The sequence below is a fragment of the Pseudomonas rustica genome (assembly GCF_018336155.1).
Classification (GTDB): domain Bacteria; phylum Pseudomonadota; class Gammaproteobacteria; order Pseudomonadales; family Pseudomonadaceae; genus Aquipseudomonas; species Aquipseudomonas rustica.
In genome coordinates, this window is record NZ_JAGYHF010000005.1 from 1 (window position 1) to 57,671 (window position 57,671).

At 58.5% G+C, this 57,671-nt stretch carries 49 protein-coding genes and 1 pseudogene (1 of these 50 running past the window's edge); 17 read left to right on the forward strand and 33 right to left on the reverse strand.

Annotation, left to right across the window (positions count from 1 at the left end; genetic code table 11):
- A partial coding sequence (locus tag KFS80_RS10315) for an RHS repeat domain-containing protein (RefSeq protein WP_212544741.1) occupies positions 1–2,369 on the forward strand: 2,369 nt, incomplete at its 5' end.
- A gap of 129 nt (positions 2,370–2,498) precedes the next feature.
- Here the strand turns inward: KFS80_RS10315 and KFS80_RS10320 are convergent.
- The 11 genes from KFS80_RS10320 to KFS80_RS10370 form a co-directional block, all read right to left on the reverse strand.
- Positions 2,499–3,143 carry a methionine ABC transporter permease gene (locus KFS80_RS10320; protein ID WP_039756400.1) on the reverse strand — a complete coding sequence of 215 codons (645 nt, stop codon included), beginning with the start codon at positions 3,141–3,143 and terminating at the stop codon, positions 2,499–2,501.
- Complete coding sequence (locus KFS80_RS10325; RefSeq protein WP_212544742.1) at positions 3,133–4,254, reverse strand: methionine ABC transporter ATP-binding protein; 1,122 nt, start codon at positions 4,252–4,254, stop codon at positions 3,133–3,135. Before KFS80_RS10325 ends, KFS80_RS10320 begins: the two co-directional genes overlap by 11 nt.
- 2 nt (positions 4,255–4,256) lie before the next feature.
- On the reverse strand, positions 4,257–5,066 hold the full coding sequence (locus KFS80_RS10330; protein WP_212544743.1) for a MetQ/NlpA family ABC transporter substrate-binding protein: 810 nt from the start codon (positions 5,064–5,066) through the stop codon (positions 4,257–4,259).
- A 118-nt stretch (positions 5,067–5,184) separates the two neighbouring features.
- Entirely contained in the window at positions 5,185–6,543 is a 1,359-nt protein-coding gene (locus KFS80_RS10335) for an LLM class flavin-dependent oxidoreductase (RefSeq protein WP_212544744.1), read from the reverse strand.
- Complete coding sequence (locus KFS80_RS10340; RefSeq protein ID WP_212544745.1) at positions 6,543–7,736, reverse strand: SfnB family sulfur acquisition oxidoreductase; 1,194 nt, start codon at positions 7,734–7,736, stop codon at positions 6,543–6,545. Before KFS80_RS10340 ends, KFS80_RS10335 begins: the two co-directional genes overlap by 1 nt.
- Before the next feature lie 36 nt (positions 7,737–7,772).
- On the reverse strand, positions 7,773–9,014 hold the full coding sequence (locus KFS80_RS10345) for an SfnB family sulfur acquisition oxidoreductase (RefSeq protein ID WP_212544746.1): 1,242 nt from the start codon (positions 9,012–9,014) through the stop codon (positions 7,773–7,775).
- Positions 9,015–9,408: 394 nt separating this feature from the next.
- Positions 9,409–10,173 carry a hypothetical protein gene (locus tag KFS80_RS10350; RefSeq protein ID WP_212544747.1) on the reverse strand — a complete coding sequence of 255 codons (765 nt, stop codon included), beginning with the start codon at positions 10,171–10,173 and terminating at the stop codon, positions 9,409–9,411.
- A 464-nt stretch (positions 10,174–10,637) separates the two neighbouring features.
- Positions 10,638–11,387: an L-cystine ABC transporter ATP-binding protein TcyN gene (tcyN, locus tag KFS80_RS10355; RefSeq protein ID WP_053116512.1), complete on the reverse strand. Its 750-nt coding sequence runs from the start codon at positions 11,385–11,387 to the stop codon at positions 10,638–10,640.
- 2 nt (positions 11,388–11,389) lie between these two features.
- Positions 11,390–12,106, reverse strand: a complete 717-nt coding sequence (tcyL, locus tag KFS80_RS10360; protein ID WP_008083614.1) for a cystine ABC transporter permease — start codon at positions 12,104–12,106, stop codon at positions 11,390–11,392.
- Positions 12,106–12,906 carry a cystine ABC transporter substrate-binding protein gene (tcyJ, locus tag KFS80_RS10365; protein ID WP_053116513.1) on the reverse strand — a complete coding sequence of 267 codons (801 nt, stop codon included), beginning with the start codon at positions 12,904–12,906 and terminating at the stop codon, positions 12,106–12,108. The genes tcyL and tcyJ overlap by 1 nt, the downstream gene beginning before the upstream one ends.
- 309 nt (positions 12,907–13,215) lie before the next feature.
- The gene (locus tag KFS80_RS10370) at positions 13,216–14,208 is read right to left on the reverse strand and encodes a D-cysteine desulfhydrase (RefSeq protein WP_212544748.1); all 993 of its coding nucleotides are present in this window, start codon (positions 14,206–14,208) and stop codon (positions 13,216–13,218) included.
- A gap of 190 nt (positions 14,209–14,398) precedes the next feature.
- Here KFS80_RS10370 and epsC point away from each other — a divergent pair, with 190 nt between their 5' ends.
- Both epsC and betT read left to right on the forward strand, forming a co-directional pair.
- On the forward strand, positions 14,399–15,325 hold the full coding sequence (gene epsC, locus KFS80_RS10375; protein WP_053116516.1) for a serine O-acetyltransferase EpsC: 927 nt from the start codon (positions 14,399–14,401) through the stop codon (positions 15,323–15,325).
- Positions 15,326–15,705: 380 nt separating this feature from the next.
- Positions 15,706–17,667, forward strand: a complete 1,962-nt coding sequence (gene betT / locus KFS80_RS10380; protein WP_212544968.1) for a choline BCCT transporter BetT — start codon at positions 15,706–15,708, stop codon at positions 17,665–17,667.
- Positions 17,668–17,703: 36 nt separating this feature from the next.
- On the opposite strand, the gene KFS80_RS10385 is transcribed toward betT, so the two are convergent.
- Both KFS80_RS10385 and KFS80_RS10390 read right to left on the reverse strand, forming a co-directional pair.
- The gene (locus KFS80_RS10385; protein WP_212544749.1) at positions 17,704–20,442 is read right to left on the reverse strand and encodes an RHS repeat domain-containing protein; all 2,739 of its coding nucleotides are present in this window, start codon (positions 20,440–20,442) and stop codon (positions 17,704–17,706) included.
- Positions 20,443–20,527: 85 nt separating this feature from the next.
- The gene (locus tag KFS80_RS10390) at positions 20,528–20,788 is read right to left on the reverse strand and encodes a hypothetical protein (RefSeq protein WP_212544750.1); all 261 of its coding nucleotides are present in this window, start codon (positions 20,786–20,788) and stop codon (positions 20,528–20,530) included.
- A gap of 403 nt (positions 20,789–21,191) precedes the next feature.
- On the opposite strand from KFS80_RS10390, the gene KFS80_RS10395 reads away from it, so the two are divergent.
- The gene (locus KFS80_RS10395) at positions 21,192–21,374 is read left to right on the forward strand and encodes a type II toxin-antitoxin system HicA family toxin (RefSeq protein WP_159811995.1); all 183 of its coding nucleotides are present in this window, start codon (positions 21,192–21,194) and stop codon (positions 21,372–21,374) included.
- Between the two features lie 57 nt (positions 21,375–21,431).
- On the forward strand, positions 21,432–21,833 hold the full coding sequence (locus tag KFS80_RS10400) for a type II toxin-antitoxin system HicB family antitoxin (protein ID WP_212544751.1): 402 nt from the start codon (positions 21,432–21,434) through the stop codon (positions 21,831–21,833).
- A 5-nt stretch (positions 21,834–21,838) separates the two neighbouring features.
- Here the strand turns inward: KFS80_RS10400 and KFS80_RS10405 are convergent, their stop codons facing one another.
- Positions 21,839–22,876: a LacI family DNA-binding transcriptional regulator gene (locus KFS80_RS10405; protein ID WP_212544752.1), complete on the reverse strand. Its 1,038-nt coding sequence runs from the start codon at positions 22,874–22,876 to the stop codon at positions 21,839–21,841.
- Positions 22,877–23,082: 206 nt separating this feature from the next.
- On the opposite strand from KFS80_RS10405, the gene KFS80_RS10410 reads away from it, so the two are divergent.
- The 3 genes from KFS80_RS10410 (at position 23,083) to mgrA (ending at position 27,806) form a co-directional block, all read left to right on the forward strand.
- Positions 23,083–25,254 (forward strand): TonB-dependent receptor, encoded by a 2,172-nt coding sequence (locus KFS80_RS10410; RefSeq protein WP_212544969.1) that lies wholly within the window; start codon positions 23,083–23,085, stop codon positions 25,252–25,254.
- A 1-nt stretch (position 25,255) separates the two neighbouring features.
- Positions 25,256–26,575 carry an LLM class flavin-dependent oxidoreductase gene (locus KFS80_RS10415; protein ID WP_212544753.1) on the forward strand — a complete coding sequence of 440 codons (1,320 nt, stop codon included), beginning with the start codon at positions 25,256–25,258 and terminating at the stop codon, positions 26,573–26,575.
- Positions 26,576–26,768: 193 nt separating this feature from the next.
- Positions 26,769–27,806, forward strand: coding sequence for an L-glyceraldehyde 3-phosphate reductase (gene mgrA, locus KFS80_RS10420; protein WP_212544754.1), 1,038 nt, complete (start codon positions 26,769–26,771; stop codon positions 27,804–27,806).
- Between the two features lie 160 nt (positions 27,807–27,966).
- Here the strand turns inward: mgrA and tauD are convergent, their stop codons facing one another.
- From tauD to KFS80_RS10455, 7 genes are all read right to left on the reverse strand, one after another.
- The gene (tauD, locus tag KFS80_RS10425; protein ID WP_212544755.1) at positions 27,967–28,806 is read right to left on the reverse strand and encodes a taurine dioxygenase; all 840 of its coding nucleotides are present in this window, start codon (positions 28,804–28,806) and stop codon (positions 27,967–27,969) included.
- A 142-nt stretch (positions 28,807–28,948) separates the two neighbouring features.
- On the reverse strand, positions 28,949–29,788 hold the full coding sequence (gene tauC, locus KFS80_RS10430) for a taurine ABC transporter permease TauC (RefSeq protein ID WP_212544756.1): 840 nt from the start codon (positions 29,786–29,788) through the stop codon (positions 28,949–28,951).
- Positions 29,785–30,579: a taurine ABC transporter ATP-binding subunit gene (gene tauB / locus KFS80_RS10435; protein WP_159812000.1), complete on the reverse strand. Its 795-nt coding sequence runs from the start codon at positions 30,577–30,579 to the stop codon at positions 29,785–29,787. The genes tauC and tauB overlap by 4 nt, the downstream gene beginning before the upstream one ends.
- Before the next feature lie 16 nt (positions 30,580–30,595).
- Positions 30,596–31,573, reverse strand: coding sequence for a taurine ABC transporter substrate-binding protein (gene tauA, locus KFS80_RS10440; RefSeq protein WP_159812001.1), 978 nt, complete (start codon positions 31,571–31,573; stop codon positions 30,596–30,598).
- A gap of 433 nt (positions 31,574–32,006) precedes the next feature.
- Positions 32,007–33,590, reverse strand: a complete 1,584-nt coding sequence (gene gshA, locus KFS80_RS10445) for a glutamate--cysteine ligase (protein WP_212544757.1) — start codon at positions 33,588–33,590, stop codon at positions 32,007–32,009.
- A gap of 247 nt (positions 33,591–33,837) precedes the next feature.
- On the reverse strand, positions 33,838–34,221 hold the full coding sequence (locus KFS80_RS10450) for a PaaI family thioesterase (protein WP_053116527.1): 384 nt from the start codon (positions 34,219–34,221) through the stop codon (positions 33,838–33,840).
- Entirely contained in the window at positions 34,221–36,545 is a 2,325-nt protein-coding gene (locus tag KFS80_RS10455; protein ID WP_159812003.1) for a Tex family protein, read from the reverse strand. The genes KFS80_RS10450 and KFS80_RS10455 overlap by 1 nt, the downstream gene beginning before the upstream one ends.
- 360 nt (positions 36,546–36,905) lie before the next feature.
- Here KFS80_RS10455 and ompR point away from each other — a divergent pair, with 360 nt between their 5' ends.
- Together ompR and KFS80_RS10465 are read left to right on the forward strand one after the other, a co-directional pair.
- Positions 36,906–37,646, forward strand: a complete 741-nt coding sequence (gene ompR / locus KFS80_RS10460) for an osmolarity response regulator transcription factor OmpR (protein ID WP_008080479.1) — start codon at positions 36,906–36,908, stop codon at positions 37,644–37,646.
- A 114-nt stretch (positions 37,647–37,760) separates the two neighbouring features.
- The gene (locus KFS80_RS10465) at positions 37,761–39,074 is read left to right on the forward strand and encodes an ATP-binding protein (RefSeq protein ID WP_053116529.1); all 1,314 of its coding nucleotides are present in this window, start codon (positions 37,761–37,763) and stop codon (positions 39,072–39,074) included.
- 209 nt (positions 39,075–39,283) lie between these two features.
- Here the strand turns inward: KFS80_RS10465 and rimK are convergent, their stop codons facing one another.
- From rimK to rimA, 3 genes are read right to left on the reverse strand one after another with little or no spacing between them, the layout of a single operon-like run.
- On the reverse strand, positions 39,284–40,189 hold the full coding sequence (rimK, locus tag KFS80_RS10470; RefSeq protein ID WP_007949201.1) for a 30S ribosomal protein S6--L-glutamate ligase: 906 nt from the start codon (positions 40,187–40,189) through the stop codon (positions 39,284–39,286).
- Positions 40,186–40,665: a retropepsin-like aspartic endopeptidase RimB gene (gene rimB, locus KFS80_RS10475; protein WP_007917936.1), complete on the reverse strand. Its 480-nt coding sequence runs from the start codon at positions 40,663–40,665 to the stop codon at positions 40,186–40,188. Before rimB ends, rimK begins: the two co-directional genes overlap by 4 nt.
- A gap of 17 nt (positions 40,666–40,682) precedes the next feature.
- Positions 40,683–41,462: a S6 modification regulatory phosphodiesterase RimA gene (gene rimA / locus KFS80_RS10480; protein ID WP_212544758.1), complete on the reverse strand. Its 780-nt coding sequence runs from the start codon at positions 41,460–41,462 to the stop codon at positions 40,683–40,685.
- A 116-nt stretch (positions 41,463–41,578) separates the two neighbouring features.
- On the opposite strand from rimA, the gene KFS80_RS10485 reads away from it, so the two are divergent.
- The gene (locus KFS80_RS10485) at positions 41,579–41,986 is read left to right on the forward strand and encodes an RNA-binding S4 domain-containing protein (RefSeq protein ID WP_053116531.1); all 408 of its coding nucleotides are present in this window, start codon (positions 41,579–41,581) and stop codon (positions 41,984–41,986) included.
- Positions 41,987–42,137: 151 nt separating this feature from the next.
- Here the strand turns inward: KFS80_RS10485 and KFS80_RS10490 are convergent, their stop codons facing one another.
- Positions 42,138–42,938 (reverse strand): phosphatase PAP2 family protein, encoded by an 801-nt coding sequence (locus KFS80_RS10490; protein WP_212544759.1) that lies wholly within the window; start codon positions 42,936–42,938, stop codon positions 42,138–42,140.
- Positions 42,939–43,043: 105 nt separating this feature from the next.
- Here KFS80_RS10490 and hslO point away from each other — a divergent pair, with 105 nt between their 5' ends.
- Positions 43,044–43,946 carry an Hsp33 family molecular chaperone HslO gene (gene hslO / locus KFS80_RS10495; protein WP_008080485.1) on the forward strand — a complete coding sequence of 301 codons (903 nt, stop codon included), beginning with the start codon at positions 43,044–43,046 and terminating at the stop codon, positions 43,944–43,946.
- 182 nt (positions 43,947–44,128) lie between these two features.
- Entirely contained in the window at positions 44,129–45,670 is a 1,542-nt protein-coding gene (locus KFS80_RS10500; protein WP_053116533.1) for a phosphoenolpyruvate carboxykinase, read from the forward strand.
- Between the two features lie 319 nt (positions 45,671–45,989).
- Here the strand turns inward: KFS80_RS10500 and KFS80_RS27160 are convergent, their stop codons facing one another.
- From KFS80_RS27160 to KFS80_RS10525, 5 genes and pseudogenes are all read right to left on the reverse strand, one after another.
- Entirely contained in the window at positions 45,990–46,121 is a 132-nt protein-coding gene (locus tag KFS80_RS27160; protein ID WP_338109593.1) for a type II toxin-antitoxin system RelE/ParE family toxin, read from the reverse strand.
- A gap of 130 nt (positions 46,122–46,251) precedes the next feature.
- On the reverse strand, positions 46,252–46,695 hold the full coding sequence (locus tag KFS80_RS10510; protein ID WP_159812010.1) for a hypothetical protein: 444 nt from the start codon (positions 46,693–46,695) through the stop codon (positions 46,252–46,254).
- 122 nt (positions 46,696–46,817) lie between these two features.
- On the reverse strand, positions 46,818–47,117 hold the full coding sequence (locus tag KFS80_RS10515) for a hypothetical protein (RefSeq protein WP_212544760.1): 300 nt from the start codon (positions 47,115–47,117) through the stop codon (positions 46,818–46,820).
- A 347-nt stretch (positions 47,118–47,464) separates the two neighbouring features.
- Entirely contained in the window at positions 47,465–48,607 is a 1,143-nt protein-coding gene (locus KFS80_RS10520; protein WP_212544761.1) for a hypothetical protein, read from the reverse strand.
- Between the two features lie 105 nt (positions 48,608–48,712).
- Positions 48,713–48,972, reverse strand: a pseudogene (locus KFS80_RS10525) (hypothetical protein).
- Positions 48,973–49,410: 438 nt separating this feature from the next.
- Between KFS80_RS10525 and KFS80_RS10530 the strand changes: the two are divergent.
- The 3 genes from KFS80_RS10530 to KFS80_RS10540 all read left to right on the forward strand — a co-directional run bounded on the left by KFS80_RS10530 (position 49,411) and on the right by KFS80_RS10540 (position 53,372).
- Entirely contained in the window at positions 49,411–51,348 is a 1,938-nt protein-coding gene (locus tag KFS80_RS10530; RefSeq protein ID WP_212544762.1) for a RecQ family ATP-dependent DNA helicase, read from the forward strand.
- Positions 51,349–51,561: 213 nt separating this feature from the next.
- Entirely contained in the window at positions 51,562–52,788 is a 1,227-nt protein-coding gene (locus KFS80_RS10535; RefSeq protein WP_212544763.1) for a 3-hydroxyacyl-CoA dehydrogenase, read from the forward strand.
- A gap of 149 nt (positions 52,789–52,937) precedes the next feature.
- Positions 52,938–53,372, forward strand: a complete 435-nt coding sequence (locus KFS80_RS10540) for an acyl-CoA thioesterase (protein WP_212544764.1) — start codon at positions 52,938–52,940, stop codon at positions 53,370–53,372.
- A gap of 96 nt (positions 53,373–53,468) precedes the next feature.
- On the opposite strand, the gene KFS80_RS10545 is transcribed toward KFS80_RS10540, so the two are convergent.
- The 3 genes from KFS80_RS10545 to fdhD all read right to left on the reverse strand — a co-directional run bounded on the left by KFS80_RS10545 (position 53,469) and on the right by fdhD (position 57,427).
- Positions 53,469–53,951, reverse strand: a complete 483-nt coding sequence (locus KFS80_RS10545; protein ID WP_053116541.1) for a glycine zipper domain-containing protein — start codon at positions 53,949–53,951, stop codon at positions 53,469–53,471.
- Positions 53,952–54,242: 291 nt separating this feature from the next.
- A complete protein-coding gene (locus tag KFS80_RS10550; protein ID WP_212544765.1) occupies positions 54,243–56,591 on the reverse strand; it encodes an FdhF/YdeP family oxidoreductase in 2,349 nt (782 codons plus the stop codon).
- Positions 56,588–57,427: a formate dehydrogenase accessory sulfurtransferase FdhD gene (gene fdhD, locus KFS80_RS10555; protein WP_212544766.1), complete on the reverse strand. Its 840-nt coding sequence runs from the start codon at positions 57,425–57,427 to the stop codon at positions 56,588–56,590. Before fdhD ends, KFS80_RS10550 begins: the two co-directional genes overlap by 4 nt.
- A gap of 208 nt (positions 57,428–57,635) precedes the next feature.
- Between fdhD and lysM the strand changes: the two genes are divergently transcribed.
- Positions 57,636–57,671, forward strand: the start of a protein-coding gene (gene lysM, locus KFS80_RS10560; protein ID WP_053116544.1) for a peptidoglycan-binding protein LysM. It continues 405 nt past the right edge of the window; 36 of the gene's 441 nt are visible here — the first part of the coding sequence; its start codon is at positions 57,636–57,638; its stop codon lies beyond the right edge, outside the window.

Genomic DNA, 57,671 nt, shown 5'->3' on the forward strand with positions numbered 1-57,671 from the left:
ATCTGTGCAATGACGCAGGTTCGCAGCGTTCCTTCTGGGATGAGCGGGGTAGCCAATGTCATCGTGAGTTTGATGAATTGCAGCGTCCGGTAGCACTGACGGAGCAGGCCTTTGGTGAGCAGCCTCAGGTGGTTGAGCGCTGGACTTATGCCGATGCCACGGAGAGTTTCGCCCAGCACAATCAGTGTGGGCAACTGATCCGGCATGACGACCCGGGCGGTGGCCAGCTCCTCGGCGATTATGGTTTGTCGGGTGCAGTGCTGGAGGAGTCTCGACGTTTTCTCATTGAGCTGGATGCGCCGGACTGGCCGCGTCTACTGGACGCCCGAGACAAACTTCTCGAAGAAAAAGCCTACGTCACCCGATACGCTTTCTATCCAACGGGCGAGGTGCAGCGTCAGATCGATGCAGCGCGTAATACACAAATTTTCCATTTCAACGTGGCGGGAAAATCCTCTGCGACATGGCTTTTGCAATCCGGTGAAGGTCAGCATCCACAGTGTCTTGTCAGCGAAATTCGTTACAACGCACAAGATCAGATCGAAAGTGAAACGGCCGGCAACGGCGTAGTCTCAAGTGCGGATTACAGCCCTGAGGATGGTCGCCTGCTGAGGCTTTTCGCGGGTGTCGTAGGGCAACAGCCTTTGCAAGATTTGAATTACGCCTACGATCCAGTGGGCAACATTGTCGAGCTCGAAGACAAGTGCCAAATCGCCAGTCACTTCAACGGCCAGCGCATCGACCACGTCAGCCGTTATCGCTACGACAGCCTGTACCAATTGGTCGAAGCCAAAGGTTGGGAGGTCAGCAAACCGAGCCATGGCCCGGCGCTACCCGATTTGCTGCCAGTGCCGCTGGATCCCGCGCAACGGCGCAATTACACGCAGACGTTTACTTATGACGCGGCAGGCAACCTGATCACACGGCATCACAGTGGCGCGCCTGGGTTTTCGATGTTCACTTCTGCGCGCAGCAATCGGAGTCTGGCGCAGCTTGATAATGGATCCCTGCCGGGAGAGGCGCAGATATCGCTTGGATTTGATGCGGCGGGTAATCAGCTGGAATTGCAGCGTGGGCAGGCCATGGCGTGGAATGTGCGCAATGAGTTGAGTCGGGTGACGCTGGTGCGGCGTGGGGCTGAGGCGGATGACTGTGAGAGTTATGTCTACGATCGGCCGGGGCATCGGTTGCGTAAGACGCAAATCAGTCGGGCATCCGGGCAAACCCTGACAACAGAAGTGCGTTATCTGCCGGGTCTTGAGATTCATTGCGAAGTCGACGGTGTCGAGCGGCATGTAGTCAGTGTCGACGCCGGGCGGAACCACGTGCGATTACTGCATTGGCCCGCAAGTGCTGAAAGCGATCAATGGCGTTACAGCCTCGGTGATCATCTTGGTTCCAGCTCGATGGAGTTGGATGAGAGTGCGGGGATATTGAGCCAGGAGTATTTCTACGCTTTTGGTGGTACAGCGTGTTGGGCGGGTAAAAGTGCATTGACGGCGAAGTACAAGACGATTCGCTATTCAGGTAAAGAACGGGATGCCACGGGGCTTTACTATTATGGATATCGGTATTATGCGCCGTGGTTGCAGCGCTGGGTTAATACCGATCCGGCTGGAGTTATTGATGGTCTCAATGTGTTTCGTGCACTCAGGAATTCTCCCATTTCGCTGCGAGAGAACTCTGGCCTCCTTCCGGTTCTTCCGGAGAAAGCATTGACTAGCGAGCAAGTAGCGCTTGAGGATGTCAGTCGTGAAATTTCTAACAATTTTCCGGATACTCATTCTGATAGTGTCGGTGAAGACAATGTTGAGTACAGAGGCGAGACATTTTTAGATCGTGTGTCGGAGTATTTTCAGAAAAATATCGCCCGCATAACGCATTTAAATGAGGTTTTGGATCATCAGAAACTGAGCAGTATAATGATCAGTTCCAGCAGGATGATCTTGCCCGCTGGTGGAGGGGTTGTCGCCAAGGATGAATTTATCAATGAGTATTATTCATCGGGGAAATGGGTTTTCAGGGGGAATTACAAAGAAAGCAAAACAGAAAAATTTTTTGCGAGTGATGTGCAGTTGGTTCAGGCGGCGATTATGGGGGTAACGAAGTATCCGTCTGTGATTGTTCGAAACGAAGTAAAGAATAAAGATACATTGGCTGCAACTCGTGATTTTGCAAGTGGCAGTGATGAGCTGAAAGATGCTTTTTTCACAACGCCGAACGGAAAAAATACGGCGCGAATTTTAATGGCTTTGGACATGGAGGCTGTAAGTATCGAAAGGACTTTTGTTGCGCATGCTGAATTTCCCAGTTTTTATATTGCAGTAAGAAATAAATCTCGAGTCGCAATGAATAGGAACGTCAACTAAATGTTTGGTTGCGTGAGAAAGTCGAAATTTTTTTAATTTGAAATGAGGTCATGATTACGTAGATAACACATGCGGAGTACGAGGGGGTTACCCCCCGTTATTGTTGTTCACCCCACAATTTTCTTGAACTCACCGCTTATTCAACCCCCGAGCCAACCGATCCCCACCCAACTGAATCACCGCCACCAACGCCACCAGCAACACAATCACCGTCAGCATGATCTGGCTATCAAACCGCTGATACCCGTAGCGATAAGCGATATCCCCCAACCCGCCCGCACCAATCGCCCCGGCCATCGCCGATGAGTTGATCATCGTCACCAGTGTAATCGTGAACCCACCGACAATCCCCGGCAGCGCCTCAGGCAACAGCACATGCCAGACAATGTGCCAACGCCGGCACCCCATCGCCTGCGCGGCTTCGATCAAACCATGATCAACCTCACGCAAACTCACTTCAGCAATCCGCGCAAAGAACGGCGTCGCCGCAATCGTCAGCGGCACAACCGCCGCCCAGACTCCGTACGTAGTGCCGACAATCAACCGGGTAAACGGAATCAGCGCGACCATCAGAATCAGAAACGGGATTGAGCGGAACAGGTTCACGAACGCGCCCAACGCACGGTTCAACAGCGGTGCTTCGTAGATGCCGCCCTTGTCGCTGGTGACCAGAATCACCGCCATGGGAATCCCCACCAGCAGCGCGATCAGCGATGACACGCCGACCATCAGGAACGTGTCGATAAACCCCTGCAACAAGCGATCAAACCACATAACCCAACACCTCCACTCGTTGCGCCCACGGCGCGGCGCGTTCGCGCAATTGTTCGGCGCTGAACGCTGAGCCGCTGACGGCCAATAACAGTTGCCCCAGTGCATGCCCCTGAATCCGTTCGACGCCGCCCTGCAGCAGCTTTACCCGGCCACCGAGGGCTGTAAAAAGTGCCGCCAGATCCGGTTCGTCGCTGGCACTGCCGGTGAACTGCAAACGCAGCGCCACCGCTGCGTCGGGGGAAGGCGCTTGCCGGTGCAAACGGCTCTGCAATTCTTCCGGCAAGGCGTGTTGCAGCGGCGCGAGCAAGGTCTGGCTGACCTCGTGTTGCGGATTGCCGAACACTTCCCACACCGGGCCTTGCTCGACGACGCGGCCGTGTTCAAGCACGACGACGCGGTCGCAAATTTCGCGGATGACTGCCATCTCGTGAGTGATCAGCACGATGGTCAGGCCCAGGCGTTGGTTGATCTCGCGCAGCAGGCCGAGGATCGATTGCGTGGTCTCCGGATCGAGCGCCGAAGTCGCCTCGTCGCAGAGCAAAATATCCGGGTCATGCACCAGCGCGCGGGCGATGCCGACGCGCTGTTTCTGGCCACCGGAAAGCTGCGCCGGATAGGCCTTGTGCTTTTCTTGCAGGCCGACCAGTTCGAGCAATTCGCGCACCTTTTTCTCGCGCTGCTCTTTCGGCACGCCCGCCACTTTCAGCGGCAGTTCGACGTTCTGCCAAACGGTCTTGGCCGACATCAGATTGAAGTGCTGGAAGATCATGCCAATCCTTCGGCGCAATGCTACGAGGCGGTCTTCATCGAACTCGCCGATGTCGACCTGATCGATCAACACGCGCCCCGACGTTGGTTGTTCCAGACGATTGATGGTGCGGATCAGCGACGACTTGCCGGCGCCGCTGCGACCGATGATGCCGAACACTTCACCGCGCTGAATCGCCAGATCGATGCCCTGCAACGCGGCGACCGGGCCTTGTCGACCGTTGTAGGTTTTGCCCAGACCGATGAAGCGCACATGAGCGCGATTCAGTTCCGGATGCAGTTCGGTTTTTTCAGCATTGTGTGGCTCTGGAATTTCCAGTCGCCGTTGGATCGCGGCCGTCATGCTCAGCTTTCCCAACCGACTTGATACAGCTTGCCGTGGGCCTTATCCAGCGCCGCGCGAACGGCTGGCGAATGCTGGTAGATGTCGACGAATTTGATCAGGCGCGGGTCGGTTTTGCTCTTCGGCTGGATGACGAACTGGATCACGTATTCCTTGTGGTCGAGGCCGTCGAACAGCAGTGCCGAACCGGCATCGAAAGTCTTCGCTAAACGAATGTAGGCCGGGTAGCCCTGCACCAGATCGGCGTCGTCATAAGCGCGCACCAGTTGCACCGCTTCGACTTGCAGGATTTTGATTTTCTTCGGGTTGGCGACGATGTCGTCTTCGGTGGCCTTGTAGCCGACGCCGGGTTTCAGGGTGATCAAACCGGCCTTGGCCAGCAGCTGCAAACCGCGACCGCTGTTGATCGGATCGTTGGCGATGGCAACGCTGGCGCCTTCTGGAAGCTCATCGAAGCTTTTGTATTTTTTCGAGTAGAGGCCGACGTTGTTGATGATCCCCGGGGCGAACGGCACCAGGTCAAAACCGGCGGCGGCCTTGGCGTTTTCGAGGAACGGGATGTGCTGGAAGTAGTTCACGTCGATGTCGCCGGCGGCGAGGCTGACGTTGGGTGCGATCCAGTCAGTGAACTCGACCAGCTCGACTTTGAGGCCTTGTTTAGAGGCTTCTTCGACGGCGGCTTCCAGCGGGATGGCGAAGGCTGCGGTGGTGCCGACTTTTAGCGGGGCGTCGGCGGCGAAGAGTGTCGAGCTGAACAGGCCGAGGGCCAGGGCCAGTGCTTTGACTGGGTGGGACAGGAGTTTTTTGGTCATGATGGTTTTTCCAGTCAGTGCATAGATTTTTGGTGTCTGGTCGGGCCTCTTCGCGAGCAAGCTCAGCTCCTACAGGGATCGTGGTGCCTAGTAGGAGCAAAGCTTGCTCGCGAAGCTTTTAATGCCGGTACGAAGATCCGGTGTGTTGCTCAGGTAGCTGCGCCTCGCCGTGAAACAGCTTCTCGCGCAAGCTGCCGCTGTCGTACGCGGTCTTGTACGACCCACGCCGCTGCAACTCGGGAATCACCAGATCAATAAAATCGACATAGCTTTCCGGCGTGACAATCCGCGTCAGGTTGAAACCATCCAGGCCGGTCTCAGCGATCCACGATTCCAGCTCATCCGCGACTTGCTCAGGCGAACCGACCACGGTGATGTAGCGGCCACCGAGGGCGTGCTGGTCGAGCAATTTGCGTCGCGTCCAATCGTTGTTCTGCAGGTTTTTCGTCGCCGATTGAATGGCGTTGCTCTTCACGTACTGGATCGGTTCGTCGATTTCGTACTGAGAAAAGTCGATGCCGGTCGACGCGGAAAAATGCGCCACACCGGCCTCGGCACTCGCGTAACTCAGGTACTCGGCATGCTTGGCCCACGCGGCTTCTTCGGTCGCGCCGACGATCACGTTGAGGCCCATGAACACCTTGATGTCCTCAGGGTTACGCCCGGCTTCAACGGCACTGGCGCGCACCTTGTCGACCTGAACCTTGGTCGACGGTTTGTTCTGGCCGCTGATGAACACGCACTCGGCATGACGCCCGGCAAAGAGCAAACCGCGATCGGAGCTGCCGGCCTGAAACAACACCGGCGTGCGCTGCGGTGACGGCTCGCAGAGGTGATAACCCTCGACCTGATAGAACTCGCCCTTGTGCTCGACCTTGTGCACTTTCTCCGGCTGCGCGTAAATCCGCTGCTCGCGATCGTTGAGCACCGCGCCGTTTTCCCAGCTGCCTTCCCAGAGTTTGTAGAGCACTTCCAGATACTCGTCGGCCTGATCGTAACGACGGTCATGCTCGACTTGTTCGCTGAGGCCCATGGCTTTGGCAGCGCTGTCGAGGTAGCCGGTGACGATGTTCCAGCCGACACGGCCGCGACTCAAATGATCAAGCGTCGACATGCGTCGGGCGAACAGATAGGGCGGCTCGTAGGTGAGGTTCGCGGTGAGACCGAAGCCGAGGTTCTTGGTCACGGCGGCCATGGCTGAAACCAGCAGCAGCGGGTCGTTGACCGGCAACTGGATCGACTCTTTCAGCGGCACATCGACCGAGTTCTGATAGACGTCGTACACGCCAACGATGTCAGCAATGAACAAACCATCGAACAGGCCGCGCTCCAGCAATTGCGCCAGTTCCGTCCAGTACTCAATGGTGTTGTAGCGCGTCGAGGTGTCGCGCGGGTGCGTCCACAAGCCGTGGTTGATGTGGCCGATGCAGTTCATGTTGAACGCGTTGAGCAGGATCTTCTTTTTCGCAGCGCTCATCAGATCGTCCCTCGCAGTGGAGGGTTTTCATCGTTGAGGTAATAGTTGCCGACGGCGTGATATTTCCAGCGCACCGGATCGTGCAGGGTGTGCACGCGGGCGTTGCGCCAATGGCGGTCGAGGCCGTGCTCGATCAGCGTGGCCTGGCTGCCGGCCAGTTCGAACAATGTGCTGCCGGCGGCTAGGGAAATTTCAGTGCTGATCGCGCGGGCTTCGGCGACAGCAATCGATGCCGCAGCGACGGTTTCGGCATTGCTCTCGGCTTGTGCGGCGTCGAGAAATTCGCCGGCGCGTTCGAGCAAGGCTTCGGTGGCGTGCAGACGAATGCTCAAGTGGCCGAAGCTTTTCAGCGTCAACGGATCTTCGGTGGCTTTGTCGTTGCCGGAATCGATCCATGGCCGGGTTTTGCTGCGCACAAAGTGCAGCGCGTCTTCGTACGCGGCGCGGGCGATGCCGGTGTCGATGGCGGCGTGAAGGATCTGTGCCAACGGGCCAACCGTGGTCGGGCGTTCGAACGCGCTTTGAAATGGGATCACGTCTTCAGCGGCGACGTAGACGTCTTCAAACACCACCGAACCGCTGCCGGTGGTGCGCTGGCCGAAGCCGCTCCAGTCGTCGATCACGCTCAGCCCTTTGCTGTCACGCGGGACGAACGCCAGTTGCTGCACACCGTTTTCATCGACGACCGAGGTCGGGATGCGCTGCGCGTAAATCGCGCCGGTCGCATAGAACTTGCGGCCGTTGATGCGATAACCGTCGCCGTCGCGTTTGAGGCTGGTGACGCGGTCGTGAGCGGTTTTGGTGCCCAGTTCCGCCAGTGCATTACCGAAGCGCTGGCCGGCGAGTACTTCGGCGTACAGCTGTTGTTTTTGCGCGTGGCTGCCGTTTACCCGCAGCACTTCCAGTGCATAAAAATGGTTCTGTGGAATCTGCCCGAGCGAGCCGTCAGCCTGAGCGATCAGGGCGATGACTTTCGCCAGGGTGACGTTGGACACGCCAGCGCCGCCGTATTCCTTCGGCACGCTGATACCCCACAGACCCGAGCGGGAAAACACGTCGAGCTCCGGCAGTGGCAAGCGACGTTCACGGTCGCGCACGGCGCTGTCGCGTTTGAAATCTTCGGCCAGGTCGCTGGCGACGATCAGGGCTTGTTCATCGCTGGTGATGACCGCGACGTGGTGGGAAAAAGTCATAGGTTTCTCCATTGCACTTGAGAAAGTGTGCGGTCGTCAGATCCAGGAATGGCGAGCAGGCAAAGTACCGTTGAGGCGATAGGCGCCGACCGCGTGATATTTCCAGCGCACCGGGTCGTGCAGCGTGTGCACGCGGGCGTTGCGCCAGTGACGGTCGAGGTTGAATTCGGCGAGGGTCGCGCGGCTGCCCGCGAGTTCGAACAGCTTTTCGCTGGCTTGCAGGGAGATCTCGGTGGTCAGCACTTTCGCTTCGGCCACGGCAATCGAAGCGCGCGCGGCGGATTCGGCGGTGAGCGGCGCGGCGTGCACCTGATCAAGGACTTTGCCGGCCTTGCGCAACAGCGCTTCGGCGGCGTGCAGTTCGATTTTCAGTTTGCCGATGTCGGCGATCACATAGAGGTCATCACTGGCCCGCTCGACCTTGGCATCGATCCATGGCCGTGCACGGGTTTTGACGAAATCGATAGCGTCGTCGATGGCGCCACGGGCGATACCGGCGTCGATCGCCGCTTGAATCAACTGCGACACCGCGCCTTGGGTGTTGGGGGTTTCGTTAATCTTCCAGTTGTCGACGACCAGGCTCGATTCGACGCGAACGTTGTTCAGCAAAATCGTGCCGCTGGCGGTGGTGCGCTGACCGAAACCCGACCAGTCATCGACGATGCGCAAACCCGGGGTGCCACGACGAACGAAGGCCAGCACTTGCTTGCCGTCATCGTTGAGCGCTTTGACTGCGACCCAGTGCGCGAACAGTGCGCCGGTGGAGTAAAACTTCTGGCCATTGATCACGTAATCGTCGCCGTCGGCGGTGATCCGCGCTTTCAATTCCAGGGTGTTTTTGGTGCCGCGTTCCGGGCCGGCATTGCCGATCCGCCAGCCTTCCAGAACGCTCTGGAACAGCTGTTTTTTCTGCGCTTCGGTGGCGCTGCCGAGCACCAGATTGATGATGCCGAACTGGTTCTGCGGAATCTGTCCCAGCGCCGGGTCGGCGGCAGAAATGATCGCGAACACCTCGGCCAGGGTGACGAATGAAACCTGCGGGCCACCGTATTCGCGCGGGATGGCGATGCTGCCTAAACCACTGCGGGTGAACTGCTCGATTTCCGACCACGGCAACTTGCGCTGACGGTCGCGTTTGGCGGCTTGCAGGCGGGCAACTTGCGCCAGCTCATGGGCGGCCTTGATGGCTTGTGCGTCGTTGCGCAAAACCTGCGCGGGCAACAACAACGGGGCGATGTCCAGATCCGACTGGACGTTTGCGTCTGCCAGACTGGACATCAGTGCCGCTCCTTGGCTGCACGCAATGCCCTGGCGATCTGCACTGGGGTGATTGTGTTCCGGACCATACTACCTACCTCACATCTTATGAAAAACGCCGCAAAAGTGCGGCGAACGAAAGAATGTCCGGTGGTCCGGTTCATATACCCTAAGCGCGTATAAATATTAAATAAACTAACTTTTAGGAATATGTATAGAAGGGGTGATGGTCGGGTTGGTTAACAAAATTTGTAAGCGCCAATGCGATCCCTGTGGCGAGGGGATTTATCCCCGTTGGGCTGCGAAGCGGCCCCAAAATCAGACAACGCGGTGCATCAGACACACCGCGTGTTATGGGTTTACGACTGCTTCGCAGCCGAGCGGGGATAAATCCCCTCGCCACAGGGGAGTGAAGTCAATATTTGCGGGATTCGGCGGCCTTGAGTTCGGCCTTCAGCGGCACTTTCAGATAAGGATTCGCGCATCCAATCTTCAATGTCCGTGGCGGCGCCCAGCGCGAGTTATTGCCCACCCGATCAATCACGCAGTACGTCACGTCCAGCCGCAAATCCTCGCCCGCTTCGACAATCACCGCCGGCGGCACCCACACCTGAATCGCCCGCCCGACATCGGCCGCCGTGACTGCCGGCAGATCCATGCGCACATCGCCCCAGCGCAAGGTGATTTCGTCGTCCTCGGCCATGTTCACGTAAGGCTCGATGGTCAGCGGCACACCGCGTTTGATCTGGTTCGGATTCACGCCCTGACGGCGAATAGTGTCGGGCAGAGTGACGGGTGCCAATTGCTGGTTTTCGTCCCCAGACAGCGCTGGGGGCTGGCCGCCCGGGCAATCGAGTTTGACCTGCACCCGCGTCGCCGCTGACAGCGCCGGGCCTTGGCCAACCTGCATGAGCCGGTAATGAATGCTCGCCGTACCGTCGACGATAAAACTCTCCGGCACACGCAGACTGACGGCCTCGCCCACCTCGTCGCGGGTGAGTACATGGGAGGCGACGTAGCAGCGATTCCAGAACAGTTCGATCAGATCGCCGGCGTCCATGCCGGGGTAGGGCGCCACCTCGATCAGCAGGTGTGCAGCCGCAGACAGGTTGATGCCGGTTTTTTGCGCGGACGCGAGGATCGGCGCCGCCAGTTCGGGGGTGTTCGAAGTGCGAGTCATCGGTTTCTCTCCTTGAAGCCTTGCAGCGAAGTCCGTTTCTGAAAAACAAAAGGCGTGAATTGCCAGGCAATACAACAGCGAACTTCTGTTGCGTCAGAATGCTGGTTGATTGAACTAATAAACGTCGGTTGGCGACTAGATAAGAGCGTGCGGGAAGTGGAGTCAATAGAGGCGTTAAGCTAATCCGTGAATTACGAATTAATCAGAACCTTCCTACGCTTGCGAGGCATTCTGCCTAGGAGGATTGGCGAATGAGACCACGATTATTCGGGCGTTTTGCCGGTTTCGAGGGCGAGACTGTTTGAACCCAATCATGGTTTGATCAGGGTTTTCTATTGATATGTGTCTGTTGCAGAACATATAAGTGCACTGCATTCAGGGGGTTTGTTATTGCAGGAAGTTTATTCGACGGGATAAGCCTAACTTCCATCCGTGGAAGTTATCGTTTAACGCATTGAACAGACTCAGGCGTGATTCAGAAACTTGCTGAGAAACTGTTTGGTGCGCTCTTCTTTCGGGTTGGCAAACAACGCTTTGGCTTCGCCTTGTTCGACGATCACGCCTTTGTCGAAAAACACCACTCGGTTGGCCACGTCGCGGGCAAAACCCATTTCGTGAGTCACGATAACCATGGTGCGTTTCTCTTCGGCGAGACCACGAATGGTCGCCAGCACTTCACCCACCAGTTCCGGATCGAGGGCTGAAGTCGGCTCGTCGAACAGGATCACTTCCGGCTCCATCGCCAGCGCCCGGGCAATCGCCACACGCTGTTGCTGACCACCAGACAGACGACGCGGATAAGCGTCCTCTTTGCCCGCCAGACCGACCTTGGCCATCAGCTTTTTGCCCAGGGCAATGGCGGCGTCGCGTGGCATCTTCTTGACCACAACCGGGCCTTCGATGACATTTTCCAGCGCGGTGCGGTGCGGGAACAGATTGAAGTTCTGAAAGACGAAACCCACGTGCTGGCGCAAATTGCGCACCAGACCCTGCTGCTGGTTCAACGGGCGGCTGGTATCGATTTCGATATCGCCGACCTTGATCCGGCCGCTGGTGGGCTGTTCAAGGAAATTCAGGCAGCGCAGGAACGTCGTTTTCCCCGAACCGCTGGGGCCGATGATCGCGACGACTTCGCCTTCCTTGACCTCGAGGTCGATGCCGTTGAGCACGACCTGACCCTTGAATTGCTTGGTCAGTTTTTCCACGACAATCATCGTCAGGACTCCTGGTCGTGCCGATTGACCCGCTCTTCCAACTTGTTCTGGAAGTGCGAAAGCACCGTGGCCAGAATCCAGTAGATCAGCGCGGCGGCAAGATACATGGTGAAGACTTCGAAAGTCCGGGCGGTAATCAGTTGCGCCTGACGGAACAGCTCCGGCACCTGAATGGTGGCGGCCAGTGCCGTGTCCTTGACCAGCGAGATGAAGCTGTTGCCCAGCGGCGGCAACGCCGTGCGCATTGCTTGCGGCAGGATGGCCCGACGCAAGGTTTGCGCGCGGGTCATGCCGATGCTCGCGGCAGCTTCCCACTGGCCACGTTCGATCGAACCGATCGCGGCGCGCAGAATTTCACAGGCGTACGCGGCCATGTTCAGCGAGAAGCCGATCAGCGCTGCGGGTAACGGATCCAGTTCGATTCCCAGTTGCGGGAAGCCGTAATAGATCACGAACAACTGCACCAGCAGCGGCGTCCCGCGAAAGAACGACACATACACGCGCGCCAGCCAGCTCACTGATTTGAAGCGCGACAGGCGCATCAACGCCAGGCCGAAGCCCAGCAGCAAGCCGAAGAACATCCCGCCGAGGCTGAGGACGACCGTGTAGTACGCGCCCTTGAGCAGAAAGGGCGCGGAGTCCAGCAACAGCGCCGATGTCTCGGCGAGTTGCTGGCTCAACTGCGGGAAGTGCGCTTCGAATTGAAATCCAACTTCCATTATTTAGTGACGTCTGCGTTGAAGTACTTCTCGGACAGCTTCTTCAACGTGCCGTCAGCACGCAGTTCGTCGATGGCCTTGTTCACGGCAGCCAGCAGTTCCGGCTCACCTTTGCGCAGGGCAACACCGGCTTCCTGACGGGAGAAGGCTTCACCGGCGGCGACGGTTTTCGGGGCTTTCTTGGCGTATTCCAGCGCGGCCAGACGGTCGATCAGAATGGCGTCGGTGCGACCGTTGTTGAGGTCGGCGAACTTGGTCGGATCATCATCGTAAGTGCGCACGTCAGCGCCCGGCACGTTGGCGCGAACCCATTGTTCGTAGTTGGTGCCCAGGCCCACACCGACTTTCTTGCCGGACAGGTCAGCGGCGGTCTTGATGTTCAGTGCGGACTCTTTGCTCTTCAGCACCAGCGCCTGAATACCGGAAACGGTGTACGGCTCGGAGAAGTCATACTTCTTTTTGCGCTCGTCGGAGATGGTCACTTGGTTGACCACAACGTCGAGACGCTTGGATTCCAGCGCCGCAAGGATGCCGTCCCATTTGGTCGGCTGGATCTTCGCTTTGACGCCGAGTTTTTGCGCGATCGCTTCCGAGAGCTCGACTTCGAAACCGGACAGTTTGCCGTCGGCATCGACGAAGCTGAACGGAGGGTACGTGCCTTCCAGGCCGACGTTGATAACGCCTTTGTCCTTGATCTGTTGCAGCTGCTCACCGGCCACTGCCTGGCTGATCAGACCGGCGCTCAGCGCCAGACCCAGTGAACCCACCAGCAGATTGCGACGTAGTGCGGAAAAATTCATGACGAGCCCCTGTGTTTTCTTATGGAAGACGCTAAAGGAAAGTTGGCGAATTCGTGATTCGTGCGCCTGCGTTATCGTGCCCTAAAGCAGCTTATGCGTCTTGCGCGAAATTCGCCTGCGGCGAGACTATAAGATGTCTGCGTTAGACTTGAAAATACTTAATATCTAATTTGTTAGATCTTATTTGAATATTGATCGTTCCCACGCTCTGCGTGGGAACGGCTCTAGGGACGCTCCGCGTTCCGGCTTTAAAAGGGACGCGGAGCGTCCCAGGTTGCATTCCCACGCAGAGCGTGGGGAACGATCTCGTTACAGAAAATCCCTATAGGCAAACAACGCCGGCGCGCCGCCGGTGTGCAGGAAAATGATCGGGCCTTCATCAAAGCGCTGACGACCAATACCATCCAGCAACCCCGCCATCGCCTTGCCGGTATAAACCGGATCCAGCAACACCGCCTCCTGACTCGCCAGCAACTTCACCGCCGCCAACGTCCCGGCATTCGGCTCGCCATAGCGCGGGCCGAAGTATTCGTCCCACAATTCGACTTTGAAACTCTCCGGCAATTTGACGCCGAGCAGCTCCGCCGTACGCTCGGCCAGCCCCTGAACCTTCGGCCGCTGATCTTCTTCACTGCGCGAAACCGTCACGCCGATCACCGGCAATTGCGGCAACACTTCGCTCAACGCCAAGGCCAGACCACTGTGCGTGCCGGCGCTGCCCGAGGCCAACACCACGGCGGCGAAATTCAGGCCGGTGTCTTTGATTTGCTCGGTCAGCTCCAGACCGGCGCGCACATAACCCAGCGCACCGAGTGCGTTCGAACCGCCAATCGGCACCAGATACGGCTTCTTGCCGTTACTGCGTAAACGCAAGGCGAGGGCGGCAAGTTGTTCATCCGCGTTGTCGAGGTTGTCGACCAGTTCGACCTTGGTGTCGAACAGATCCAGCAGCAGTCGGTTGCCGTTGCCGGTGTAGTTGCTGTCGTCGGTGCCCAGCGGATTTTCCAGCAATGCCACACAACCGAGACCGAGTTTGGCGGCCAGCGCGGCGGTCTGGCGGACGTGGTTCGATTGCAGCGCGCCGGCAGTGATCAGCGTGTCGGCGCCTTGCGCCAAGGCATCAGCGGCGAGGTATTCGAGTTTGCGCAGTTTGTTGCCGCCCATGGCCAGCGGCGTCAGGTCATCGCGCTTGATGTACACCTCGCGACCGAGCCATGCGGACAGGCGTTCGAGTTTTTCCAGCGGCGTTGGATGGCCGAGCAGGTCGAGGCGGTTAAAGCGTTCCAGCTGATTCTTGATCATGAGTCCGTACTGGCGGAGAAAGATGAAAGGACTATAGGCACGGGTTTTTGCAGGGGCAACCGCGAATCGCTTATAGCCAAATGAACTGAGCCCAGCACTATCGGTTCTTAATTCGCCCTCGCGAGCATGCCGTAAAGTAGTCGCCGTTGACGCGGCCAGACAGTCCGGCCGCCCGTGAGGAGTCTTTACCGTGAGCGAGCGTTCCAGCCATTGGCAATTGCAGACCATCGTCAGTCAACTGCGCAGCGCGCGGGATCAGTGGCGGGCACAGAACGGCCGGGCGTCCGGCGAGCAGGGTGGTCGCGAGTTGCCGTCGCGGGCGGCGATGGCGGAGATTCTCGAAGCGCTGTGCGGCGCGTTGTTCCCGATGCGTCTGGGGCCGGTGGATCTGCGCGAAGAGAGTGAGGATTTCTACGTCGGTCATACCCTTGATGTCGCGCTGAATGCCTTGCTGGCGCAAACGCGCCTGGAGCTGCGTTATGTCGCCCGCCACAGCGCGCAGGCCGATACCGAAGTCGAGGCCCGTGCGATTGAGATTATTCAGGACTTTGCCCTGGCCTTGCCGGGCTTGCGCACGCTGCTCGATACCGATGTGCTCGCGGCCTACCACGGTGATCCGGCGGCGCGCAGCGTTGATGAGGTGTTGCTGTGCTATCCGGGGATTCTGGCGGTGATTCACCATCGTCTGGCGCACCATTTGTATCGCGCGGGGCTGCCGTTGCTGGCGCGGATCAGCGCGGAAATCGCCCATTCAGCGACCGGGATTGATATCCATCCGGGCGCGCAGATTGGCCGTAGCTTCTTTATCGATCATGGCACGGGCGTGGTGATCGGCGAGACCGCGATCATTGGCGAGCGTGTGCGGATTTATCAGGCGGTAACGTTGGGGGCGAAGCGCTTTCCGGCGGATGAGGATGGGCAGTTGCAGAAGGGCCATCCGCGTCATCCGATTGTTGAAGATGATGTGGTGATTTACGCCGGGGCGACGATTCTCGGACGCATCACCATCGGTAAGGGGTCGACCATTGGCGGCAATGTGTGGCTGACGCGCAGTGTGCCGGCGGGGTGCAATCTGACCCAGGCCAACTTGCAGCACGATGACGGCACGCAGAAGTAGGCCAAGCAGCAAATCCCATGTAGGAGCTGCCGCAGGCTGCGATCTTTTGATCTACAAAAATCACATCAAAAGATCGCAGCCTTCGGCAGCTCCTACAGGTTTGTGCATGAGTCCTGTTGTCGTTGAACGAATCCCCTCAAACCCGCGTCATACCCATCCTTGAGCTAGCGTAGGAAAACTACCGCCTAGCCGTACGATTAGTCCTTACCCCCCCATCCATGTTTAACTTGAACGTTCATTCAAGTTAAACCGGTGGTTCGCTGCCCGCTCACAACAGGAGGCTTGCCTTTGCTGAGTCCGATCATTTCAGCCACGTCTAAACCCCTCGAGGTGCACGTTTCATGAGTGCATCGTCTACCCCCGCCAGCGGTCTGGTGCGCATGAATCCGCCGGTGTTCTACTTCGCCGCGACGGTCATTCTGCTGTTTGGTCTCGTGGTCATTGCCATGCCGGAGCAGGCAGGCGCCTGGTTACTGGAAGCGCAAAACTGGGCGGCCAATACGGTCGGCTGGTACTACATGCTCGCGATGACCCTGTATCTGGTCTTCGTGGTGGTCACCGCCTTATCCGGCTACGGCAAGATAAAACTCGGTGCCGACCACGACGAGCCCGAATTCAGTTACCTGTCCTGGGCCGGCATGCTGTTCGCCGCCGGGATCAGCATCACGCTGTTCTTCTTTTGCGTGTCCGAACCGCTGACCCACATGCTCCAGCCGCCGCAAGGCGAGGCGGGCACCGCGGATGCGGCGCGTCAGGCGATGCAGATTCTGTTTCTGCACTGGGGCCTGCATGGCTGGGGCGTGTTCGCCTTCGTCGGCATGGCGTTGGCCTATTTCGCTTACCGCCACAACCTGCCGCTGGCGCTGCGCTCGGCGCTGTATCCGCTGATCGGCAAACGCATCAACGGCCCGATCGGTTACGCGGTCGATGGCTTCGGCATCATCGCCACGGTGTTCGGCCTCGGTGCCGACATGGGCTTCGGCGTGCTGCACCTCAACTCCGGTCTCGACTACCTGTTCGGCATCGCGCACACCCAGTGGATTCAGGTCGGCCTGATCACGCTGATGATGGGCGCGGCGATCATTGTTGCGGTCTCCGGCGTCGATAAAGGCGTGCGGGTGATGTCCGATATCAACATGCTGCTGGCCTGTGCGCTGCTGCTGTTTGTGTTGTTCGCCGGGCCTACCCAGCATCTGCTCAACACTTTGATCCAGAACATCGGCGACTACCTCGGCGCCTTGCCGATGAAGAGTTTCGACCTCTACGCCTACGACAAAACGAGCGACTGGCTCGGCGGCTGGACGGTGTTCTACTGGGCCTGGTGGATCGCATGGTCGCCGTTCGTGGGTCTGTTCATCGCACGGATTTCCCGTGGCCGCACCATCCGCGAATTCGTCTTCGGTGTGCTGTTGATTCCGCTCGGTTTCACCCTCGCGTGGATGTCGATCTTCGGCAACAGCGCCATCGATCAGGTGCTCAACCACGGCATGAGTGCGCTGGGCATGTCGGCTCTAGACAACCCGTCGATGAGTATTTACCTGCTGCTGGAAACCTATCCATGGAGCAAAACCGTCATCGCCGTGACGGTGTTTATCAGCTTCGTGTTCTTCGTCACCTCTGCCGATTCCGGCACCGTGGTGCTCTCGACTTTGTCGGCCAAGGGCGGTAGCCCGGACGAAGACGGGCCGAAATGGCTGCGAGTGTTCTGGGGCGCGATGACTGCACTGATCACCAGTGCGCTGCTGTTCTCCGGCAGCATCGATGCGCTGAAGTCAGCGGTGGTGCTGACCTCGTTGCCGTTCTCGCTGATTCTGTTGTTGATGATGTGGGGCCTGCACAAGGCGTTCTATCTCGAGTCGCAGAAGCAGATCGCGCAGTTGCATTCGCTGGCACCGGTCTCCGGTTCGCGGCGTGGCACGGGCGGCTGGCGACAGCGTCTGAGTCAGGCCGTGCACTTCCCATCACGCGACGAGGTGTACCGCTTCATGGACACCACGGTGCGCCCGGCGATTGAAGAAGTGACGGCGGTGTTCGTCGAGAAAGGCCTGAACGTGGTCACCCAGCCGGATCCGGCAAATGACAGCGTCAGCCTCGAAATCGGCCATGGCGATGCGCATCCATTCATCTATCAGGTGCAGATGCGCGGCTACTTCACGCCGTCCTTTGCGCGTGGCGGGATGGGCTCGAAGCAGCTCAACAATCGCCGCTACTACCGCGCCGAAGTGCATTTGAGCGAGGGCAGTCAGGACTACGATCTGGTCGGCTACACCAAAGAACAGATCATCAACGACATCCTCGATCAGTACGAACGGCATATGCAGTTTTTGCATTTGGTCAGGTAGGAGTTGTGTCGATGCCCCCTTGCGAGGGTGAGGGGGTTATCGAATTTCGACGGGTATTCCGGGATTCAATTTTTTGAGTTGGTCTACCGCTTTCTGAAGGTAGGATGGCAGTACGGGAACAAGTTGCCCGTCCCCTGCGCGTTGTAAAACAGGATCGTTTGGAAGCACGAAGATTTTTTCTACAGTGACGGGTTTGGATGCCGGGTAATTCGTATGTATTGATACGTCTTTTCGGCCGGTAATGATTACTTCGTTGTGGGGAGAGTCAAGAGGATCAAGAGGATCGAGTGCAAGATCGTCGTGTTGCGCTTTGATAAGCTCCGAGGGGCTTAATATTCTTTTGGGAGAAAGGCTCTCGCCGGGCTGGTTTAGCTGTTCATTCACGTGCTCTGCCAGCGCGCCAGCTCTCCAATGATATCGCCCGTAGACAGGATCCCGCTTGGTACCGATATGATTGCGAAAACCCAAATCGGCAGCTGATAACAAGATGATGTTGGAAGGTTTGACCGTTAGTTTTAAAGCGATTTCCCTCAAGGTTATTCTCTCTGAGACACTGTAAGTATCGTGTACTTTCAGCGGATCAATTTTAAAGGCTTTTTGCAAAGCTACTGTTTTTACCCGTTTGGTTTTCCTGTCGTTCAGATTTATAAGCGATGTGCTGATGGCGTCCCAGCTTGACATAACCTCGTCGGCGTTTCGGCGCAACAACTCGCTGTCGCGTCCATGCGTTTTATCAACCAAGGTGTGAACCAACATCAAATTGGGTGGCAGGTTTTCCCATGCTTTCAATCTTTCTATCGTCAGATTTGTCGTTTTCTCACCCACCAGACCTTCACTGTCAGTCCTGTTCACAGGATTGTTGCTGACCATCAAATACTGATTAGTACCGTCAATGGCCCCCGCCGGATCCGGACTTATCCACCGCTGCAACCACGGCGCGTAATATCTAAACCCATAAAAATACAATCCCGTTGCATCCCGCTCTTTGCCTGAGTATCGAAGGGTCTTGTACTTGACCTCAACAGCGCTCGCCCCCGCCCACCATGCCGTCCCTCCGCAAGGGTAATAACCTTCCTGGCTCAAGAGTTGCGCCTGATCATCCAGCTCCAGCGATACCGAGCCAAGATGATCCTTCACGCTGTAACGCAGTTGATCATTGGCGATCTGCGCCGGACGTCCTGCGACCCAATGCAACGCTCGCACCTGACATGCCCCCGCCTTAATGTTGATCACATGCCGATCTTCACCCGTTGCCGTGTGGCGGTGAATCTCAAGTCCTGGCAGGTAGCGGGTTTCACTGCGCAAGCTGCGAGTACCGGTCTGCAGCATGCTTACCTTGCGGGCTCGGCTGCCGGGGTTGTCGTAAATGTAGCGCTCGTCATCGTCAGCCCCGTGCTCGCGTTTGACCATCGTGATCAGGCTCAATTGATTGCGCGCATCCCAACTCATCCGCTGTCCGCGTTGCAGTTCCAGTTGATTGCCATTGGCATCGAAGGCGTCGGTCAAATCCTCTTTTCGCGGCACGCTGCGATTACTGTCGAGGGCCGTGAACATCGTAAATGTTTCGGCGCCGCTGTGATGTCTGGCAATCAGGTTGCCGGCCATGTCGTACTCGAAAGTCTGTGTGTACGGCAGTAATTGGTTTGGATCGATCGCTGGCGATCGCCATACCGGCAATGACGGGCCGTGATCCGGTTGGCTGACTTCCCGCCCTGTGGCTTCGACCAGTTGGTAGAGGCTGTCATATCGATAGCGATTGATCGGCTCGCTTCGTCGGTTTTTGAAGTAGCCCGTGAGCCTGGATTTGTCGTCGATGCTGAGGATATTGCCCACAGGGTCGTAGACAAAGTTGAGGTCTTGCAGGGTTATTCCGGCGGGATCGCGGACACATAATCGAATCGGGCGGCCGTCCTCGAGCGAATATTCGTGGCTGGTTTTTGCGCCGTTGCCGGCGGTTTCATGCGTGACCTGACCCGAGGCGTTGTAGCCAATGTCGCTGACCAGCAGAACGGATTTATTTTCGACGGATGCAAGTTTCAGCCGTGCTTCTTTTTGCTCGCCGGCCCGGGTGTAGGCGAACAGCTTCCGGTTACCCATCGCGTCGGTTTGATCGATCACATCTCCTACGGCGTTGTAACTGTGACAGGTAGTGAAGGCCTCACTTTCCAGTTGCACCTCCCGTGCCGCCATTTCCATCGGCCAATCCGGCGTAGTCAGATCGATCAGAAACCGGGTTTGCTCAATCAGCGACTGGCCCGTCACCGTGAAGGCGCAGTGTTGCAAGGTTCCTGCCGGATGGTCATGGCGCACAAGTCGCCCGCGCAGGTTATCGCTTGCGCAGGCATCGCCATACGTTAGTCGTTCCACAACTTGCGGCGGCTGAGCGTACAGATATTGGGTCACGGCGACCGGGCGTTGAAGTGGGTCCAACTCAGCGTGACTCTGGCTACCGCGACTGTCCCAATGTGACAGCGGATAACCCGAGGCATTGAACAAATTCAAGGCCCAGCCACTATCGACGCTTTCGCCTAATAATGTCTTCGCGGACAAGGAAAAGAATGTAGCGATATTGGGTTTGGCCGCAGAACCCCAGAGTCGGGGATCCCATTGGGCGATCATCCGCCGTGCCGGGTCGGAGACTTGCCGATCGATTCGCGATTCGATGATTTGCTCGGCTCGTTGACGACAATAATCGACGACTCGCACGGCCAGGCCTTGTGAGTCCATCACGGACAGCTTGGGCGTCGCGGTGTTGTGGGAGGTGGCGGCGAACATTACGATCCCTCGTACGTGTTACTCACAGAGTGAGGGCGTTTGAATATTTTGAATACTGTAAGAAGTAACAGGTGGGTGGAAGCGCTTACTGCGCTTCGGAAAACACCATGAACAACACCATCGCCGCCATCGGCACGCCAAATACCGCACTGCCAATCGCTATTTCCGAACCCAGCGGTTGCTTCGCATGCACCACACCCACCGCGCCGTTAATCACCGTCAACGCCAGCCACAGGGCGGCGAAGCTGTAGGCCATGGTCTGGCGACTGAAACCGATGCGTTCGGCGATGTAGAGCATCAGGGCGAGCAGAACCAGGCCGAAGAAGATGATGATGGCGGTGTGCATGGCGGGTTCTGCCTGGTGGATGTGTATTGCCTGAAAGACCGCTATCGCGAGCAGGCTCACTCCTACAGTGGAGCGTGGTTGGACATGAATTTTATGTACAACGCAGCTCCTGTAGGAGTGAGCCTGCTCGCGATAGGGTCACCTCGGTGTCCTTTAGAGCATAGACAATCCGGCCCACACCACTAAAACACCGGTCCTCTCCATCGGCACACATTTCGCGACTCATCCAGATGTGCACGGCTCACGAGGTGTGGTGTTCGCTGGCTCGCGCCTGCCGTTGAACTGGCCCTTAACCGAGCGTCCGTTCCGTGAGCTAATATTTATCTTGATGTGTATTGTGTGTATTACAGGCGCTAGCGTCCCCTAGAGTAAACAGCTCCAGCGGTCGAACAGGGCAAAGGGAATGCGCAGTCGGGAAATGATCAGGATGATCGAGGACGATGGTTGGTATCTGGTGGCGGTGAAAGGCAGTCACCACCAATACAAGCATGCGTTTAAGCAGGGACGGGTGACGATCAAGCACGCTGACTCGGAACTGCCCATAGGTACGGTCAACAGCATCCTCAAACAGACGGGCTTGAAATGAGGTGTGCTATGGGAAACGAAGGCGTTTATTGACCTGTCAGAGGAAGGACTCACTCACATGAAATTCCCGGTCGTTCTGCACAAGGATGCCGACTCAGACTACGGCGTGATCATCCCGGATGTACCTGGCTGCTTCTCTGCGGGAACTACGGTCGCCGAGGCGTTTGAGAATACTCAGGAAGCGTTGGCGCTTCACTATGAGGGGTTGGTCGCCGACGCCGCGCCGTTGCCGCAAGTGCGGGATATTGATGCTCATCTCGATAACCCGGATTACGCGGGAGGGATCTGGGGTGTGGTCGATTTTGATATCACCCCGTATTTCGGTAAGTCAGTGCGGTTTAATGCCACGCTGCCTGAACAGCTGCTTGAGCGTATTGACCAGACTGTGCGGCGAGACCAGCGCTATCGCTCCCGCTCCGGTTTCCTCGCGGCAGCCGCCTTGCGCGAATTGTCGGTATAACGAAGTCAGGTGCTTTCCCGTTCGATGACTTGGCACTGCAGCAGATTCAGCCGTTGCACTTCCTCGCTCGGCAACACACCAAGACTTTCCAGCACGCGTGTCGCCGCCAGCACACCGATCTCCAGCGCCGGCGGTTTGATCGTGCTCAGGCTCGGCAGCAGCATCTCGGCGAACGGGTAATCACCGAAGCCGAGAACGGCGCAGTCTTCGGGGATTTTCAAACCGGCGCGTTGCCCGGCGAGGAGGCCGCCGGCGGCGAGGTTGTCGTTGGCGAAGATGATCGCGTCGGGGCGCGGTGAGACGTTCATCAGGGCGTCCATCGCCTGTTTGCCGGCTTCGAAGGGCGTGCGATCAGCGTCGGGGGCAAAGACCCACGGCTCCAAGCCGGCCTCTCGCAAGGTCGCCGCGTAACCGTCGCGGCGTTCCAGGGCACTGAAGTCGCCCGGCGCGCTGTTCTGCACGAACGCAATGCGTCGATAACCTTTTCCCAGCAGATAATTCGCCGCCGTCACGCCTACGTCGAAATGCGAAAAACCGATCTGCATCGGCTCACGTTCCGGCTGGTAATCCCAGGTTTCGATCACCGGAATATCCGCCTCGGCGATCATTTTTTCCGTACCCGCGCTGTGAAAGTGACTGGTCAGCACCAGTGCCGCCGGCGACCAGCCGAGAAACGCGCGCACGGCGTTTTCTTCCTGCTCGGTGCTGAAGTAACTCGATGCCAGCAACAGCTGATAACCGTGACGGCTGAGCGTATCGCTGAAGCCCTGAATGGTGTTGGCGAAGATCGGCCCGGAAATGTTCGGAATGACCATGCCGACGATTTTCCCCCGCGCCGAGGCCAGCCCGCCGGCTACCAGATTCGGTACATAACCCAAATCAGCCACCACTGCCGCGATCCGCTCGCGGCGTTCAGGCGACACTTGTTCGGGCTGATTGAAGTAGCGCGACACGGTGATCGCCGAAACCCCGGCCTCGCGCGCCACCGCATTCAGGGTCACACGTCCGGCGCCACGGCGTTTGCGCGGCTTTTCTTCGCTCATGGTTCGATCCTTGTTAAAAACCAAATCGCATATAAAACTAATTTTTCAGTATTGGACGGTCTATGTGCGGATGGCCAATATTGCCGATGTTAGCGCTAACAAAGCGCGTTGTCTGCTACTCGCTCGAGCGAATGCCCAAGACACCGATTCAGGCGCTGTCGTCGCAGAACGGCAGCGGATCAGGGCCAATTTCGAGCGGGCAGAACATGCACAACATTCCTGGGGCGACACACAAACTGGCGCAGTCGATTCGCGCTGCTGACAGCAGCGATCAGGAGCCGACGCTGAAGTCGGTCACCGTCACCGCGACCCGCCGCGAAGAGTCACTGCAAAAAGTGCCGGTCGCGGTTTCGGTAATCGACGGCGAGCAGCTCGAACGCGATAACCGCAACGGCGTGGCGAGCATTGTTCAGCAAGTGCCATCGCTGAATTTCCGCACCGGCGCATCGAACAAGGACACCTCGTTATTCGTGCGCGGCGTCGGCACGATTTCCACCTCGCCGGGCGTCGAGCCGACCGTGGCGACGGTGATTGATGGTGTGGTGTATGCGCGTCCGGGACAGGCGACCCTGGACCTGCTCGATCTCGAGCGCGTCGAGGTTTTGCGCGGCCCGCAAGGCACCCTGTTCGGCAAGAACGCCTCGGCTGGCGTGCTCAACATCACCAGCAAGGCACCGACCGCCGAGACCCACGGCTATATCGATCAGTCGTACTACAGCGGCAACGAAAGCCGCACCCGATTCGGCCTCGGCGGCAGCCTGATTCCTGAGACGTTGAAGGGCTCGATCAGCACGCTGTTCGGCACCTACGATGGCAACGTCGACAACCAACATAATGGTCAGGAGGTCAACGGCTACAACCATCGCGGCGTGCGCGGCAAACTCGAATTCACGCCGAATGACGACGTCACTTTCACCCTGATCGCCGACTACATGCAGTCCCACGACGACGGCCCCAACGGTGTAGTCAGCAAGTCGCTGACCCCGGCCTTCGCCAATGCGCTGAGCCCGGCGTACGCCTCCAGCCACAACCGCGACATCAACACCGACACTCGCTCTCACGTTGAAGACATCAACAAAGGTTTGTCCGGCCAGCTCGACTGGCAACTGGGCGATTACACGCTGACGTCGATCACCGCGTGGCGCGGCTGGGACAACACCCAATATCAGGACGGCGACCGTCTCGGCACGGTGACCGCAGCGTTTCCCGGCACCGCAGACAAGGGTGATCTGGCCTTCGATCAATACTCGCAAGAGCTGCGCCTGGCCTCACCGAAAGGCGAATTCCTCGAGTACGTCGGCGGTCTGTTCTACATGCACGGCAAGGACGAAGAAACCTATCAGCGCACCCTGACGACCACCACGCGCACCGACCGTGGTGTCGCCGATTACAGCACCACCAGCGACAGTTACGCCGTGTTTGGCGAGAGCACGCTGAACTTCACTTCGGACTTTCGCGGCATCGCCGGCCTGCGCTACACCCACGATGATCTCGAATACGATCACCGCCGCGTGTCGACGTCGGCCACCACCGTCAGCGGTATCCAACCGGCGACCAGCAGCTCGGGTTCCGTCGACGAAGATGGCTGGTCCGGTCGCCTCGGTGTGCAGTACGACTTGAGCGACGCCGTCACCACGTACCTGACCTACTCGCGCGGCTACAAAGGCCCGGCCTACAACGTGTTCTTCAACATGCAGCCGCGCGACACCGAAGCGCTGAAGCCGGAAACCTCCAACACTTGGGAGGCGGGCATCAAAGCCACGTCGTGGAACAACCGCCTGACCACCAACGTTGCGGTGTTCCACAGCGAGTACGACAACTATCAGGCGAACTTTTTCGACACCGTCGCCGGGCAAGTGGTGACGCGTCTGATCAACGCCGGCAGCGTCAGCACCGAGGGCGTTGAACTCGATTACGCCCTGCAAGCGACTCAGCAACTGAAACTGTCCGGCGCACTGGCCTACACCCGTGCACGCATCGACGAATTCGCCTGCCCGGCGGGCGCGGCGGCGTCCTGCAACGTCAACGGCAAACCGCTGCCATTCAGCCCTGACTGGAAAAGCTACGTGCGTGCCGACTACACGATTCCGCTGGATAACGGCCTGGATATCGAACTCGGCACCGACTACAGCTGGCAGAGCGAAGTGCAGTACGACATCAGCCAGAACGTCGACACCAAACAGGGCGCCTACGGCATCTGGAACGCCAGCGTCGCACTCGCCGATTACAGCAATGGCTGGCGCATTGCGCTGCTCGGCAAAAACCTCACTGACAAGTCTTACTCGCCGGTGCTCGCCAGCGGTGGCAACTACATCTACCGCGCCGTGCCACGCGACGACGAACGCTACTTCGGCGTGCAACTGCGCAAGGATTTCTGAGATGAGCAGACAGTTGAAACTTGGCGCATTTCTGATGGCCACCGGGCACCACGTCGCGGCGTGGCGGCATCCTGATGTGCCGGCGAATGCAGGTCTGGATTTCGTCCATTACAAGCGGCTGGCGCAAATTGCCGAGGCAGCGAAATTCGATGCGTTATTTGTCGCTGACAGTGTCGCCGCGCCGACCCAGGACATCGCCAGTCGCATGGCGCGCTCTGATCACTTTGAGCCGCTGACATTGCTCTCGGCGCTGAGTGCGGTGACCGAGCACATCGGTCTGATTGCGACGGCGACCACCAGTTACAACGAGCCGTATCACGTGGCGCGCAAATTCGCCTCGCTAGATCACTTATCAGGCGGCCGAGCGGGGTGGAATCTGGTGACCTCGGACAATGCTGCCGAGGCGCTGAATTTTGGTCGTGATGAGCATATCGGCCATGCCGAACGCTACAGCCGTGCGCGCGAATTTCATCAGGTGGTCACCGGGCTTTGGGACAGTTGGGAGGACGATGCGTTTGTGCGCGACAAGGCTAGCGGGGTGTATTACGAGCCTGCGAAGTTGCACGTGCTGGATCATGTGGGTGAGCACTTTCGGGTCAAAGGGCCGCTGAATGTTGCACGCTCGCCGCAGGGGCAACCGGTGATCGTGCAGGCGGGATCCTCCGAAACCGGACGCGAGTTGGCGGCGCAAACGGCTGAGGTGGTGTTTACCGCGCAGACTTCATTGGCCAACGCTCAAGCGTTTTACGCCGACCTCAAGGGACGTCTGCCCAAGTACGGTCGCAGCGCCGATTCGCTGAAAATCATGCCCGGGGTTTTTGTCGTGGTTGGCCGCACCGAAGCCGAAGCGCAGGAAAAATGTGAAACGTTTCAGCAATTAGTCGAACCCGAGGTTGGCGTGGCTTTACTTGGGCGTATGCTGGGCAACTTCGATTTGTCGAAGTACCCGCTGGACGGGCCGTTACCGGCGTTGCCACTGACCGAAAGCGGCCAGCAGAGCCGGCAGAAATTGCTGACGGAATTGGCGGGGCGGGAGAACCTGACCCTTGCCGAATTGGGGCGCAAGATTGCCGGCGGGCGCGGGCATTACAGCCTGGTCGGTACGCCTGAGCAGATTGCAGATCGTTTGCAGGAATGGTTCGAACAGGGCGCGGCGGACGGCTTCAACGTGCTGGTGCCGCACCTGCCGGGCGGGCTCGAAGACTTCGCCAACGGCGTGGTGCCGGAACTGCAACGGCGTGGGTTGTTCAGATCGGAATACGAGGGTCGGACGTTACGCCAGAACCTTGGCCTGGCCCGACCTGTAAACCGTTTCGCATGATTGGTAGAGCTTTTGTGGTGAGGGGATTGATCCCCGTTCGGCTGCGGAGCAGTCGTAAAACCAGCGCATTCGGCACACCTGATTCATCGAAGTTTCAGGTTTTGGGGCGGCTTCGCCACCCAACGGGGATAAATCCCCTCGCCACAAAGGTGTTCGGTTTCAGATGACTAAAAGACAGACAAGAGAGGATTCGATGACTTACACCGCTGCCGAAAATCGCTATGACTCCATCCCTTACCGCCGCGTCGGGCGCAGCGGTCTGGTGCTGCCGGCGCTGTCGCTGGGCCTGTGGCACAACTTCGGTGACAGCACGCCGATCGACACCCAGCGCTCCCTGCTGCGCACCGCGTTCGATCTGGGCATCAACCACTTCGACCTGGCCAACAACTATGGCCCGCCGTACGGCAGCGCCGAGATCAATTTCGGCCGCCTGCTGCGTGAAGACTTCAAGCAATACCGCGACGAACTGATCATCTCCAGCAAGGCCGGTTGGGACATGTGGCCCGGCCCTTACGGTCAGGGCGGCGGCTCGCGCAAGTACGTGCTGGCCAGCCTCGACCAGAGCCTGCAACGCCTCGGTCTGGACTATGTGGATATCTTCTATTCGCACCGCTTCGACCCGGACACCCCACTGGAAGAAACCGCCAGCGCCCTCGCCACTGCGGTGCAACAGGGCAAGGCGTTGTACATCGGGATCTCGTCGTATTCGGGCGTGAAAACCCGCGAGATGGCCGCGCTGTTGCAAGAGTGGAAAGTGCCGTTGTTGATTCATCAACCGGCGTACAACCTGCTCAATCGCTGGGTGGAAAAAGATCTGCTCGACACCACCGATGAACTCGGCACGGGCGTGATTGCGTTCACTCCGTTGGCGCAAGGTCTGCTCACCGACAAATATCTCAACGGCGTGCCGGCGGATGCGCGGGTCAATCGTCCGGGCGGTGGTTCGTTGCAGGCTTCGCATTTGTCAGAGGCCAACATCGCTCATGTGCGGGCGTTGAATGAGATCGCCAAGCGTCGCGGTCAGAGCCTGGCGCAACTGGCGCTGGCGTGGACGCTGCGCGATCCTCGGGTGACCTCGGCGTTGATTGGTGCGAGTCGGCCGGAGCAGATTATCGAGAACGTTGGGGCGTTGAAGAATCTGAGTTTTAGCGCGGAAGAGCTGGCGGAGATTGACCGGTTTGCCCAAGAGGGCGGGATCAATCTGTGGGAGAGGCCTTCGACGGCGGAGTGAGCCTCTCGAAGCTGATCGTTCCCACGCTCCGCGTGGGAGTGCATCCACGGACGCTCTACGTTCGGCTTTAGATGGGACGCAGAGCGTCTCGGGCGGCGTTCCCACGCAGAGCGTGGGAACGATCAAGGTAGGAGCTGCCGCAGGCTGCGATCTTTTGATCCTAAAAAAACGGCACATCCCCCAACACCGTCGCCCGCTGCATCACCCGCCGCGCCGGGCGGTAATCATCTACCGCGTAATGCTGGGTCACGCGGTTGTCCCAGAACGCAATATCGTCCTGCTGCCAGCGCCAGCGAATGGTGAATTCCGGCCGCGTCGCATGGGCGAACAGGAACTTCAGAATCGCCTCGCTCTCGGTTTCCGACAGCTCATTGATCTTCGACGTGAACCCTTCATTGACGAACAACGAGCGCCGCCCGCTGACCGGATGCGTGCGAATCACCGGGTGTGACAGCGGTGGATTCTTGCGTCGCGCCTCTTCCCACTGCGCCAGCGCTTCAGGCGTGTTGCCGTAGCGTTCCAGCGGAAACGAACGAGTGAAATCGTGAGTCGCGGTCAGCCCTTCGAGCAAACTTTTCATCGGCGCCGACAGCGCTTCATACGCAGCAATCCCGCTGGCCCACAACGTGTCGCCACCAAACTCCGGCAGCAACTTGGCGCTGAGCACCGCGCCCATCGCCGGCGTCGGCAGGAACGTCACGTCGGTGTGCCAGATCGCGTTGTCGCGCACGTCGGTGACGGCGGTGTCGAGGATCAGCACTTCCGGTTGTTCCGGCACGTTCGGGTAGATCGGGTGAATGTGCAGGTCGCCAAAGTACGCAGCGAAACGCGCCTGTTGCGAAGGCTCGATTGGTTGGTTGCGGAAGAACAAAACCTGGTATTTGAGCAGCGCCTGCTCGATCGCGTCGCGGTGTTCCAGGCTCAGTGGCTGGCTGATGTCGACGCCGCTGATCTGTGCGCCGAGGGCCGAGCTTAATGGGGTGATGTTGAGGCTGCTCATGGTCTTTCTCTTCAATTCCGGATAACCACCACCCTGTAGGAGCTGCCGCAGGCTGCGATCTTTTGATCTTGTTTTTAAGAGGATCAAGATCAAAAGATCGCAGCCTTCGGCAGCTCCTACAGGGGGGATTCAAAAAGATGTTTTAGTGGGCCTGGCCGTGCCATGGCACCAGTTTGCGTTGCAGGGCGCGCAGGCCCATTTCCATGGCGAAGGCGATCAGGGCGATGACCAGAATCCCCAGCACCACGACATCGGTGACCAGGAATTGCGCGGCCGACTGCACCATGAAACCCAGGCCACTGGTGGCAGCGATTAATTCAGCGGCGACCAGCGTCGACCAGCCAACACCCAGACCAATGCGCACGCCAGTGAGAATGTCCGGCAACGCGCTCGGCAAAATCACATGGCGAATAAGCTGCAAACGCGTCGCACCCAACGACTGCGCCGCGCGCAATTTCGCCGGATCAACCGTGCGCACACCGGTTGCGGTAGCGATGGCAATCGGCGCGAAAATCGCCAGATAAATCAGCAGCACTTTCGACAACTCACCGATGCCGCACCAGATCACAATCAGCGGCAGATAAGCCAACGGCGGAATCGGGCGGTAGAACTCGATCAGCGGATCGAGCACACCACGGGCGATGCGGTTGGCGCCGATCGCAATGCCCACCGGCACAGCGGTCAGAATCGCAAAACCCAGACCAAGACCGATACGGCTCAGGCTCGCACCAAGGTGCTGCCACAACGTCGAATCCATGTAACCGGTGGTCGCCAGCAACCAACCCTTTTGCAGCACGGCGGACGGCGGCGGCAGGAACAATGGTTCGATCAGACCGGTGGCAGTCACTGCCCACCAGATCGCCACCAAAGTGAACAGCGTCAACAGGCTGATCCAGCGCGTGCTGAGGCTGCGGCGCAGCGGAATCACCACCGATGCGCTAACCGGTTTTACCGCCGCCGAGGAAACGTCGTAACTGCTCATGCGCGCTCCTGCCGTTGCCCGGCGCTGCGTTGCGAGAACACTTTGCTCAGCACGTGTTCACGGGTTTCGATAAAACGCGGATCGGATTTGATCGCGCGGGCGGACTCGCCGGCGGCGTAACGCTGACCGAAATCCAGGTGCAGACGCTCGACGATCTGCCCCGGATTCGGCGCGAGCAGAATCAGGTCAGTGGCGAGGAACACCGCTTCTTCAATGTCGTGGGTAATCAGGAAAACCGGCTTGGCCGTGCGCTGCCAGACTTGCAGCAACAGTTCCTGCATCTGCTCGCGGGTGAACGCGTCGAGGGCACCGAAAGGCTCGTCCATCAGCAATACACGCGGGTCAGCGGCGAGGGCGCGGGCGAGGCCGACGCGTTGTTTCTGACCACCGGAGAGTTGCCAGATACGGCGGCTTTCGAAACCGGAAAGATCGACCAGCGCGAGCATTTCGCGGGCGATCTTTTCGCGCTTGTCCCTGGCGACACCGGCAAGTTCCAGACCGAATGCGACGTTGGCCAACACGTCCTGCCAAGGCAGCAACGCGTCGTCCTGGAACACCACGCCACGTTCGGCGCTCGGGCCTTTGACCGGCACGCCGTCGAGGGTGATGCGCCCGGCGCTCGGTTCGACGAAACCGGCAATCAGGTTCAACAGCGAAGTCTTGCCACTGCCGGACGGGCCGAGGGCGACCAGCAATTGCTGAGGCCCCAGGGTCAGAGAAATATCCGCCAGCACCGGTTCGGGGCTGCCCGGGTACTGTGCGCTGATGCGCTCCAGCTGTAGCAAGGCCATCGCGGTTAACTCCCGATCAGTTGGTGATGAATTTGGCGCTGACGTACGGCGCGTAGTCCGGCAGAACGGCTTCGACCTTGCCTTGCTCCTTGAGGAACGCAGCGGTGTCGGTAATGGCTTTGGTGGTCGGCGCGCCGAGGGTGACGACCTGATCAGCTGCGAGCGGGTAGACGTTGCCTTGCAGCAGCAATGGGATGTCGCTGGCCTTGGCGCCAGAGAGTTTCACCAATTTGTCGACGTTGGATTGATCGGCGAGCCAGGCTTTCGGGTCTTTGCGGTAGTCGGCGTAGGCGTCGAGGGTAACCTTGGCGAATGCGGTGACGATTTCCGGGTGCTTCTCGGCGAAGTCTTTGCGCACGATCCACGCATCGAAAGTCGGCGCGCCGAACTTGGCCAGTTCGCCGGAGGTGATCAGCACTTTGCCGTTTTCTTTGGCCACGCCGAGTGCCGGATCCCAAACGTAAGTGGCGTCGATATCGCCGCGTTTCCACGCAGCAACGATAGCTGGGGGCGCGAGGTTGAGGATGGTGACTTTCGATGGATCGATGTTCCAGTGCTTCAACGCGGCGAGCAGGCTGTAGTGACCGGTCGATACGAATGGCACGGCGATTTTCTTGCCGACCAGATCCTGCGGGGTCTTGATGCCGGAACCGTCGCGCGCGACCAGTGCTTCGGCGGCGCCGATCTGAGTGGCGATGAGGAAGGTTTCGACCGGGACTTTGCGGGTGATCGCGGCGGTCAGCGGGCTCGAACCGAGGTAGCCAATCTGCACGTCGCCGGAAGCGATGGCGGCGATGATGTCGGCGCCGTTGTCGAACTTGCGCCAGGCAATGTCGGCTTTGGTGGCTTTTTCGTAAGCGCCGTCGGCCTGAGCGACTTTCGCCGGGTCAACGGTGGTTTGGTAGGCGACGGTGAGGTCGGCGGCCTGAGCCAGAAAACTCGCGGCAGCCAGAGAGGCTACGGCGAGCAGGCGAAGCGGGAAATTCAGTTTCATTGAAGAGCTCCATATCAGGCGACCGAGCGTCGGCGTGAAAGGAGACTAAATGATCTAAGAATCAGTAAATAAATAACTTTTTCGAATGAGCTTATGAGCGGAAAAATCTTAGATGGGGGCAGATCGTTCCTACGCTCTGCGTGGGAATGCAGCCGGTGACGCTCCGCGTCACCTGGACGCGGAGCGTCCCTTGAGGCGTTACCACGCGGAGCGTGGGAACGATCAAAATTGTGGATATCTCGGATCTAGCGTTCGACGTTAGATCTTTGCCCCCTCACCCCAGCCCTCTCCCCCAAGGGGGCGAGGGGAAGGGGGCCGATCTCTGTGCTTTTCAAGGCCTGAGTTCGGCTCGGTAGTTCAGGTCGGCGTACTTCGCATCAACAACGCGGTCCGTCCCCTCTCCCTCGGGGAGAGGGCTAGGGTGAGGGGCTCTTCAGTTGCTGATCGCCAAAATACTCGCCTGATACGACCCGACAAACACATCAAAATCCCCCACCTCGTTCTGCTCCAGCTCAGCCTGCGCGGCCAGCGAAGTACGTGCCAGCTCCTCAAACTTCGCCTGCTCATCCGCCGCCAACGGCTCGCTACGGAAAAACTCCGCGTGCGCCTGACTCTGACGCAACGAGAACTGCGCAAAGCTTTCCTTATGCTCAGCCATCGCCGCCAAAACCTGCGCGGATGGCGTCAGGGACGGATCACTGACCTTGGCCAGTTGCGTATCCAGCGCCTTGCTGTGCGCATCGCCGCCATGGCTCTGATCCAGCAACGCCGCCAGCGGGGCGATTTGTTCCAGCAGTTCGGCAGCCCAGGTCTTCATCTCGACCGACTCACCGTCACGCTGCAACTCCAGACCCGGACGGCGACCTTCCTTGACCACGCTGAGGAAGTTCGACGTGGCGTTGCCGCACGAAGTATTGGTAAGCAGCGGGCTATCGTTCAGCGCGCAGAACAGCAGGAACGCGTCGAGGAAGCGCGACTCGGTCAGGTCGATGCCCATCGGCAGGAACGGGTTGATGTCCAGGCAACGCACTTCAACGTATTGAATGCCACGGGCCACCAGCGCCTGAATCGGCCGCTCGCCGGTGTAGGTCACGCGTTTCGGGCGGATGTTGGAGTAGTACTCGTTTTCGATCTGCAGGATGTTGGTGTTGAGCTGCACCCACTCACCATCCTTGTGCGTGCCGACTTCAACATACGGCGCGTAAGGCGTGGCCACGGCTTTGCGCAGGCTGTCGGTGTAGCTCGCCAGGTCGTTGTAGCACGGCGTCAGGCCGGCCTGAGCGTTGCTCTGGTAACCGAGGTCGCTCATACGCAGGCTGGTCGCGTACGGCAGATACAGGGTGTCCGGATCGAGTTGTTCGAGTTGATGCGAACGACCACGCAGGAAACCGGCGTCCAGCGCAGGCGAGGCACCGAACAGGTACATCAGCAGCCAGCTGTAGCGACGGAAATTACGGATCAGCGCGATGTAGGAAAACGACTGGAAATCGCGGTCGGTGCCGACAAACCCTTCGGTTTCACGCAGCAGCGGCCAGAGCTTTTCCGGCAGGGAGAAGTTGTAGTGAATCCCGGCAATGCACTGCATGGTCTTGCCGTAACGCAGGGCCAGGCCCTTGCGATAGACGTACTTGAGCTGACCGATGTTGGAGGTGCCGTAATAGGCAATCGGGATGTCTTCCTCGGCCGGCAACGGGCACGGCATCGATGGACTCCACAGGTACTCGTTGCCGAGTTTGCTGTAGGCAAAACGGTGAATCTTGTCCAGGCTCGCCAGCGTATCAGCCGGGTCGGGCAGGGCGGGCGTGATGAATTCCAGCAGCGACTCGGAGTAGTCGGTGGTGATCTGTTCGTTGGTCAGCGCGGAACCCAAGGCTTCGGGGTGCGGCGTTTGCGCCAGGCGACCTTCGCTGGTCACGCGCAGGCATTCACGTTCGATACCGTGCAGGCACTGCTCGAGCAGAGAGAGGTTAGCGCGCTCGCCGAGCAGAGCCAGGCGGCGGTTGAGAAGTTCGCTCAATTTGGATTCCTTCACGCGTCAGTCGCCCCAATATGGGGGTGGGCAGGACGGTCTACAAGGGTGAAGTTGAAACTGGCGTTATCGCCTGGTTTTTCTAGCCGGTCAGCCGCACACATACCCTGTAGGAGCTGCCGAAGGCTGCGATCTTTTGATCTTGCTATTGAAAAACAAAATCAAAAGATCGTAGCCTGCGGCAGCTCCTACAGGATTCATTGCGCCGAAATTAACTCAAAATGATGACCGGTAGCTACAGGACAGCGAACGTGCCTTGTGCTTTTGCGACCAGTTTGTCGCCCTGCATCACGTCGGCTTCAACCACCAACGTGCGACGGCCCGGGTGGATGACCCGCGCCGTGCACATGACCTCGCCGTCGGAAACGGCGCGGATATAGTTGATCTTGCACTCGATGGTCGCGCTCTGCTGATCGAAGCCGTGAGTGCTGGAACAGGCCAGCCCCATGGCGATGTCGACCAGACTGAACAGCGCGCCACCGTGCAATTTGCCGCCGCGATTGCGCAGTTCCGGTTCCAGCACCAGGGCGACTTGCGCCACCCCGGTTTCCAGGCTGTGCAGGCGGCAGCCCAACAGCTTGAAAAACGCGCTCTCGACGAGCCCGGCCGGAATTTCCATCAGCGTTTCTTCAACTGCTTGGCGTTGGCGAACAACGAGGCCATCGCATTGTTCACCGGCGCGGCGGTGGCGGTTTCCTTGCGTGGCGCGTTGTTCGAAGGCTGGCGCTGGGCCGAGCCCGGACGCGAGCCACGCGCACCGTCGATTTTCTCGCCCGGAGTGTCGCCCATGCGCATCGACAGGCCAACGCGTTTGCGCGGGATATCGACTTCCATGACCTTCACTTTCACCACGTCACCGGCCTTCACCGCTTCGCGTGGATCCTTGATGAATTTCTCCGACAGCGCCGAAATGTGCACCAGACCGTCCTGATGCACGCCGATGTCGACGAAGGCACCGAACGCGGTCACGTTGGTGACGACGCCTTCAAGGATCATCCCCAGTTGCAGATCTTTCAGGTCTTCAACGCCTTCCTGGAACTCGGCTGTCTTGAACTCCGGACGCGGGTCGCGGCCCGGTTTTTCCAGCTCTTGCAGAATGTCGGTGACGGTGGGCAGACCGAAGGTCTCGTCGGTGAATTTCTTCGGATCCAGACGCTTGAGGAAGCTTGCATCGCCGATCAGCGAACGGATGTCGCGGTCGGTTTCAGCGGCAATGCGCTGCACCAGCGGATAGGCTTCCGGGTGAACCGCCGAGGAATCCAGCGGGTTGTCGCCGTTCATCACGCGCAAGAAACCGGCCGCCTGTTCGAAGGTTTTTTCGCCCAGACGCGCGACTTTCTTCAGGGCTGCACGGGTTTTGAACGCGCCGTGCTCATCGCGGTGAGCGACGATGTTCTGCGCCAGCGTCGAGTTGAGGCCGGAGATACGCGCCAGCAGCGCCACCGAAGCGGTGTTCACGTCCACGCCGACGGCGTTCACACAGTCTTCAACCACTGCATCCAGACCACGCGCCAGTTTCAGCTGCGAAACGTCGTGCTGATACTGGCCGACACCGATGGATTTCGGATCGATTTTCACCAGTTCTGCCAGTGGATCCTGCAGACGACGGGCGATGGACACGGCGCCACGGATCGACACGTCGAGATCCGGGAACTCCTTGGCCGCCAGTTCCGATGCCGAGTACACCGATGCGCCGGCCTCGGAAACCATGACCTTGGTCATTTTCATCGCCGGGTATTTTTTGATCAGCTCGATCGCCAGTTTGTCGGTTTCGCGGCTGGCGGTGCCGTTGCCGATGGCGATCAGGTCAACCGAGTGCTTGGCGCACAGGGCGGCCAGGATGGCGATGGTCTGATCCCACTTGTTGTGCGGCACGTGCGGGTAAACCGTGGCGTGGTCGAGCATCTTGCCGGTCGAGTCGACCACGGCCACCTTGCAACCGGTACGCAGGCCCGGGTCGAGGCCCAGAGTAGCGCGCGGGCCGGCCGGGGCGGCCAGTAGCAGGTCGTGCAGGTTGTGGGCGAAGACGTTGATCGCCTCGGTTTCGGCGCCGTCACGCAACTCGCCGAGCAGGTCGGTTTCCAGGTGCGTGTAGAGCTTGACCTTCCACGTCCAGCGCACCACTTCGCCGAGCCATTTGTCGGCCGGGCGGTTCTGGTTCTGGATGTTGAATTGCTGGCCGATCATGCCTTCGCACGGGTGCATGGTGCCCGGCAGCTCGTCGCCGACTTTCAGCGCAGAACTGAGAATGCCTTCGTTGCGGCCTCGGAAAATGGCCAGCGCGCGGTGCGACGGCATGCTTTTCAGTGGTTCGTCGTGTTCGAAGTAGTCGCGGAACTTGGCGCCTTCCTCTTCTTTGCCAGCGATAACGCGGGCACTGAGGGTGGCTTCCTGTTTCAGGTAGTTACGCAATTTTTCCAGCAGGCTGGCGTCTTCGGCGAAGCGTTCCATGAGGATGTACTTGGCGCCTTCGAGAGCTGCCTTGACATCGGCCACGCCTTTTTCGGCATCAACGAAGCGCGCGGCTTCGGTTTCCGGGGCCAGGTTCGGGTCGTTGAACAGGCCATCCGCGAGGTCGCCGAGGCCGGCTTCCAGGGCGATCTGGCCCTTGGTGCGGCGCTTCTGCTTGTACGGCAGGTACAAGTCTTCGAGGCGGGTTTTGGTGTCGGCAAGCTTGATGTCACGCTCAAGTTGCGGGGTGAGTTTGCCTTGCTCTTCGATGCTGGCGAGGATGCTGATGCGCCGTTCGTCGAGTTCTCGCAGGTAGCGCAGGCGCTCTTCCAGATGACGCAACTGGGTGTCATCGAGGCTGCCGGTGACTTCTTTCCGGTAACGGGCGATGAAGGGAACGGTTGAGCCTTCATCGAGTAGCGCGACGGCCGCTTCGACCTGTTGTGGGCGTACGCCGAGTTCCTCGGCGATGCGGCTGTTGATGCTGTCCATAAAACCACCTGACATATTGTGAAAGCAGGCTCGCAGGCGCGAAAATAAAGGCCCGGAGTCTGGTTGAGCGGCATGAAGATGGCCGCTGCCTGGGTCAAAAGGCACCCCATTGACCCGTGAAATCGAACAATTACTGCGGTTGCCATGAAAAAAACCGGCGATCACCTGCGGTAACGATTCAGACGTTGCCTGGCACAAAACGCCGCGCATTATAACCAGCGTTCTGCCATTCGGGGGTGTTGCAGTCTGTAGGCATAAACCCCGGTTTTCTGGCAGTGAAGGAAAAATCTGCTAACAATGCACACGGTGCGTATAACGGCAGCTACGCCATAATGCGCGCCGAGCTAAAAGGAGCATCTAATGAGCAGCACTGCACAAACTGCTGAAGGCGAAAAAATTCTTATCGTTGATGACGATCCGGGGCTGAGCAGCCTGCTGGAACGTTTCTTCGTCAGCAAGGGCTACCGCGCCCGTACCGTTCCGAACACCGAACAGATGGATCGTCTGTTGTCGCGTGAAGTGTTCAATCTGGTCGTCCTCGACCTGATGCTGCCGGGCGAAGACGGCCTGACCGCTTGCCGCCGCCTGCGCGCCGCGAACAATCAGATCCCGATCATCATGCTCACCGCCAAGGGCGATGAGATCAGCCGCATCAAGGGCCTGGAACTGGGCGCCGATGACTATCTGGCCAAGCCGTTCAACCCGGACGAGCTGATGGCCCGGGTCAAAGCCGTTCTGCGTCGTCAGGCCGCACCGGTGCCAGGCGCGCCGGGCAGCGAAGACGAAAACGTCACCTTCGGTGATTACGTGTTGTCGCTGGCTACCCGCGAACTGAAGCGCGGCGACGAAGTGCACATGCTCACCACCGGTGAGTTTGCGGTACTCAAGGCTCTGGTGATGAACGCGCGTCAGCCACTGACCCGCGACAAGCTGATGAACCTGGCCCGTGGCCGCGAGTGGGATGCCCTCGAGCGTTCCATCGACGTACAGATCTCGCGTCTGCGCCGGATGATCGAACCCGATCCATCCAAGCCGCGCTACATCCAGACTGTCTGGGGCGTGGGCTACGTGTTCGTACCGGATGGCGCCGCCACCAAGTGATCGGCGATTTGTAGGAGCGGGTCTGTCGGGCCCGGGTTGAATGACCCGGCCCGCAGACTCGCAATCCGCAATATGCGAGCATTGCTCGCTCCTGCAAGTGTGTAGCGGTTATTCATGAAAACCCCCGTCTGGTTCCCCCAAAGTTTTTTCTCCCGCACCCTCTGGCTGGTGCTCATCGTCGTGCTGTTTTCCAAAGCGCTGACCCTGGTTTATCTGTTGATGAACGAGGACGTGCTGGTGGATCGTCAATACAGCCACGGCGTCGCTCTGACGCTGCGCGCCTATTGGGCCGCCGACGAAGAAAACCGCGCGAAGATTGCCGATGCCGCGACCCTGATCCGCGTGGTCGGCGCTGGCGTGCCGGAAGGCGAACAGCATTGGCCGTACAGCGAAATCTACCAGCGGCAGATGCAGGCGGAGCTGGGCGCCGACACCGAAGTGCGCTTGCGCATGCATTCGCCGCCAGCGCTGTGGGTTCGCGCGCCGAGCCTCGGTGATGGCTGGCTGAAAGTGCCGTTGTACCCGCATCCCTTGCGCGGCCAGAAAATCTGGAACGTGCTCGGCTGGTTCCTCGCCATTGGTTTGCTATCGACAGCGTCGGCATGGATTTTCGTCAGTCAGCTCAACCAGCCGTTGAAACGCTTGGTCTTCGCTGCGCGGCAACTCGGTCAGGGCCGCAGCGTGCGTCTGCCGATCAGCGATACGCCGAGCGAAATGACCGAGGTGTATCGCGCCTTTAACCAGATGGCTGAAGACGTCGAGCAGGCCGGACGGGAGCGCGAGCTCATGCTGGCGGGGGTTTCCCACGATTTGCGCACACCATTGACGCGTCTGCGGCTGTCGCTGGAATTGATGGGCGATCGCAACGACCTGACTGACGACATGGTGCGTGACATCGAGGACATGGACGCGATTCTCGACCAGTTCCTCGCGTTTATTCGTGATGGTCGTGACGAGTCCGTGGAAGAGGTCGATCTCAGCGATCTGGTGCGTGAGGTGGCAGCGCCTTACAACCAGAATGAAGAGAAAGTCCGTTTGCGTCTGGAGCCGATTCAGCCGTTTCCGTTGCGTCGGGTGTCGATGAAGCGCTTGCTCAATAACCTGATCGGCAACGCCCTGAACCATGCCGGCAGCAGCGTGGAAGTTGCGGCTTATGTGAGCGGTGATGTCAGCGCGCCGTATGTGGTGCTGAGCGTGATGGATCGAGGGGCGGGGATTGATCCTTCAGAGCTCGAGGCGATCTTTAATCCGTTTACTCGCGGCGATCGTGCTCGGGGCGGGAAGGGTACTGGCTTGGGTCTGGCGATTGTGAAGCGGATTGCTTCGATGCATGGCGGCAATGTTGAGTTGCGCAACCGGTCCGGGGGTGGATTGGAGGCGCGAGTCAGGTTGCCGCTGGGGTTGATGTTGCCTCGGGATGCCGTTTAAACCGTAAAACCCTCACCCCAGCCCTCTCCCGGAGGGAGAGGGAGCTGACCGAGGTGTCTGGCGTCATACATCGACCTGAAATTCCGAGTCGATTATGGATTCGGTAAAGATCGATCATGTCGGCGGAGTTTTCCAATATCCCCCAATCAGTCCCCTCTCCCTTCGGGAGAGGGTTAGGGTGAGGGGCTCTTTGCTCTTTGCTCTTCGCTCTAGCCCTTGCCTTTGGTGCGCGTCATATTCGGCCCACCATTCTTTTCCAGATGCTCAATGATGATCCCCGCCACATTCTTCCCGGTGGTGGTCTCAATCCCTTCCAGCCCCGGCGACGAGTTCACTTCCATCACCAGCGGCCCGTGATTGGAACGCAGAATATCCACACCCGCCACCGCCAGGCCCATGACCTTCGCCGCACGCAACGCGGTCATGCGTTCTTCCGGCGTGATCTTGATCAGGCTCGCGCTGCCGCCACGGTGCAGATTGGAACGGAACTCACCCGGTTTCGCCTGACGCTTCATCGCCGCGATCACCTTGTCGCCGACCACGAAGCAACGAATATCCGCGCCGCCCGCTTCCTTGATGTACTCCTGCACCATGATGTTCTGCTTCAGGCCCATGAACGCTTCGATCACCGATTCCGCAGCGGTCGCGGTTTCGCACAGCACCACACCGATGCCTTGGGTGCCTTCCAGCACTTTGATCACCAGCGGCGCGCCGTTGACCATGTCGATCAGATCGGGAATGTCATCCGGCGAGTGAGCAAACCCGGTGACCGGCAAACCGATGCCGCGACGCGAGAGCAATTGCAGCGAACGCAATTTGTCCCGGGAACGGGCAATCGCCACCGATTCGTTGAGCGGGAACACCCCCATCATTTCAAACTGACGCAACACGGCGCAGCCATAGAACGTCACCGACGCACCGATCCGCGGAATCACCGCGTCGAAACCTTCCAGCGGTTTGCCGCGATAGTGGATCTGCGGCTTGTGGCTGGCGATGTTCATGTAGGCGCGCAACGTGTCGATCACTACCATTTCATGCCCGCGCTCGGTTCCGGCTTCGACCAGACGGCGGGTGGAATACAGACGCGGGTTCCGCGACAGCACAGCGATCTTCATGCAACACCTGTGGAGGAGGTAGATACCGGGAACACCGGCTTGTCTTGTACATATTTGATACCCGGATTGACCACCAACTGGCCATCGATCAGGGCTTTGGAACCGAGTAACAGGCGATAACGCATGGACTTGCGGCAGGCGAGAGTGAACTCGACCGGCCAGACCCGATCACCCAAGGCCAGGGTGGTGCTTATCACGTAGCGCACCTGCGCATGGCCGTTGGAGCTTTTAATGGTTTTGCGCGTCACCAGCGGCGCTTCGCAGCGGCGGTGACGTAACTGCACCACCGTGCCCAAGTGCGCGGTGAAACGCACCCATTTCTCGCCGTCGCGTTCGAACGGTTCGATGTCGGTGGCATGCAGACTGGAGGTGCTTGCCCCGGTGTCGATTTTCGCCCGCAGGCCCGCGACTCCCAAATCCGGGAGCGCCACCCACTCGCGCAGACCGACAACGGTCAAATGGTCAAATGTCTTCAATAGATAAAAACCAACGATTAACGCGTCCAGGCCTCAGGTGCTACCTGGGCCAACGCTTTGAATGCAGGTCTGGCGAACCAGTAGCCTTGCATCAGAAATATTCCACAGTCCGCCAGGAAATCCCGTTCACCGGCGCTCTCAATGCCTTCGGCAATGACTGTAACGTCCAACTCCGCACAGATTGTGACAATCCCCCGAACGATCGCCTGACGAACACGGTCGCGATCGACATCGCGGATCAGCGCCATGTCGAGTTTGATCAGATCCGGTTGGAAATCAGCCAGCAGATTGAGCCCCGAATAACCGGCACCGAAGTCATCGATGGCGGTCTTGAAGCCGAATTCGCGGTATTCACGCAGAATATTGGTCAAATGGCGATAGTTATCTACGTGCTCGCTTTCCAGGGTTTCGAAAATCAATCGGTCGATCGGGAAATTGTGTTTTTTTGCCGCCTCCAGAGTGCTGCGAATGCATAACTCTGGACGATAGACCGCGTTGGGCATGAAGTTGATCGACAAGTGTGTCTGCATATTTAGAGTGGCCGCGCCTTCGATGGCGCGGGTGCGGCAGAGCTGGTCGAAACGGTAGCGGTTGTCTTCTGTAACTTGATCCAACACGGTGAACGCGCCTTCACCGGCCACACCCCGAACCAGCGCTTCGTTGGCGAAGATCGACTGATCGCGCAGATCGACGATGGGTTGATAGGCGAAGGCAAACTCGAAGCCCAGCGGCTCGCTTTGCTGGCAGCCTTGGCAACCGGCCTTGGGCGAAGTTAATGAAGATGGAAATTTTGTCACTCGATCTCTCCGTGCCGATGAACCGGCCTGGATCACAGTCTATCTGGAGGGCCGAGTTGTTGCGCCCGACAGAAACGGTAGTACAGTTCCGACTACTGGCTGACCGAGGAATTCATATGGCGCAAAAACAGGAAGAGGACGACAAGGTTCGTCTCGACAAGTGGCTGTGGGCCGCACGTTTCTACAAGACTCGCGCGTTGGCCAAAGCCGCCATCGAGAGTGGCAAGGTGCATTGTCGGGGTGAGCGCTGCAAGCCTGGCAAAGAGCCACGCATTGGCGATGAGTTCGAGATTCGTATGGGGTTCGAAGTGCGTACGGTGAAGGTTGAGGCGCTGTCGATCGTGCGCCGCGGTGCGCCCGAGGCGCAGACCTTGTACGCGGAGACTGCCGAGAGTGTTGCCAAACGTGAGGCGGCAGCGGCGATGCGCAAGGCGGGCGCGTTGGGCATGAGCACCGATGGCAAACCGAGCAAGAAACAGCGGCGGGATTTGTTCAAGTTTCGTGGCAGCAGCCACGACGAGTGAGAGCGAAGTTTTTGCGTTGTTGGTGCCGGCCTCTTCGCGAGCAAGCCCGCTCCCACATTGGATTGCATTTCAACGGAAGGAATGCGGTCAATTGTGGGAGCGGGCTTGCTCGCGAATCGAGTGCACGGCACTCGCCGGAGTCAACGCGGTATCAGGCGCTACGCACCACACTCATCCGCGACACCACCGGCAACTTGCCCAGCAGCGCAAAAACCGGCGCCGTCACCTTCAACCAGAAGTTCGCCGCGTGATAGGCAAACGGCGTGTAATAACCCCAGCCCAACGCCCACACCGCCAGCAAAACCCCACCGATGTAATCGTCCTGGCCCCAATGCGCACCAGCCACCAGTCGCGGCAACATGAACAACACCGCCAAGCCCCACACCGTCAAAAACTGCCCGACCGTACGGCTGAACACGCCCATGAACAGCGCCCAGATCAACAACACCGAGGCGTGATCACCGGGGAAACTCTGGCTGGAGCGATCTTTAATTTCCCAGGTTTTTTCCAGATCCGGGAAGTAGTCGCTGATGTGCACGGCGCCCTCAAGCACCATCGACGGACTGCTGTGCTGCCAATCCATAGAGTCGGCGAACTTGGAAAACAGTGCGCGAATCACCACCATCAACAACAGAATCGACAGAAAACCGAAAAAAGCCCGGCGCACGTCAATCGCCTTGAACACCCAGTCGCCCTTGATCAGCAGCGTCAGCAGGATCAGGCCAACGACGATGTCGAACGGACGCATACTTGCAATTGCCCAGATGTGGAGCCATATGGGGTTGCTGGCCAGCGGTGTATTGAGTGAGCGAAACAGCCACTCGTCGAAAATCACACACAGCGCGTTGCCCGTAGGCCATAACCAGAAAGCCAGTAGTGCTAATGGCACCACGTTGCACAGAACCAGCCGGCCGAGGTTCCACCTTGATTGGAACAAACCCGGATTGTTCATAAAATGCCTCCCATGGCAAAGCAGTCGGCACCAAAAGGGGTGCCAAGAAGCGCAAATTTTCACGTCTTGTAACCATTTTGTCACCACTTTCAGATACCCAGACCTATGACCGACCTACCGGATACCGATTTCACCCAACGCTTCATCTTTGATGACAGCGACACCCGTGGCGAACTGGTCGCGCTTGAGCGCAGCTACGCCGAAGTCCTCGCCAAGCACCCGTACCCGGAGCCGGTTGCGCAATTGCTGGGCGAGCTGATGGCCGCCGCCTCGTTGCTGGTGGGCACCCTCAAGTTCGATGGACTGCTGATTCTGCAGGCGCGTTCCGAAGGCCCGATTCCGATGCTGATGATCGAGTGCTCCAGCGACCGCGACATCCGTGGTCTGGCGCGTTATCACGCCGATCAGATCGCCCCGGACGCAACCCTCGCCGACCTGATGCCGAACGGTGTTCTGGCCCTGACCGTCGACCCGACTGTCGGCCAGCGCTACCAGGGCATTGTCGACCTCGACGGCGAAACCCTGTCCGATTGCTTCACCAACTATTTCGTCATGTCGCAACAGGTCGGTACGCGCTTCAAGCTGTTCGCCGACGGTCGTCGTGCCCGTGGTTTGCTCCTGCAACAATTGCCGGCCGATCGTCTGAAAGACGAAGAAGATCGCGCCGCCAGTTGGCAGCACATCACCGCGCTGGCCACCACCCTGACCGCCGATGAGTTGCTCAGCCTGGACAACGAAACCGTGCTGCATCGCCTCTACCACGAAGAGCAGGTGCGTCTGTTCGATGTGCAGAATCTGCGCTTCCGTTGCAGCTGCTCGCGGGATCGTTCGGGCAATGCGCTGGTCAGTCTGGGTCTGGAAGATGCGCAAGCGTTGGTCGCCGAACAGGGTGGTACCGTCGAGATTGATTGCCAGTTTTGCAACGAGCGCTACCTGTTCGATGCAGCCGATATCGCTCAATTGTTCGCTGGCGCCGGTGTCGACACGCCATCCGACACCCGGCACTAAAACGGTTCAGCGCAGGTAAATTCACTGCTCAAACGCGCAATTACGCCGTTACGACGGGAGGGCCCTACTCTTTTTGGGCGTTTCTGGCATAATCCGGCCCACTTTTTGTCGCGGTAGTAGTGCACGACTTTCTACTACAAAACGTTTGGAGCACACTCGGCCACTGGCCGACGGGGAATCTCATGACGCAAGCCAATAACGCCGTGTACACCGATCTGAGTGTCGATGATCTGGTAAAAGAAGCCTTGAATCGCGGTGAGGGCGAGCTTGCCGATACCGGCGCTCTGGTTGTTCGCACCGGTCACCGCACCGGTCGTTCGCCTGTTGACCGTTTCATCGTTGAAGAGCCTTCCACCCAGGCCGCTATCGCCTGGGGCCCGATCAACCGCAAGTTCCCGGCCGACAAGTTCGACGCGCTGTGGGCTCGTGTCGAGGCGTTCAACAACGCGCAAGAGCACTTCGTTTCCCACGTGCATGTAGGCGCAGCTGAAGATCACTACCTGGCCGTGAAAATGACCACCCAGACTGCCTGGCAGAATCTGTTCGGTCGTTGCCTGTTCATCAACCCGGCCCAGTACAACCCGGCCGGTCGTGAAGAGTGGCAAGTGCTCAACGTGGCCAACTTCGAGTGCGTGCCTGAGCGTGACGGCACCAACTCCGACGGTTGCGTGATCCTCAACTTCGCACAGAAAAAAGTGCTGATCGCCGGCATGCGTTACGCCGGTGAGATGAAGAAAGCCATGTTCTCCGTGCAGAACTTCCTGCTGCCGGCCGCTGACGTGCTGCCGATGCACTGCGCTGCCAACATCGGCGAAGAAGGCGACGTGACCCTGTTCTTCGGTCTGTCGGGCACCGGTAAAACCACCCTGTCGGCCGACGAAAGCCGTTACCTGATCGGTGACGACGAACACGGCTGGGGCGAAGGCGTGGTGTTCAACATCGAAGGCGGTTGCTATGCCAAGTGCATCGACCTCTCCGAGAAGAACGAGCCGGTTATCTGGAAAGCCATCAAGCACGGTGCTGTACTGGAAAACGTCGTTATCGACGACGCCAAGCACGCCGACTACGCCGATGTCAGCCTGACCCAGAACAGCCGCGCCGCTTACCCGCTGGAGCACGTTGCCAAGCGTTCCGAGCAGAACCTCGGTGGCGAGCCAAACGCAGTGATCTTCCTGACTTGCGACCTGACCGGCGTGCTGCCGCCAGTGTCGATCCTCAACGAAGAACAAGCGGCCTACCACTTCCTGTCCGGCTACACCGCACTGGTGGGCTCGACTGAAATGGGTTCGGGCAGCGGCATCAAGTCGACCTTCTCCACCTGCTTCGGCGCACCGTTCTTCCCGCGCCCGGCTGGCGAATACGCAGAGCTGCTGATCAAGCGCATCCGCGGCTTCGGTTCGAAGGTTTACCTGGTCAACACCGGCTGGACCGGCGGCGGCTACGGCGTCGGCAAACGCTTCAACATCCCGACCACCCGCGCGGTGATCGCAGCGATCCAGAGCGGCGCGCTGATCGGTGCTGACACCGAACACCTCGACACCATCAACCTCGACGTGCCACTGGCCGTACCGGGCGTTGAAACCAACCTGCTCAACCCACGCAACACCTGGGCTGACAAGGCTGCGTACGACGAGGCTGCCAAAGCACTGGCCGGTCTGTTCATCGAGAACTTCAAGAAGTTCGAAGTGAGCGACGCGATCAAGGCTGCCGGGCCGAAGTTGTAAGATTGGTTTGATGTGAATGAAAAAGCCGCCCTTCGGGGCGGCTTTTTTTTGGCCGGCTTTTCATCATGGCGTTCTTTGTCGATTTTTCATCAGCAGTGCAGACAGTGAATGAGTATTCAGCGGGAAGGCTTCTAGACGATCCTCGCTAACGAGTGCCGCATCAAGAACACTCGTCTTTGACGTCGGAATTTTTTTAACTTTTTGGATCTCGCGTTTTAGTTCTCTCGCGGATTTGTTGCTTGAGGAATCGCTGGAGCAGAATAATTGCAAGTGTTTGGTTGATCTGGCAGTTGGGGTCTTATCGGCTCTTTTTGATTGGTCAGGGCCACTGCTGCCGGGCATGCATTATTCGCAGCACTTGCACGCATTCATCTTTAATCATGTAGACGATGATGTAATTAGAAGCTGCAACGATTTCTCGTGTGCCTTCAACCCTGCCCTTTCTGTACAAGGTCGGGCGCTGTCGAGCGACTTCCCCTTTATTTCGTCGAGATCGGCCGCTGCAACAGGGTTGTCCTGACTAATGCGATCCATGATTCGGTCTCGGTCGTCATGCGCCTCGGGGCGCCAGACCAACTTCATCAGCGCGCTCGTTGACGGAGAGCATCGCGTTTGGCTGCAAATATTCGGCGGCTGTCTTCATCGCTGATGCTCGGCCTTGGGTCATCAATGCTGAGTTGCACCTGACGCTTGAACCATTCCTCATAAGCGGCCGCCTCGTGGGCCTGTTTCATTGCTTCGGCACGATCAGGCCGAGCGTAGGTTTTCAGTTGCTGCGGGTCGTAACTGGAGGCATCTACATTGAAGTGGCTGATGCCCATTCCCCGCAAGTAGCTCACCAGCGTTTCAAGCCGCTTGAACAGTCGTACCTGACCACTACGCTGTGCTGCCAGCGAGCATTCTTTTCTTCCCTGCAAAATTTGAATCGACCAGCCACCCGGTTGAGCGACGATATTTGTGCTGCTGACTGACCCGTTTTCAATCAAGCGAGCGAGGGTGCTGTGATCAATAGTTTCAGTGGTCATGAAGATGAGCCCTTGATTGAACAGTGGCTCCCATCGTACGCAATCAATAGTAGTTTGCAAAATTCAACTCCTTCTTTGGACATTGGTTTTCGAGCATTCATGCTCTCTGGTGTGGGGGATTTTTAAGCCGGAGCTTCCCAGTTGAGCATTTGCTGCTGGGCAACTTGCAGCAGATCACAACCATCCTGCGTCAGCAGATAGAGGGCGTGGGTGATGTGGGGGATGTCTTCGACGTCGGCTTGTTTGAAGTTGAGGCAGTAGAGGGTGCGTAGCAGGTCGCTTGATGCGCGTAAGCGCTGGACGGCGCATTCGAGGATGTCTTGGGGGTTGGCTTCTGTGTCGATGATCAGTGGGTTGGTGTCAGTGAGATTGGATTCGAGTGTTCGGTAGCGGTCGGTGGTGAATTGATTCCATGTTTTCATTTTATTGATCCTCAATTGCTTCCGGGAGAAGCCACCACATCGTGACCAAGCGACAGGAGGCGACTGTGTTCGGGTTGGTCAACCGGTGAGGATCGTGCACATACCCGGCACACCCGAAGGTGTCCCAAACACAGTCACCATAAACTGCAGGCAATTGAGTGCCGGCAGCATACAGCGCATGCGTACGCACGATCCATTCGGGTGACCAAGCCCGAGTCGCTGATTGGCAGCGACAGTCACAACTATAGATTCGCGCCCTCAAATCCCGATAGTCGATAAAGCGGTCTGTTCTTGTAGGAACTGGACGAAGATTGCATCGGACGTTCCTACCGATCCTTCAACGTTTTTCAACGCAAATGCACATACGCCGAAATATCCAGCAAACTCGTCGCCAACCCTGTCGCCGGTTGGTAAATCGGGCCTTTCACAGTCGAGAACGGCACGCCTTTGCTGCCGAGGGAAACATAACGTTCGCCCTGATCCAGTTCGGTGAAGTAGGTGTAGGAATAGTTGTGCATTAATTGATATCTGGCCTCGTCGCGGGCGATGCCGTTGGCGAGGTTTTCCAGGTCGGTCTGGGTCAGGTTGAGGGTTTTGCCAAGTGTTGTGCCCCAGCGGGTCAGGCAGGTCTCGGCGAGGTGGCGAACGATGCGGCCGGGTTCGGTCAGCACTTTCAGGTCGCTGGTATTGGTCGGCACGCCGCCAGTGGAAGTGGCGTTGCCCGCGAGGGTGGCATGGCGACCGGCCATTGGATAAATGGAGGTTTTGGTGCCGGTGGCTGTTTGCGGGATCACGCAGCTGAAACCTTTGGAGCGCTCGTCGCGGGCGTAGACGCCGACGTACTCTTTGACGTTGCTGCCGAGTTTGACGCGTTGCTCCTGAAAGTTGGCGATGCCCGGCACCGGGTCAATCGCAAAAATATTCACCGGGATATTTTTCAGCGCGCTGTCCTTGAGCATCGCGTTGGCCAGCATGTGGCAACTAATGCCGCCACGACTCCAGCCCACCAGGTTAACCGTGGTCGGAATAACGCCGCCTTTACGGAAGGTCTTGATGATTTGTTCCTGTAACTTCTGCTGGGTGACGCTGCGGTCGCCGTAGTTATATTTACGCCAGAACCAAGAGCCTTCGACTTTTACATCTTCAATGGGAATGCCGGCGGCTTTAAGTCGGTTGTATTCGGCTTCGGTGAGTTGTTCACGTTGCCATTCACATTGGCCCTTGATGATGTTCATGGCGTGTTGCACGTTTTCTTCCCAGCCTTTGCCGAACAGTGTGCCGCTGAGGCCGTAGTCCTTGTTTTCGGTGAATAGATCATCGGCCTGCAGGTTGCCGCTGCCGGGGCCGTCGACGACGATCCATTCAGCGAACTCGCGGCCTGTATGGCGCGAGGCAAGGGTGGAAACCAGTTCGCCGTCCCAGAAGTTTTCATGTTGGGTATCGAACTTGTTAGAACCTGTGCCGCAAAAAAATATAGTGACGACTGTCATGATGTTGGCCTTGTTGGATATAAGAGCCAACAAGTTAGTGTGCGTCCTACTCATTAATAAAGCGCTGGGTTGTATCCGGGTTTGTGGTTTTTTATTGAGGTCGAGTTATTTAAGTTGAAGTTTGGCAACTTGCAGCAGGTCGCAGCCATCTTGCACCAATAAATAAAGCGCATTGACGATATGCGGTATATCTTCGCATCGGCCTGTTTGAAACACATACAGTAAAGTGTTTCCAGCAGATCACTGGCGGCGCGCAAGCGTTGATCGGCGGCATCGAGCAAATCGCTGTGACTGGCGGCGGTGTCGATCAGCATCACGGGTTTTTCGCTGTAGCAGGTTTTGAGTGGCTGGTAACGGTCGATCATGGTGAGGCTTGTCCTGTTCGAAGACGCTCGGGTCGGCCGACAGAGTGCTTTCAGCCGCGCCGGCCACTATAGAAGGGCGTTGCGCAGCGGGACAAGACGGCCGCAATGGACAGTGTTTGTAGGGGGTTTTCCGCGGTTTACGGATTTTCCCTACGTGATTTTTCGGCATATTCGAGGCAAAACCTCTACGCGGAAAATTCCTACCTGCTTGTCAGGTAATTCGCCGTACACGGCGGTCCGGTGCGCGACAGAATCTGTAGGGCGTTTGCAAACGTCTGACATGCGCTTAAAGGGAAAACGGCGGGCGTGCAGGCTGCTCCCACAGAATTTACGTGACCGCTGTATCATTCCGAATCGATTTGGCCCCGACCTTTTCTCGACTCGCTGCGATTGCCCGCTAGGCTGTTGGCATGGCAGCGGTCAAAGGAGTGACAGCGAATGCACAACACCCTGGAACAGGTTTTTGGTTATCCACAGTTTCGTCCCGGACAAGAGGCCGCGATCAGCGCAGTGCTGGCCGGGCGCTCGGCGGCGGCGATTTTTCCCACCGGCTCCGGCAAGTCCCTTTGCTATCAAATATCGGCGTTGTTGCTGCCGCACCTGACGCTGGTGGTCTCGCCATTGCTGGCGCTGATGCAGGATCAATTGGCGTTCCTGCAACGCCACGGCATTTCAGCGGGCAGCATTGATTCTGCGCAGAGCCGCGAAGACGCCAATGACGTGATGGCGCGTGCTCGAACGGGTGAATTGAAGATCCTGATGATCTCGGTTGAGCGCTTGAAGAACGAGCGCTTCCGCAACTTTTTGCAGCAGGTACCGATCTCCTTGCTGGTGGTGGACGAGGCGCACTGTATCTCCGAGTGGGGCCACAATTTCCGTCCCGATTACCTTAAGCTGCCGGACTATCAACGGCAGTTCAACATCCCGCAAACCTTACTGCTGACGGCTACTGCGACGCCGAAAGTCATCGTCGATATGCAGAGCAAATTCGCCATCGCTCCAGAGGATGTGGTGACCACCGGTTTCTACCGGCCCAACCTCAATCTGTTGGTGGAACCGGTGCGCGGTCAGGACAAACGTCGGCGTCTGGTGGAGTGGATGAGTGAGCGCCCGGGGCAGCCCAGCATCGTCTACGTGACCTTGCAGAAAACCGCTGAACACATCGCCGAACACCTTGAGCGCAACGGCATTCAGGCCGAGGCGTATCACGCCGGTTTGCCCCACGATAAGCGTGAAGCGATCCAGAAACGTTTCATGGCCGGGCAGACCAATTGCATCGTCGCGACCATCGCGTTCGGCATGGGCATCGATAAGAGTGATATACGCAATGTGGTGCACTTCGACCTGCCCAAATCCATCGAAAACTACAGTCAGGAAATCGGCCGCGCCGGGCGAGACGGGCTGCCCTCGGACTGTCTGGTGCTGGCCAACCGCGACAGCCTCAACGTGCTGGAAAACTTCGTCTACGGCGATACGCCAGAGCGCGATGGCATTCGTCATGTGCTCGACGAACTGAAGGCTTCGGTGCCGGACGGGCAGTGGGAGTTTTTGCTCGGGCCGTTGGCGGATCAAAGCAACATTCGTTCGTTGCCGCTGAAGACATTATTGGTGCAACTGGAGCTGCGCGGTTTGATCGCGCCGCGCTACGCCTACTACGCCGAGTACCGCTTCAAATACCTGGTGGAACCGGACGCATTGCTCTCGCGTTTCGAGGGTGAGCGCAGGGATTTTGTCGCGGCGATTATTCAGACCTCCAATCGCGCACGAACATGGGCGACGGTGAGTTTCGACGCGATGTACGAACAGTATTCAGCCGAGCGTAATCGCGTGGTGACGGCGCTGGATTATTTTCAGGAGAAGGGCTGGGTCGAGCTTGAAAGCAAGCAGATGACCGAGGTCTACAGCCTGCTGCACAGCGACTTTGACAGTGACGTGTTGTGTGGCGAGTTGCACGATTACTTCACTCGACATGAACAGACCGAAGTGGCGCGGATTCACGCGATGCTTGAGGTTTTCGCCACCGAGCGGTGTTTGGGTTATCGACTGGCCGAGTACTTCGGTGACCACGATGCGCCCGAGCGTTGTGGGCATTGTTCGGTGTGTCATGGGCAGGTTGCACGCTTGCCGGCGCCGCCGGAATTGCCGCCGCTTGTGGATAAAAACTTCGCGGCGCTGTGTGGTGATTTTATCCACAGGCATGAACAACACACGGGCAGCGTTCCGACGGCGGAGCGGTTGACACGGTTTTTGTGCGGGATCAGCGTGCCGCTGTTTACCAAGCTCAAAGCGCGGACGATTCCCGGGTATGCGGCACTGGAGGAATACCCCTACGCCGAAGTCCGTCACTGGACTCAGGCTCACCTCAATCCCTTGTAGGAGCCGAGCTTGCTCGCGAAGAGGCCAGCACATCCCAACAGAGCTGTTTGACCGTTAAATCGCTTTCGCGAGCAAGCTCTGCTCCTACAGGAATCGGGGCAAGCAAGGCTCTATCCATCCGCTGAATGTCGATCATCACGGTAATAAACTTCAAAAAACTTCGTCGGCTGACTATGGTGAGACCAGTCTTTGGATCGCCAACAAGAGAACAATATGAGCCAGACATCCTTCGATATTCAGCAGGCCGCCGTGATCGGCGCGGGCACCATGGGCCGTGGCATCGTCATGTGCCTGGCCAATGCCGGCGTGACAGTGCAGTGGGTAGATAACAACCCACAGATGCTTGAGCAGGCACTCGCCACCGTTGCCGACACTTATGCACACAATGTGCGGCAGGGGCGCATTGATCAGGTCGAGGCTGATGCGCGTATCGCCCGGGTCAGTGCGGCGGCGAATTACGCGGCGATTCGCAATGTCGATCTGGTGATCGAAGCGGTGTACGAGAATCTTGAGCTGAAGCAGAAGATCTTCCGCGAGCTGGATGGCTTGCTGAAGCCTGAAGCGCTATTGGCGAGCAATACCTCGGCACTGGATATCGATGCGATTGCGGCGGCGACAAAACGTCCGGAACAAGTGCTGGGCCTGCATTTCTTCAGCCCGGCGCACATCATGAAACTGCTGGAAATCGTTCGCGGCGCGCAGACCTCACCAGCAGCTCTGGACGCCGCACTGGCTTTGGGCAAGCGCATGGGCAAAGTCAGCGTGGTGTCGGGCAACTGCCATGGTTTTATCGGCAACCGCATGCTGCATCCGTATGTGCTCGAGGCGCGCAAGATGTTGCTTGAAGGCGCTTATCCACAGCAGGTCGATGCCGCGTTGCAAGGTTTCGGTTTCGCCATGGGGCCGTTTCGCATGTACGACGTGGTCGGCATCGATCTGGAATGGCGCGCGCGCGAGTTGGCCGGCAAGGGCCAGGATGCGCCAGAGGTGCAGGTGGATAATCGCTTGTGCGAAATGGGTCGATTCGGGCAGAAGTCCGGTAACGGCTATTACCATTACGAGCCGGGCAGTCGTCAGGCTGAGCATGATCCTGAGGTCGATGCGCTGGTGTTGCAGGTCAGCGAAGGATTGGGCTTTCAGCGCCGTGAGATCGGCCCGGAGGAGATTCTCGAGCGCTCCCTGCTGGCATTGGTCAACGAAGGGGCGAAGATTCTCCAGGAAGGTATTGCCGAGTCTGCCCATGACATTGATCTGGTGTATTTGAATGGCTACGGCTTCCCGGCGGATAAGGGCGGGCCGATGGCCTGGGCGGATCAGCAGGGGCTGGCGGATATTCATCAGCGGCTGTTGGCGCTGGAGACGCGGCAGGGCGATCAATGGAAACCGGCGCGGTTGATTGGTGAGTTGGCGGCGCAGGGGAAGGGGTTTGCTGATCGCTGAGTGATTGGGTGCTTGGGGTGACGGTTTCGCGAGCAGGCTCGCTCCCACATTTGGAATGCGTTCCGAATGTGGGAGCGGGCTTGCTCGCGAAGGCCGCGCCACGGATTTAAATTAGACTCGCAACAAATACCTTCAGGAATCGTTGATCAATGTCCAACCCGATGCCTCAACGCACCGACTACCCGCACTTCCAGCCCATCACCACACGCTGGCACGACAACGACGCCTACGGTCACGTCAACAACGTCACCTACTACAGCTTCTTCGACACAGCCGTGAACACATACCTGATCCATGTCGGTGGTCTGGATATCCATGACGGGGAAGTGGTGGGTTTCGTGGTCAGCTCGGCATGCGATTACTTCGCGTCGATCGCGTTCCCGGATCTGATCGAGATCGGATTGCGGGTTGGCAAATTGGGCAACAGCTCGGTGCAATACGAACTGGCGGTGTTCAAGGTCGGCGAAAGCGAGGCCTGTGCGGCCGGGCGTTTCGTGCATGTGTTCGTGGATCGGGCGAGCAATCAGCCGGTGCCGATTCCGGGCGAATTGCGTCAGGCGCTGGAACGTCTGGTGGTGGGATAAAGCAAAAAGATCGCAGCCTGCGGCAGTTCCTACATTGATCTGTGTAGGAGCTGCCGCAGGCTGCGATCTTTTGATCTACTTGCCGCCGATCAGCAATCAGCGGTGGCGATAATACTTGTGATGCTTGCGATGGCCATAGGCATGGCCCCGACCACGGTGGTCGTCGCGGTAGTAGCGACGGTTATCACGACCGCGATCGTAATGACGATCATCGTCATCGCTCTTGTTGCCCATGTAGTTACCCAACGCACCACCGGCACCGCCACCTGCGGCCGAACCGATCAGGCTACCAGTGCTGCCGCCGAGGCTGCGACCGACCACGTTACCGCCAGCAGCGCCCAACGCACCGCCAATGGCGGCTTCGCCACGGCTGCGTTTGTCGGCGCCGACTGCGCTACCACCCGCGCCGCCCAAGGCTGCGCCAATGGTGGAACCTGTATTGCCGCCTAAAGACTGACCGACGACCGAGCCAAGAACCCCGCCCAATGCGCCGCCAACACCTGCTTCGGTGGTGCCGCCTGCCGACGCAAAACCACTGACCAGGCCAAGGGACAACAAGAGAATCTGGGAGAACTTCATAGAGGAGCCTCAAAGGGATGACGGCGCCGATCCTGAGGCTGTGTAACAAGCGTGACAATCGAAATCCGACGAATAGCACGACTTGTATACAATTTCGCAAGTTACTGTTTTGTATACGGAACTTATCTGTTTTTTGCCGGTCTTTAACTACTTCGGACAGGCCGCTTTTGTAAAAAAGCGGCCTTTTTTTTGGGCGTTAGAAAGGCAAAAAACGAAAAGATCGGAGCCTTCGGCAGCTCCTACACCGATCCCTGTAGGAGCTGCCGAAGGCTGCGATCTTTTGATCTTGTGTTAAGCCGACTTGGCCATGATCAACCCCGTCTCACTCGCCGCTTCCAACCGGATCGCGATGAACTTCGACGTCGGCGTATGGCTGCCATCCCCGGTGCTCTCCAGCGGCACCAACGGATTCACCTCCGGATAATAAGCCGCCGCCTGCCCCGCCGGAATATCAAACGCCAGCAAGGTAAAACCCTTCACCCGACGCTCACGACCATCGTCCCACAGTGACACGATGTCAGCCTTCTGCCCCGGCCGGAAGCCCAGACGAATGATGTCCGCCTCGTTGGCGAACAACACATCACGCTGACCCTTCACTCCACGATAACGATCGTCGAGCCCATAAATCGTCGTGTTGTACTGATCGTGAGAACGCATCGATTGCAGGATCAGATCCGGCAGTTGTCCAGTCGCACGAGTGCGTTCGTGCACCAGATCTTTCGGCAGCATGTTCGCGCGGAAATTGGCGCGGCCCGACGGCGTGTTCCACTTGCGCGCACCAGCGCTGTTGCCAAGGTAGAAACCGCCCGGGTTTTTGACCTTCTCGTTGAATTCCTTGAAGCCCGGAATGGTGTCGGCGATCAGTTCGCGAATGCGCGCGTAATCGGCCACCAGCCAATTCCAGTCCACCGGTTTGCTGCCCAGCGTAGCGGCGGCGATGCCGGCGATGATCGACGGCTCAGAGCGCATCTGGTTCGACAGCGGCTGCAATTGGCCGTTGGAGGCGTGAACCATGCTGAACGAGTCTTCCACGGTGACCGCTTGCGGGCCTTCAGTCTGGATGTCGATGTCGGTGCGACCGAGGCAAGGCAGGATCAGCGCATCTTTACCGTGAACCAAGTGACTGCGGTTGAGCTTGGTGCTGATCTGCACGGTCAGGTCGCAATTGCTCAGCGCTTCGAAAGTGCGTGGGCTGTCCGGTGTGGCTTGAGCGAAGTTGCCGCCCAGACCGATAAAGACTTTTGCGCGACCTTCGGCCATCGCATGGATCGCCTCGACCACGTTATGGCCGTTGTGACGCGGCACCTTGAACTGGAAGCGCCGCTCCAGCGAATCGAGGAACGCCACCGGCGGACGCTCGTTGATGCCCATCGTGCGGTCGCCCTGCACATTACTGTGACCGCGCACCGGGCACAGACCGGCGCCCGGTTTGCCGATGTTGCCGCGCAGCAGCATCAGGTTGGCGATTTCCTGAATGGTCGGCACCGAATGGCGGTGCTGGGTGATGCCCATCGCCCAGCACATGATTACGTTTTTGCCTCTGGCGTACATGCGAGCGGCTTGCTCGATGTCCACGAGGGTCAGGCCGGACTGTTCGACGATTTGTTCCCACGGTGTGTCATCAACGACACCGAGATACTCCAGCACATTGGCGCTATGAGCATTGAGGAAGTCGTGATCGAACACCGCTGGCGCGCCAGCCTTCTGCGCATCGCGTTCCCATTGCAGGAGGAATTTGGCCATGCCGCGCAACAGCGCCATGTCGCCGCCGAGTGCCGGACGGAAGTAGGCGGTGTTGGTCGGCTTGTCGCCGTTGGTGAGCATTTCGATCGGGTGCTGCGGGTGCTGGAAACGTTCCAGGCCACGCTCTTTCAGCGGGTTGACGCACACCACTTGCGCGCCGCGTTTCACCGCTTCACGCAACGGTTCGAGCATGCGTGGGTGATTGGTGCCGGGGTTCTGGCCCCAGACGAAAATCGCATCGGCGTGTTCGAAATCATCGAAGGTCACGGTGCCTTTGCCGACGCCGACACTTTGCGCCAACGCCACACCGCTGGCCTCGTGGCACATGTTCGAGCAGTCAGGGAAATTGTTGGTACCGAAGGCGCGCACGAACAACTGGTACAAATAAGCCGCTTCGTTGCTCGCGCGGCCCGAGGTGTAAAATTCGGCCAGATCCGGGCTCGGCAGACTCTGCAGGTGTTTGGCGATCAGCGCGTAGGCGTCGTCCCAATTGATCGGTTTGTAGCGATCGGTTTCGGCATCGTAGACCATCGGCTCGGTCAGACGACCCTGATATTCCAGCCAGTAGTCGCTCTGCTCCAGCAACGAAGTGACGCTGTGTTTGGCGAAGAACTTGGCGTCGACACGACGCTTGGTCGCTTCCCAGTTCACCGCTTTCGCGCCGTTCTCGCAGAACTTGACCATGCCGCTTTCCGGCGAATCGCCCCACGCGCAACCCGGGCAGTCGAAGCCGCCGTTCTGGTTGGTCTTGAGCATCATGCGCAAGTTTTTCAGGGCGTTGTCGCTGGTCAACCAGGCCTGAGCCACACTGATCAGCGCTCCCCAGCCCCCGGCTGCGCCTTTGTAAGGCTTGTAGCGCGGGACGGGTTTCTGGTCGGCTTGATGATGTTGGCTCACGCTTGATTCTCCATCGCGGGGCTATACACCCGCGGCGCACTTTTCTGCGGCAGGTGGATGAGATTGAGGTTGTGTCGACGGGCCCATTGCACGGCAAGGCCTGTAGGTGCGGACAGGCTGACCAGGGTCTGGATGCCGGCACGCAACACTTTCTGGATCAATTCGAGGCTGCAGCGGCTGGTGACAATTGCCAGTCCGCCTTCGGTGGATATCTTCTGGCGGATCAGTCCGCCGATCAGTTTGTCGAGCGCGTTGTGCCGGCCAATGTCTTCGCGACCGAGCAGCAGTTCGCCGCTGGCGTTCATGAACACCGCCGCGTGTACCGCGCCGCAGTACTGGCCCAAAGGCTGAAACGCACTGATGCGCTGACGCAAACCATCAAGCCATTCAATCGGTGGCAACGGCGCTCCGGGTAGCACTTTCAGATCGGGCAAGGCCTGTTCAACGGCTTCGACGCCACACAATCCGCAACCACTGGTGCCAGCCATTTGCCGACGTTGCTGCTTGAGGTTCCAGAAGGCGCGGTTGGCGATGGTCACTTGCGCGTATTGCGCCGAGCCGGCGCCGGTCAGTTGCAGGTCATAGATGTCGGTCGCGTCTTCGATGATGCCGCTGCCGAGGCTGAAGCCGACGATGAAGTCTTCCAGGTCAGTCGGCGTCACCAGCATCACGGCTTGGCTGATGCCGTTGTAGGCGATCGCCAACGCGACTTCCTCGGCGAGCGCAGTGCTCGCCGACTCTTCACGGGGAAGATCGCTGTAGCTGTAGGTCTGGCTGGCGGCAGGCGCGGGCGTTTCGAGTGCAGGCGCCGCGCAAGTTGGGCGCTTGGCGTTCATGGCATCACCGACGGTTTGATCAACGTTAAGACTAGGCGCGTCAAGTTGTCGCGTCTAATCGCTACTGTCGATGTATTGATAGATGGCGTCGATCAAGGGGCCTTTTCCGTACGCATACGGTTACAGAGTCATTGGTCGGCTCGGAACCGGGTTTGCCTGACGTGGTCTAGGCTTGGGCATCTGGAACCCAAATCAAGGAGTGTGCGCTATGAGTCTTTTGAGCTTTGTGAAAGAAGCGGGAGAG

What these genes read in the sequence shown, in the direction of transcription:
- KFS80_RS10455 (WP_159812003.1), bottom strand. Translation starts at nt 36,545, where the DNA reads ATGGACAGCATCAACAGCCGCATCGCCGAGGAACTCGGCGTACGCCCA.
- KFS80_RS10540 (WP_212544764.1), top strand. Translation starts at nt 52,938, where the DNA reads ATGTCCAACCCGATGCCTCAACGCACCGACTACCCGCACTTCCAGCCC.
- KFS80_RS10485 (WP_053116531.1), top strand. Translation starts at nt 41,579, where the DNA reads ATGGCGCAAAAACAGGAAGAGGACGACAAGGTTCGTCTCGACAAGTGG.
- betT (WP_212544968.1), top strand. Translation starts at nt 15,706, where the DNA reads ATGAATCCGCCGGTGTTCTACTTCGCCGCGACGGTCATTCTGCTGTTT.
- KFS80_RS10320 (WP_039756400.1), bottom strand. Translation starts at nt 3,143, where the DNA reads ATGTGGTTTGATCGCTTGTTGCAGGGGTTTATCGACACGTTCCTGATG.
- KFS80_RS10390 (WP_212544750.1), bottom strand. Translation starts at nt 20,788, where the DNA reads ATGCACACCGCCATCATCATCTTCTTCGGCCTGGTTCTGCTCGCCCTG.
- KFS80_RS10400 (WP_212544751.1), top strand. Translation starts at nt 21,432, where the DNA reads ATGAAATTCCCGGTCGTTCTGCACAAGGATGCCGACTCAGACTACGGC.
- KFS80_RS10500 (WP_053116533.1), top strand. Translation starts at nt 44,129, where the DNA reads ATGACGCAAGCCAATAACGCCGTGTACACCGATCTGAGTGTCGATGAT.
- tauD (WP_212544755.1), bottom strand. Translation starts at nt 28,806, where the DNA reads ATGAGCAGCCTCAACATCACCCCATTAAGCTCGGCCCTCGGCGCACAG.
- KFS80_RS10350 (WP_212544747.1), bottom strand. Translation starts at nt 10,173, where the DNA reads ATGACTCGCACTTCGAACACCCCCGAACTGGCGGCGCCGATCCTCGCG.
- tauC (WP_212544756.1), bottom strand. Translation starts at nt 29,788, where the DNA reads ATGAGCAGTTACGACGTTTCCTCGGCGGCGGTAAAACCGGTTAGCGCA.
- KFS80_RS10410 (WP_212544969.1), top strand. Translation starts at nt 23,083, where the DNA reads ATGCACAACATTCCTGGGGCGACACACAAACTGGCGCAGTCGATTCGC.
- tcyL (WP_008083614.1), bottom strand. Translation starts at nt 12,106, where the DNA reads ATGGAAGTTGGATTTCAATTCGAAGCGCACTTCCCGCAGTTGAGCCAG.
- KFS80_RS10545 (WP_053116541.1), bottom strand. Translation starts at nt 53,951, where the DNA reads ATGAAGTTCTCCCAGATTCTCTTGTTGTCCCTTGGCCTGGTCAGTGGT.
- KFS80_RS10520 (WP_212544761.1), bottom strand. Translation starts at nt 48,607, where the DNA reads ATGACAGTCGTCACTATATTTTTTTGCGGCACAGGTTCTAACAAGTTC.
- KFS80_RS10510 (WP_159812010.1), bottom strand. Translation starts at nt 46,695, where the DNA reads ATGACCACTGAAACTATTGATCACAGCACCCTCGCTCGCTTGATTGAA.
- KFS80_RS10415 (WP_212544753.1), top strand. Translation starts at nt 25,256, where the DNA reads ATGAGCAGACAGTTGAAACTTGGCGCATTTCTGATGGCCACCGGGCAC.
- fdhD (WP_212544766.1), bottom strand. Translation starts at nt 57,427, where the DNA reads ATGAACGCCAAGCGCCCAACTTGCGCGGCGCCTGCACTCGAAACGCCC.
- rimK (WP_007949201.1), bottom strand. Translation starts at nt 40,189, where the DNA reads ATGAAGATCGCTGTGCTGTCGCGGAACCCGCGTCTGTATTCCACCCGC.
- tcyN (WP_053116512.1), bottom strand. Translation starts at nt 11,387, where the DNA reads ATGATTGTCGTGGAAAAACTGACCAAGCAATTCAAGGGTCAGGTCGTG.
- mgrA (WP_212544754.1), top strand. Translation starts at nt 26,769, where the DNA reads ATGACTTACACCGCTGCCGAAAATCGCTATGACTCCATCCCTTACCGC.
- KFS80_RS10450 (WP_053116527.1), bottom strand. Translation starts at nt 34,221, where the DNA reads ATGGAAATTCCGGCCGGGCTCGTCGAGAGCGCGTTTTTCAAGCTGTTG.
- KFS80_RS10340 (WP_212544745.1), bottom strand. Translation starts at nt 7,736, where the DNA reads ATGACTTTTTCCCACCACGTCGCGGTCATCACCAGCGATGAACAAGCC.
- KFS80_RS10465 (WP_053116529.1), top strand. Translation starts at nt 37,761, where the DNA reads ATGAAAACCCCCGTCTGGTTCCCCCAAAGTTTTTTCTCCCGCACCCTC.
- hslO (WP_008080485.1), top strand. Translation starts at nt 43,044, where the DNA reads ATGACCGACCTACCGGATACCGATTTCACCCAACGCTTCATCTTTGAT.
- ompR (WP_008080479.1), top strand. Translation starts at nt 36,906, where the DNA reads ATGAGCAGCACTGCACAAACTGCTGAAGGCGAAAAAATTCTTATCGTT.
- KFS80_RS10405 (WP_212544752.1), bottom strand. Translation starts at nt 22,876, where the DNA reads ATGAGCGAAGAAAAGCCGCGCAAACGCCGTGGCGCCGGACGTGTGACC.
- KFS80_RS10535 (WP_212544763.1), top strand. Translation starts at nt 51,562, where the DNA reads ATGAGCCAGACATCCTTCGATATTCAGCAGGCCGCCGTGATCGGCGCG.
- KFS80_RS10530 (WP_212544762.1), top strand. Translation starts at nt 49,411, where the DNA reads ATGCACAACACCCTGGAACAGGTTTTTGGTTATCCACAGTTTCGTCCC.
- tcyJ (WP_053116513.1), bottom strand. Translation starts at nt 12,906, where the DNA reads ATGAATTTTTCCGCACTACGTCGCAATCTGCTGGTGGGTTCACTGGGT.
- KFS80_RS10395 (WP_159811995.1), top strand. Translation starts at nt 21,192, where the DNA reads ATGCGCAGTCGGGAAATGATCAGGATGATCGAGGACGATGGTTGGTAT.
- KFS80_RS10370 (WP_212544748.1), bottom strand. Translation starts at nt 14,208, where the DNA reads ATGATCAAGAATCAGCTGGAACGCTTTAACCGCCTCGACCTGCTCGGC.
- KFS80_RS10345 (WP_212544746.1), bottom strand. Translation starts at nt 9,014, where the DNA reads ATGTCCAGTCTGGCAGACGCAAACGTCCAGTCGGATCTGGACATCGCC.
- KFS80_RS10385 (WP_212544749.1), bottom strand. Translation starts at nt 20,442, where the DNA reads ATGTTCGCCGCCACCTCCCACAACACCGCGACGCCCAAGCTGTCCGTG.
- KFS80_RS10330 (WP_212544743.1), bottom strand. Translation starts at nt 5,066, where the DNA reads ATGACCAAAAAACTCCTGTCCCACCCAGTCAAAGCACTGGCCCTGGCC.
- KFS80_RS10490 (WP_212544759.1), bottom strand. Translation starts at nt 42,938, where the DNA reads ATGAACAATCCGGGTTTGTTCCAATCAAGGTGGAACCTCGGCCGGCTG.
- KFS80_RS10335 (WP_212544744.1), bottom strand. Translation starts at nt 6,543, where the DNA reads ATGAGCGCTGCGAAAAAGAAGATCCTGCTCAACGCGTTCAACATGAAC.
- KFS80_RS10325 (WP_212544742.1), bottom strand. Translation starts at nt 4,254, where the DNA reads ATGACGGCCGCGATCCAACGGCGACTGGAAATTCCAGAGCCACACAAT.
- tauB (WP_159812000.1), bottom strand. Translation starts at nt 30,579, where the DNA reads ATGGCCTTGCTACAGCTGGAGCGCATCAGCGCACAGTACCCGGGCAGC.
- tauA (WP_159812001.1), bottom strand. Translation starts at nt 31,573, where the DNA reads ATGAAACTGAATTTCCCGCTTCGCCTGCTCGCCGTAGCCTCTCTGGCT.
- KFS80_RS10515 (WP_212544760.1), bottom strand. Translation starts at nt 47,117, where the DNA reads ATGAAAACATGGAATCAATTCACCACCGACCGCTACCGAACACTCGAA.